This window comes from Edaphobacter sp. 4G125 (genome assembly GCF_014274685.1).
In the GTDB taxonomy this organism is placed as follows: domain Bacteria; phylum Acidobacteriota; class Terriglobia; order Terriglobales; family Acidobacteriaceae; genus Edaphobacter.
The window spans coordinates 927501-985171 of record NZ_CP060393.1; the positions used below are offsets into that span (position 1 = coordinate 927501).

The window sequence follows — 57671 nt, forward strand, 5'->3', positions numbered from 1 at the left end:
CTACAAGCAGTGGGAGGACTATGCCCGCAAGGGAATGTCTGACCGCGTGCCTATTGCATAATGAGCCGGCTAGTTATTCTTGTCAGCAAGGTTAAGCGTGAGCGAGCCGCAGCGAAAGCGAGTCTGAATAGGGCGTTAAGTTGGCAGGAATAGACGCGAAGCGGGATGATCTACCCTTGGCCAGGTTGAAGGTGGGGTAACACCTACTGGAGGACCGAACCGGTGTTTGTTGAAAAAAGCTCGGATGAGCTGAGGGTAGGGGTGAAAGGCTAATCAAATTCCGTGATAGCTCGTTCTCTCCGAAATAGCTTTAGGGCTAGCCTCGGGTGATTTGGATCGGTGGTAGAGACATGATTGGACTAGGGGGCTTTCCGGCTTACTGAATCCAGCCAAACTTCGAATGCCGATTACAACCAGCTCGGGAGTCAGACTGTGGGGGCTAAGCTTCACAGTCGAGAGGAAAACAGTCCAGACCGCCTGCTAAGGTCCCCAAGTTACAGTTAAGTGGGAAAGGAAGTCGGAACTCTCAGACAGCCAGGAGGTTGGCTTAGAAGCAGCCATCCTTTAAAGAAAGCGTAATAGCTCACTGGTCAAGAGGTCCGGTGCCGACAATACAACGGGGCTAAAACTGTACACCGAAGCAGCGGATGCACACTTTGTGTGCGTGGTAGGAGAGCATTCTCACAGCGATGAAGTCAGACTGAGAAGACTGATGGAGCTTTGAGAAGAGACCCTGCCGGCATAAGTAGCGATAAGGAAGGTGAGAACCCTTCCCGCCGAAAGTCTAAGGTTTCCTGAGGAAGGTTAATCCGCTCAGGGTTAGGCGGTCCCTAAGCCGAGGCCGAAAGGCGTAGGCGATGGACATCCGGTTAATATTCCGGACCTCCCAACTGTCGTTTGACGATGGGGTGACGCAGAAGGATAAGCAGGACCTCCTATGGCTATGGGGTTCGATGCGCGTAAGCTGGTTTCTCTAGGCAAATCCGGAGAGACTTAACAGTGAGGCGCAAAGCAGTAAGCCGAATGGCTGAAAGCTGCTGATTTCACGCTGCCAAGAAAAACCTCTAAGGAGATAAGTTGGGAACCGTACCACAAACCGACACAGGTAGACGAGGAGAATATCCAAAGGCGCTCGAGTGAAAGCTTGTTAAGGAACTCGGCAAATTAGACCCGTAACTTCGGGAGAAGGGTCGCCACGGGGGTTTATAGCCCTTCGTGGCCGCAGCGAAATGCGAACGGCGACTGTTTAACAAAAACACAGGTCTCTGCAAAGTCTAAAACGACGTATAGGGGCTGACTCCTGCCCGGTGCCGGAAGGTTAAAGGGAGAGGTTAGGGCGCAAGCTCGAAGCTTCGAACTGAAGCCCCGGTGAACGGCGGCCGTAACTATAACGGTCCTAAGGTAGCGAAATTCCTTGTCGGGTAAGTTCCGACCTGCACGAATGGAGTAACGATCGTTCGACTGTCTTAACGAGTTGCTCGGCGAACTTGTAGTACCGGTGAAGATGCCGGTTACCCGCAGCTAGACGAAAAGACCCCGTGCACCTTTACTATACTTTTACAGTGGGTTACGGCAATTGCTGCGCAGGATAGGTGGGAGGCTTTGATATCAGGTTCTCGGACTTGGTGGAGCCAACGGTGAGATACCACCCTGCGATTGTTGTGATCCTAACCTCCTCCCGTGATCCGGGAGAGGGACATTGTAAGACGGGTAGTTTGACTGGGGCGGTCGCCTCCTAAATTGTAACGGAGGCGCGCGAAGCTACACTCAGGTCGTTTGGAAATCGACCGTCGAGTGCAAAGGCATAAGTGTGGTTAACTGCGAGACCTACAAGTCGAGCAGATGCGAAAGCAGGCCTTAGTGATCCGGTGGTTCTGTATGGAAGGGCCATCGCTCAACGGATAAAAGGTACGCCGGGGATAACAGGCTGATCATTGCCAAGAGTTCATATCGACGCAATGGTTTGGCACCTCGATGTCGGCTCATCACATCCTGGAGCTGTAGAAGGTTCCAAGGGTTAGGCTGTTCGCCTATTAAAGTGGTACGTGAGCTGGGTTCAGAACGTCGCGAGACAGTTCGGTCTCTATCTGCTGTGGGCGTAGGAGATTTGAAGAGGGCTGTCCTTAGTACGAGAGGACCGGGATGGACGAACCTCTTGTGTTCCAGTTGTCTTGCCAAAGGCACGGCTGGGTAGCGAAGTTCGGTTGTGATAACCGCTGAATGCATATAAGCGGGAAGCACGCTCTAAGATGAGATCTCCCAACCCAAAAGGGAAATGAAGGGCCCAGGAAGACCACCTGGTTGATAGGCTGGAGGTTGAAGCGCAGTAATGTGTGTAGCTTACCAGTACTAATCGCCCGTTCGGCTTGTCCATAGAATTTACTCTGCGCAGTGAGTATCATTCGCGCTAGAGATTCTCAACACAAGCCATGTAGTTATAACTAGCTTGAACACTCAATCTATTCAGTTGTGAAGTATCGCGCGAGCGACATTTCGACAATTTGCCGGTGAGTTTACCGCGAGGGTCACACCCGTTCCCATCCCGAACACGGAAGTTAAGCCTCGTTGGGCCGATGGTACTGCACGCGTAAGTGTGTGGGAGATTAGGTGATCGCCGGCATAATTTTGAAAACCCCATCTTCGGATGGGGTTTTCTGTTTTGAGCTATAGGTCTTTTCCTCGGATAAAGGAATAGATGTTGCGGTGTAGTGTGAGAGCGTGACTCTTTGGACCATTACGCTTTATCTCCAGGATTCTTGCCGGATGCAGTCTCGCCCGGATAGTTGAAGAAGAGCTGATTGCCGTCGGGGTCATCGACCACCAGGAGCTGGTAACCCCATGAACCTTCCTTGACCGGGACGCCTCTTGCCTCGAACTCCGCACGAAACGCGTCCAACGCGGCGATCTGGGCCGCGTGTGTGTTCTGCTCGACGTTCATGGAGATGAACATCAATCCCTTGCCGACCTTCTCCGGCCACTGGTCGGACAGGATAAGCACGCACCCCTGCCGCTCTACCTGAGCGACACGCACTCTGCCGTCCTCCTCGTAGCGCCAAGGGCTGGTGAAGCCGAGCTGACTCATGTAAAAGCGGAGCGACGCCTCAATGTTCGTTACGTGTAGGACGGGCCGCGCGAACCAATCTGTCATATGCTAGCTCTCCCCGAAGTGGCATGTTGTGTGAGTATGCCGGCTTATTTGATCTATATAGGTTGCGCGTATTCGAGTTTGGGATACCAGTCTTTCCCTCGTCCTTCCGGGGTGAGATCAAGAATCCCCCAGAGTGGATCGGGGTCTGGAGCCCCGCGACCGTCCTGGCCGGGATCGGCCATTTCATTGCTCATCTCCCCAGCCCAGAAGTGGTAGATAGAGCCGTCACGGCGAGTAAAGACATTCAACGCAGGCACATCGCCATCTTCTGCATTTACGTATGTGCGGGTGTAATCTCCTTTTGTATCGGAGTAGAGAGGAAGGTTTCGCCAACCGCGGTCTTTCTTGAAATCGAGAAAGCGTGCGATGGGTGAACGGGCAGTGACAGCGAGAGCGACCCGTTCTCGAAGATTTCTTGCGGTGCCGTCCCATGAGGTGAGCATCGCGGTGCACATCGGGCATGCGTGCTGGCGTTGCGGGCCAAACATCATGCTGTAAATGACAAGAGTCTGTTTCTCTCCAAAGAGATCAGAGAGACGGACGGCACCGTGTTCACTCTCAAAGGTGTAGTCTTCAGGAATCTTTCCGCCGAGCGGTAGGGAACGCCTCATCTCAGCGACACGCTCGATGTGGCGGCGTAGTTCGATCTCTTCGGTGAGCAGTGCATTTCGAGCCTGACGATATTGGCTGGTTTCGTTGGGGAAGTGTGATTTATTCTTTGCCGCAAGTTCTGTTGCAGGAGTCAGAGAGACATGACTGGCCATTCTATTTCTCCTTTGAGGTGCTCTTTTGAGGAGTCTGAGTAAGGATATGGAAAGTGTGTGACCTTGTCTGTCTAGTTCGTCACAGAATGTTTTGTTGTAGCTTTTACTTAAGAGTCTCCCAACTGCGCAAGGGATGTTCGTAGATCTTCATGTCAATGCGTCGACCGCGAAACTTCACGCCTTCGATCTCAAGCCGAAGGCGTTGTTCTGCAGCGGCTTCTCCGCGAAGTTTAATTTCGCCTCCAGCGCCGACGATGCGTTGCCAGGGGAGGCCTTGGAGTGGAGCATTGCGCAGTAAGCGGGCGACGGCTCGATGATAAAGCGGATAGCCAGCTGCAGCGGCGATCTTGCCGTAGGTAGAGACCTTTCCTTTAGGGACTGAACGGATGATGCGGCGAAAGGCTGTGTCACGCTGCTCATTTTTTCGCAAGCTGTCCTTGAGGATTCTTCGCTTCAGATTCTGAGGGACGGCAGGGCGCATGGTGAGAATGTATCAAGTATTCAGGCTGAATCGACCTATAGGCGAAGATGAACTTTGTTTTTCCAATGATTTTGAGATATGGCATGGGCAAACCGCAGGCCCTTCGACTTCGCTGCGCTCCGCTCAGGATGACACTCTCTTGGAAAGATCAATTACTTGCGCTCTATATCTCGATCCGGCATGGAGACATGTGTCGGTAGAATGCCTGTAAGGAGCGATGATGCAGTTATTGCTGGCGGTAGGTGTTCCTGAGGCATGCATGGTGGGAACCTTTCATTCTCATGGCTGGATCGCGCTTGCGATTACAGTTGTCGGGTTGATGGGGGCGATCTATTCGTTGGCGATGGGGTTCCGGTGGCTTCGCGAAGAGTCTGATTCAAAGAGACAGAAGAGAGAGCTACCAGACCGGCGGACAGCGAAGGGCTGGCTTCTTGGTTTGTGGGTTTTGCTTCCTCCTGCATGGCTCTATGTTGAATCTATCTTTCTTTATCGACATTACGGTAAGGCGGAATGCTTTGATCAGTTTCGGTATGCGCAGGAGCTGGTCTCAAAAGGGTGGATCGTTCTGGTTGCTGTTCTCGGTTTTCTTTATTTCGGCAGAGAGATTCTGCGCAAAGAATAAGCAGTGTTCTTCGAATGTTCCCACCTCATGTCGCTTCGCCCCATGAAGGGGTATCCAGGACCCGGCCAGGAGAAATTTCTCCTCACTCGTTAATTCCTGAAGGTTCTGGCAGTGATTTTGTTTCGGCTGAGTTGGGAAGCCGAGGAAGTTCATCTTGATACTCCACGGATGAGTTGAAGGGAATCGGTTGACGAGGAAGCACTGTGTAGGCGTTGGTCCATGCGAGGTGAAGGCCATCGTCGGTGGTCGAGACTTCGCGGACAATCTCTTCCTGCTTCGGTTTCGGCGCAAGGCGCGTGATGTTGATCGAGGCAAGCTGTAGTCCGTAGAGAAGAGCCTTTGCCTTCTTCTCATCGAGCACTCCTACGGCCAGTGCGTTGACAACGGCAGAGATTGCAACCTGAACTGATTCGGCGTCTTCAAGCGCATGGAGCTTGATATCGAAGACAGGCATCATGCTTCTTTCGGTGGTTTTAGTGAAGCGGTAATTTTTGTGGCGTGCGTGGAGGCGATCATGGAAGAAGCAGTAGTTGCTGCCTTCCATCTGAGGAGACTGGCACTGTGTTCCGTTCGTTTTCAAATGACGGCATAGCAGTACTTTCACTTTCATGGCATACTCCTTTGATCGAGGGGGCCCCCTGGGTCTTGATTCAGCAAGTTATTTCGTTACAATGATTTGCGTGGTTTTGGCCGCGTAAAATATTGAAAATAGGCTATTTGAATGCCAAAATATTGATTCTAAAAGGGAAAACCCCAGCCTCTTCCGGGCTGGGGTTTTTCATTTTTTGATTCAATTCCAGTATATGGGAGGAGAGGGTATGATTCTGCAATTTTAAGTTGGTTTATGTCATTGATATTGAGTGGTTTATGAAAATGGAGGGCTTGACAAGCGTTTTGTGAGGGACAGCGGTTGGGATGATAGAGAGGAGGGCGTGGGGCATCCTATTCAACATTTCCTCAACGACTAAAACCGCTCCCCCTTATGCCGCGCATGGATCGGGCACCTGCAATTGTTTGGTTAAGGATTCAGCGTGTCGTTCTGCGCAAAGCCCTTCTCCAGCTCGCGTCGCACTTCAGGAGTGTCTTTCCGCACACCGCATCGCCCGAAGCTGAGTGGCGAGTCCTTGGTTACGAGTTGAGTCCTATCGTCATTCCCGATGGCAAACACGATGTATCGTCTTCCGGGAACCATGTGTTCGGCTTCGCTGGACGGCAAGTCATCTATTTCCCAATAAAGATCGTTGGTACTTACGATCGTGCCAGGCAGCCAGGGAGCAGGCTCCTTGAGTGAATTAACAACCCTTACCGTTGCGGCCTTGCGATACTTGCGATCATCCTCCTGATTCTTAACGATCTTCGTCGAAAGCGCCTCGACGGACAGAACATAGCGGGCGTCCCGCGCCTGCGCCCAGACAGGAATTTTGCTGCAGGGTATGGGCTTTGGCTCAGAGTATTCGGACAATGGGCGTTCTTTTGGAAACGGAACAGTGGGACCGGATTCGTATTCGCTGTCATAGAGGTGCCATTCTTCGGCCGCAGGCAGCAAATCTACAATCCGTGCACAAGGATGAAACCGGGTAAAGCAGGAAAAGTCATACGAGGTCAAACGCTCGATCTCGGCAGGTGGGGTACGGGTGGAATAGTAGACAGAAACTATCTGGCAGAGGACCTTGCAGCCACCAGGCCTACCTACTTTGTAGTATGGATGTCCGGCGAGACTCTCATCGCCGCCCATAAATAAAAACCAATTCTCTAGTGTCCGATGAAGCCGCTGGTAACTCCCAGCGCCAACGGAGAGGGTCCAGTCAAAGTCGTCGAAGGTGAGAATCGTGTCGGCATTGGTAACCCTTTTCATCCTCTTTCTTGGAACGCTAACGGCCATCGCAGTGCTTTCCCTCCAGATGGTCCCGTCGCGAACAGTAAAGGAGGCATGAAACACTGAGACGCGTCCACCAAACCATTGATAAAGATTCAACCGGTCGTGTCTGAGAAGCCAAATCAGCCACGCATGCGAAACATGGCGGCTATAAGAGGCGATGCTGGCTAGCTCGATCTCATACTTGCAGCTTGCCGCCGTGCAGCTTCCGTCGTAATAACCCCACGCTCCCCAGCGATGCATCAACCGCTGTGCGTCGGCCCAGGTGCTCTGGTAGAGGCGGATCTGGTGCATGTCCGCCAACAACCGCTCGGCACGCCAACGTAACATTCGTTGTTGAATTTGTACCGCTAGAAAGGTCAGAAGCACAAAGGCGAGAAATAACCCACCCACCAAGCAGACAATGCGTACAGCCCACTTTCCAAGGGTCATATTTGGAGTTAGACACCGAGGGCGATGGAAATGATCCAGTGTTGGCCATCATTCCTGTGACTAATATGTCAGCGCGATAGCGTCGCAGCGCATCTCGGTGGCGGCTGCATAGACTCTCTGGTCTCCGCTGTGGCGGAGTTCGATGCACTCGTAGCGGCCATAGCCTCCGTCGGAGGGGCCGAGCGGATAACCAAGATCAGCAAGGGCCTTGCGCGTAGCTTCGGGGACTCCGGATTCAAGGTGCAGGATGCCTTTGGGGCCGAGACCTGCGGGATCTTCTCCCATCGATTGCGATGAGCCTTCGTGGTGCCAGCGCGGGCTGTCGCCTGCAGCAGTGATGTCGAGACCGTAGTCGACGCGATTGACGATGATCTGGGTTTGGCCTTGTGGCTGCATATCGCCACCCATCACTCCAAAAGACATCCACGGCTTTCCATCTTTGCAGGCGAAGCCGGGAATGATGGTCTGGAAGGGGCGCTTGCCGGGAGCGTAGAGATTGGGGTGTCCATCCTTGAGGGAGAAGAGCTGGCCGCGATCCTGGAACATAAAGCCGAGGCCGTCGGCGACGAGGCCGGAGCCCATACCGCGGAAGTTGGACTGGATCTGCGAAACCATCATGCCGTCGGAGTCGGCAGTGGTGAAGTAGGTGGTGTCGCCATGCGAAGGAGCCTGGCCGGGATAGATGGGCGTAAGGATTTGGCCGGGCTTGATGAGTTTCGCTCGCTCGGCGGCATACTGCTTGGAGTTGAGCCACTCGATCGGGATCTTCGTAAAGTGCGGATCGGCGTAGTAGCGTGCACGATCTTCATAGGCGAGTCGCTTGGCTTCGATCTGGGCGTGGAGTGAGGCGGTGGACTGGAAGCCCATTTGGCGCAGATCAAAGTTCTCGAGAATGTTGAGCATCTGCAGGGTCGCCAGTCCCTGGGTGTTGGCGGGCATGGCGTAGACCTGAACGCCGCGATAGGTGGTGACGAGGGGATCGAGCCACTCGGCATGTTGCGCTGCGAGATCTTGTCTCGTCATCCAGCCGCCGATTCGTTTGAAGTACGCCTCGATGGTATCGGCGATAGGACCGTCGTAGAAGACGTCGCGTCCGCCTTGCGCAATGAGTTTATAAGTATGGGCGAGATCGGGATTGCGGAAGATCTCGCCTACTTCGGGAGCCTTGCCGTTGGGAGCCCAGGTGTGGAGTGCGTTGGCGGTCTCTTCAACGCCGGAGCCGGGACGAGTGAAGGCGGCAAGATTGCGCTTGATGTAGAAACCGATGCACTGAGGGACGGGAACTCCAGTGTCGGCCATGTGGATAGCAGGCTCGAAAAGCTCGGCCCACTTGAGTTTTCCGTAACGTTGATGAAGCGTCCACCAGGCGTCGAGTGCACCGGGAACAGAGACGGTGACAGCTCCAAGACGGGGTAGAGCGCCATTGACGGCGCGCGAGCGGGCGGTTTCGAGGGAGAGGCCTTTGGGAGAGCCGCCTGAGCCGGCAAGGGCCATGACTTTGGATTGTTTCGGGTCCCACAGGAGGACATAACAGTCGCCACCGAGGCCGGAGCTAACAGGCTCGAGGAAGCCGAGGCATGCGTTGGCGGCGATGGCGGCATCGGCGGCGGAGCCTCCGCGCTTGAGGATGTCGATGGCAGCCATCGTGGCGAAGGGATGCGCTGTTCCTGCTGCTCCGTTGCATCCCATCACAGAAGAGCGGGTGGCGAAGCTGGCCCCAGAGACGCGGTCGCCGGTGTGGACATCGGGGCGGATGAAATGCTCGGCACCTTCAGGCTGGAACTTTGGAAGCTCGGCTTGTGGAGAGTCGCTGTTAACCTTTGCGGGGCGGTTGGAATTGGTGTTGTTCTTGTTGTCAGGAGCGCCTGATTTCTGTGCGATCGAGAGGGTTCCTGCGGCGGCGAGGGGCAGCGATGCGATGAAGGAGCGACGGCGCACGGGCTTTCTCCTTGAAGTGCGAAAGATGATGATCGCACAGTCTGGCAAACTTGTGCGTTTGGTAAGAGCTTTCAGGACAGGCTCTTCGATTTCATCCCTGCGTGATTTCGTTCAGGATGACAAGAGCATGGGTAGAGAAGCAGATTTCTCCACTCCGGCTCTGTGGGCCTTCGGTCGAAATGACACATTATCGGGGAGGGAGACGCAGATCCCTTCCAGGGCAGGCTCGCTCTGACTCGCGAATATCCACTCATGTCGCGATAGAACCGCTCCATGAATGGGGCACCTGGCGATCATCCGTAGAGTCTGGGTTCGATGCGAATGCGAGTTATCTCTGGCTCAGCGCCTGTAGCCAGGGGCTTGCAGGAGTGGCCAGGGCTTGTCGATCGAGATTCATGCCGTCGTGTTCGGGTACGGTGTAGGTCGCAAAGAAGATCTGTAGCTGCCGACTTAATTTCTTGATAAGGACGGCGTATTCTGGCTTGGTGTAGAGGTTCTCTGTTTCACGAGGATCTGCCTTGAGATCGTAGAGCTCGTTCGGGAAGCTGACCCCACGATAGGGATAGCGAAGAATGAGTTTGTATCCATCCGTCCGAATCATTCGCGCATTCCCATATTCACAGACGATTGTGTTGCGTTCGAGCGTGGTTTTCCCGCGAAGGTGGCTGAGATAAGACATACCGGGTGAGTTGATCTTCTGCGCAACTTCAGTGGCGGGCGTGGCATTCGCTACTTCCAGCAGAGTGGCAAAGAGGTCGCAGTGATTCACGGGGAGTTCAGAGGTGAGTCCTTGCGGAATGGCTCCGTTGGGCCACGACAGAGCACATGGAACGCGAATCGATTCTTCGAGGAAGTTTTGCGGGATGGTGGCGTTGCCTTTCTCCCACATGCCGTGGTGTCCGGCGTTGAGCCCGTGGTCGCCGGTATAGATGACGAGCGTATTGTCGAGCTGCCCGCGTGATTCCAATTCGTCGAGGACTCTTCCAACTTCGCAGTCGATAGAAGAGGCAGCAGCGTAGTACTGCTCGTGCTTTGCTCGTTCCTCGGCAGGATTGGAGGAGACAGGAAGGATGGTTTTTCCGTGAACGCTGTTGAAGGTTTCGTGCGGAATGTCGCGGAAGGTCGCATCGTTGTATTGAGCGACGAGTTCGTTTGGCATCTGTGTGTGCGGAGAGTGCGTATCGGTGTAGCCAACAAAGAGGAAAAAGGGCTTGTTCCGAGTGGATGGATTCGATCCGTGGTCGCGAAGGAAACGAATGGCCTGATCGGTGAGCAGAGGAGACTGAAGGCCTTCGGCGGTGACGCGCTTTCCATTGTCGGAGAACTGCTGCGCACCGAAGTGGGGATACTGATTAACCCAGTAGCTGTACCAGGAATCGAATCCAGGGTGAGGTTCGCGCTCTTCTCCACAGTGCCATTTGCCGACGAGTCCGGTGTGATATCCGGCGTCATGGAGTAGCTCGGAGAGGAGGGTTTGTCCCTTGAGCCAGGGATAGGCGTAGGCCTGTTTCGTCTCTTCGATCCAGTCGTGGATCCCGTGTTGCGAAGGCATGCGACCGGTGAAGAAGCTGGCGCGCGCAGGCGAGCAGACGGGGCAGGTAGTAAATGCGTTCTTCATGAGGACACCGCTCTGGGCGATGCGGCTCATGTTGGGAGTGCGGACCTCAGAGTTGCCATAGGATTGCTGCAGCCATTGGCCGTGATCGTCTGTCAGAAAAACGAGGATGTTGGGCCGTGACGCAGATGCGGACCTCTTCGTCTGAGCAGGAAGAGCAGCGGCATTTTCTGTGGTAGTGACAGAGAGTGCAGCGGTCGCGCTGAGTGATTTAAGAAATTGTCTGCGTTCCACGCGTGTCCCCCCGATCTTTCTTTGACGTAGCTATGCTATCGGAAGATGGGCGGAAGGTCAGACAAACGCAGATTCCTTCGACAAACTCAGGACAGGCTCTTCGACTTCGCAAGCCGCAAAAACACGGCTTGCTGCGCTCAGGATAACAACTATTTTGAATAACGTCGGCTAGCGGTTACGGGCGGCATCGCGATCGGCGGCTGCCTTGTCGGCGTCGCGTTCAGCCTTACTCAGGATCTTATCGATCTGTGACTGGGAGAGCGCACGGCCGCTGGGGCTGGTCGCGGTGCGTGTGCCATCGGTGCCGATAGAGATGCGAGTTCCATCTTTGCCGCGGTAAAACCTGGAGCCATCCGCGTTGCGCGTGTAGTGGGTTCCGTCGGCTCCCTGGTAGATGCGTGAACCGTCAGCTGCCGTGGTGAGGCGAGTGCCTTTGTTGATGTATGTGCTGGAACCGTCAGGGCTGGCGTTGATGCGGAGTCCGCTCTTGTCAATGATGACCGAGGTCCCGTCGTTGCCCTTGATGTTGACGCCGTTTCTACCCACGACGACGGATGAGCCATCGTTATCGTGGATCGAGATAGGAGGAGGCGGTGGAGGCGCAGGCGGAAGCGGCGCGATGGAGGCCTTCTTGATGGCGATGTCCCCATGGCTAGTGGTGATACGAACCAGTGGGCCGCCCTTGCCAATCGTGCCGTTATAGCTCTTGTGATTGCTGTCGTCTGAACCCTGCTGCTGAAGCGAGAAGTCGTTTTCGAGGTCGCCATCGTTGGCATCGGCCTGTACCGAGAAGCTGGCCTTCTCCGGCATGGTCAGGTTGACGGAGCCGTTACGGTTCTCGACGGTGATGTTGCCAGCGGGCGGGGCACTGGTCAGGTCGATGCTTCCGTTACGGTTGGTAACTGAAATGTCGCCGGAGACGCGCTCAAGGTTGATGTCCTTGTTGCCGGTGGCGAGCGTGTAGGGGCCGACGATACGATCGCCGGAGATATCGGAAGAACTGATCTCCGTTTCGCCATCGAGCCGCGCAAGACGAAGGTCGGTGCGGCTGGTGTGGAACCGGATATCGCCGGTGATGCGCTCCAGGTGAGTGGTTCCGAAGAATTCGCCACTCATCGAGGCCGGACCGGAGATATCGGAGAGGGTGAGATCGCGGGCGCGACCTTCGATCGTGACAGCGCCGGTGATGCTATGGGCCGAGACGGAAGAATCGCCGTTGTTGATGCGCGTGTCGATGGGGCCCGTGATCGCTGTCAAGGAGACGTCGCCGTGGTTGGAGATGACGTTGACGGGCGCCTTGATGGAGGCAATATGGACATCGCCACGATTGGCCGTTACGTTGACAGGAGCCGTTGCAGGCACGGTAATGCTGAGATCAGCCCGGCCACCGTCCATCGAGGGCAGTGTGAGCTTCAAGGTGGAGCCATCGGGTTCGAGCTTGGGAGAGAGCTGCTCGGCGCGTCTCTCAGCTTCGGAGTCGGAGCGGGTGTAGACCTGTTTGTGGACCTGAATATGGATCTGGTTATCGTCGCTGGTGCCGGCAACGACGACGTCGCCGCGAGGGCTGTTGATATCGAGCTTGGTCCCGGCGGTAAAAGCCTGGGTGAGGCTCTGATCGCTCTCGTGTTTGTCGCCGAGGAACTCGTCCATGTTGTCGGGATTCAGATTGAAGCTGTGACGGAACGCTCCCTGGTGAAAGCTTCCGAAAATCATTCCCAGGAAGCCGATCAGCAGCAGTAGAGCGAAGACTCCACCACCGAGCGAGCGGCGTCGAAACTGCGGCTCGCCATCGTGGAAGTACCGGTCCCATCCCCACTCGAGAAGCATGACCGCACCGACACCGATCAGCAGCAAGGGCCACCAGTGTCCATACCAGGTCCAGAAGAAACGGGCCGAGATGTGGCCGGTCTGGATGAGAAAGAAGACGATTCCGATGGAGATGATCAGGAGCGGACCGACGATCGAGCTGCGGCGATTCGCGCGAAACTGTGCACGATAGGCTGCCTGTTGTGCGCGAACATACTCTCGCTGCAACCGGGCCTGATCACGCATGACACGGCGCTGATAACGCCAATCTCCCTGAGGCGGAGGGACCTGGGGGCCGGGGGGTGGTGGATAGGGCGGGGTCTGGTTTGCCATGTCGTTCAGCGCCCTTCCTGGTCGGTGGAGTTGTCCTGAGTTGGAGGAACGATAGAGGTTGAAACCGGTGGCGTGGCAGGCGGCACCGGAGGATAGACCGGCGCTCCGGAGGCCGGGTTGTACATGGTCTTCTCGGCGAGGATCATTACGCCGGCGACGATGATAAAGAGCGGCCAGCTGCGTCCCCACGAGAGGATGTCAAAGGAGGAGAGCAGAAACAGAACGCCGACCAGAATGACCCAGATGGAGCCTCGAAGAGCGGTGAAGAGGCGAACCCGGTAGAAGGCGGTTCCATCGTCGGCCAAAGTGCCTCCCATAGAGGTCATCTTGTGGACAAAGAGCCAGACGCCGAGCCCGATGAGAAAGAACGGGAAGAGCCGCTGCACGGGGAAGCCGTGAAAGAGTCCTACGTTTCCGACCAGGAAGAGGGCTCCCAGGCCGATGAGCCAGATGGCTCCTGCAGGAAAACGGTTCCGCGGGTAGCCCGCATTGGGGTCAAAAGCTGGCGGAGTCACCACATAAGGTGCGGAATACGGCGTGTTGTACGGAGAACCGCCGGTAAAGGTGTCCGCGGGGGCACCCCAGGTTGCTCCTGGAGGAGGGTAGCTGGCTGCTGGCGGAGTATAGGGCGCGGCGGGAGGCACCTCGGAAGCCGTTGTGCCGGAGGCCGGTTGGCTGGATGGCCATGATTTTCCAAAACCGAGGCGATCACCCAGGTCATTGAATCCGAATGGGTTGGGAAGAGCGGTGCCGTCGCGTCGGGCGCGAGCTGTCTGATAGGCCTCAAAGACTTGGTAGATCACCCAGCCAGCGACGAAGAGTCCAAAGATGCCATGTTCGTCCGAGAGGCTGACGAGGACGGCGAAGATGATGAGGTGGACAATTCCTTTGGCGTACTGGCCGTTGTACATGGCGCCTACACCGGGGATAAAGCCAAGCAGAGCAGCGAGTCCGGGGTTCGGTTCGCCGTTGGAAGGGGGCTGTCCGGCGGGTGCTCCTGGAGCGCCGGTCGGCGGAGGAGTGTAAGAAGAACTCTGTGAACCTCCGCTAATCCGTGCCTCAAGACAAGGTTCGCAGAAAACGGCGGTACCGACGACGCGGGCGCACTCCTGGCAGAGAGCTTTGCCGCAGTTCTGGCAGAAGGCGATTCGTTCACGCTCTGGATGATTGGCGCAGTTCATGCCTGTCCCCCTTGCTCAATGGTGTTGAATATTATGGGAGTAAAAATAACAACAAAGGCTTGCTTTGGCTCATGACCGGGTCGGGGGGAAGATCCGGTCTGAGAGAAAGAATGTGATTCCGCGAGCGATGCGGTGAACTGCCGGGAGGGTTCGGGCCCAAGGGTACGGCTGCTGCCGGAGCGCTGACGAGAAGAGGGCTTTTGCTGGTTCTTCTGGCGCTGGTCGTTCTGGTTCTGATCTTGTGAAGGAGCATTCTGCGAGGGAGCCGGTGCAGTGTTGACCGGGGCCGAGGTGTCACTGTCACGCTGCAGATCGCGGACGCGAGACTCTAATTCATAGACAACACGTAGGTTATCGATGGAACGGACCACTCGGGCGTTGGTGTCGTAGAAGCTGCGCTTGATGCTGGAGGGGGTGAAGTCGCTGACGCGGAGCTGCGTGATGCGGATTCCAGTCAGGTTGAGCGTGAGTGCGATCGAGAAGAACGCCATCGCCGCCGTCATGGCAAGACGGGGTTGCATCAGCGCCTGAGCCAAAGCCTGTGGCCGGAAGGCGTTCCGCATACGTTGCCGGAAAGAAATCACATTGGCTCTGCCATAACTTGCTGGAGCAGAAGCAACTGTTGCAAAGACCGGTTGCCCCAGAAGGGTATTGGGCTGTGCTGCCGAAAGCTCCGCGAGTGGGCCGGTTGTGGTCAGGATTCGCTCTAACAGAGCCGCGGAGGGTACCGGCCGCGCATCGTGCAGCTTGCTGAGCAGGTCAGCTCCCAGCTTGGCGTCGATGAACATGCGGGAGCAGTCCGGGCAAACAGAGAGGTGGCGGTCGAAGATGGCCTGGTCCTCAAGCGAGAGGGTCCGGTCAAGGGCGTCGGCCAGCATGGTCTCGCACTGAGCGCAGTGATCCGGGTCCGGAGACCGGGAAGGCTGCTTGCTACCGAATTGATTCATCTCTGCCACCTGAAACCACCTCGCTCCCTATCCTTACATCATCTGTTGTTTTTCTATACGTTGTAACAGCCTTGCAAGTTCCCCGCGACCACGACTGATGCGGCTTTTTACGGTCCCTTCGGGGATGCGCAGAACCTGTGCAATATCTTTGTAATCCATGTCTTCAAGGTCCCGAAGGATAACAGCCTCGCGCAGTTCTGGGGAGAGCTGTTTCAGGGCGCTCTGAATCCGGGTCTTGAGTTCGAGAGAAGCAAACTGCTGCTCCTGAGACTTGCGCGTATCAGCCAACCGCTCAGCCATGGTGGGTCCATCGTCTTCGCCATCGAGAGTTGCATCGAGAGAATCGGAAGCGCGATCGAGCCGGGTGCGGCGGAAGTGATCAACGAGAAGGTTGCGGGCCAGGGTTGTGATCCAAGTCTGGAAGCTGCCCTTCTGCAGGTCGAAGCTGGAGAGATTCTTATAGAGCTTGAGGAAGACATCCTGAGTGAGGTCTTCGGCATCGGTGGAGGATCCAGTAAAGCGATAGCAGATCGCATAGATACGCCGATGCTGCGAGACGACGAGCTGCTGCCATGCCTGGCCGTCGCCGGCGATGCATTGCCGAACCAGCCGGTTTATGGCTTCCTGTGCCGCATCTTGTGCAGAGTCGTGTCCTGGCGTGCGCTCCAATGTGGCCTCAACCGATTTCGGCGGTTGTATGAGTTTACCGCGTGAACCAGTTGGAATCGCAGGAATAGACTTTGGGTTATCCGGGGTGAAACGGGCGGTGTTCGCGCGGAGCGATCTCGCGCGAATGGTCCGGCCAGTGATGCGGTGGCTCGGGGTAGGAAGCGCAATGGAAAGGACGCCCATGCGCAGGTATACGCAAGGGCGTCCAGATAGTTCAATCGAAGAGATCTGTTATTTACAGGCTATTTAGGGGCCACAATGACACCACAGGCGATACGGTTGCCAGCGTTGCCGGTGGGGTCGGTCTTCATGTCGTCCGCTTTCTCATGGACCATGATGGAGGTTCCACCATTGGCGAAGAGGGAATCGGAGGCGGTGGGGTCGAGCGAAAGATAGTCGACCTTGAAGGTTGATGAGGCAGTGCCATCGGGGCCGACTGCAACGTTATGGGGTAGGTCGCCGTTGTGATGTCCCATGGGATTTTCGATGCCATGCTTTTTCTCCGCAGGGTTGAAATGGCCACCGGCGGTCTTGAAATCGGGCGCATCGCAGACAGCGTGTTCATGGATATGAACTGCGTGGTCTCCTGGGGGAAGGTTCTTCAGCTTCAGCTTGATGACGACGCCATTCTTCTTGGCTGGGCTGAAGCTCGCAGTTCCGGCGTCCTGACCGGAGCTGGTCTTCAGGGGAACGGTGATGCCCCCTTTGGCCTTGGCAAAGGCTGCGGGCGTGACGGCGAGGCTGACGGCGAGGATTGCTGCGGAAATACGCATCGTGCTTTTCTCCTGAAAATGGTTCGCTGATGGTTCAGATGCCCAGAACGCGTGGAGGGGGCCAGTAGCAAACAGAATAACTTAGAAACCGCCCGCCGCATTGAAGACCACCGTGATCATGGTATTCACCTCCACTGGGATGCCATCTAAAAGGTACGGCTGGTACTTCCACTGCTTGACGGCATCGAGCGCGGGTTTTGTGAAAGAAGGATTGGATGATTCGATCACTACGACACGGGAGACGGAGCCATCAGTGGCAATTTTGGCGTAGAGGTAGACCATGCCCGAAAGGTGCTGCACTGTAGCACTCGCCGGGTATATCGGCTTTATCTGTGAAAGAACATGGCGTCGTAGCTCATCCGTCGATAGAGATACAGCTGCGAGATTTTCTGGCTGATTTTTGATTGTCGTTTGAAAGGGTAATGTGTAAGGGCCGCTGATTTGGATCGGATCTCCTGCCTTGGTTTTGGCTGTTATCCATAAAAAATGGAGCACTTGTTCGCGAGCAAACTCGTTGAGTCGCGCGTTGTCGGAGTTCAATACGGAGACCTCTTTTGTCTCTCCCAGGTTATCTACGGATACAAGCAGTGTGATATTGCCAGATGTTTTGCCCTTTGGCACGGATGGCCATGCAATCTCGCCGTGGGGCTTCGCCATTTTCTGGACAGTTGTAGCCGCAATCGTGAAGGAAGCAAGTGGATTGACGTCAACTGCTGAGGCTGGCGTTGCAAAGAAGTCTTCCTTCTCTTTTGCTGGTTCCAGAAGCTCGATGTTTCCGACGAGCAGAGTATTCAGAAGACGCGAGATGTAGAGGTGCGGAACGAATTTGTCGCCGAAACGCTGGTAATTGTTGAACTTCATCTGATAGTCGGGACCGGTGATTGTGGGGAGGAGAACATCTTTGGTGTTGGAAAAGCATAAAGTGGCGAACGGAGCGGCAGTTTCGGTGAGATGAATATTCACTGCCGCACAAGCGACTGGGGGTACGCCAGGGCTAAGTTCCCTTTGTTGCAGGTGAAGTCCGGGTTGTGCCCACCGGTTCGCGGGAACCGGATCTTCGATTGCCGTGACGAACATGGAGAGCCACTGAGGAAAGTAGTCTCCGGTTGTCTCATAATGCAGCCCCGATGCGTTGTGCGTGGTGACCTGGCGCAAATTGGGCGCGGTGACGATGCGCTTCCATAGTGTCGGAGAGAGCCAGTATTCTTCGATCTCTGCCTGCCTAAACGAGTTCTCATCGAGGACGTCACGAACCTTGAGCTTGATATGAAAAGGTTCTGCCTTCGGCGCAGTGAGCGAAGACCTCGCCAGTGCCTTAGGAAGAACATCGGCAAGTGGAATGGAGACGAACTTTTGGTTCGGATTTGCCGGTGTCTGTGGAGAGAGGAAGGTAGAGGAAGACAGCAAGATGACCCAAACGAATGCGGCGCGTGGCATGGCTGCCATTATTCGAAAGCGTGCAGCGAATGACAAGAGAAATGGATTCTTACATTTATAGAGCACGGGATGTGGTGTAATTTAGCCGCGTCGAATCGGAGGATGGACGATGAAGTATTTCCTGTGGGGAATGGTGGCAGCGAGTTCGGTGTATCTACCGGTGTGGGCGCAGCAAACTGTCTCGGCCACGCGGTGCGATGAGATGACAGCGGTGGTGTTGGAACATGCGAAGGTGGTCGAGGCAGCTCCAGCGGTGGAGGCCGACCTTGAGGCGTTGAAGGTGAGGGATGTAGCCAGTCTTCCAGCCTTCTGCCGTGTGCGGATCGTGGATACACCGAGTGAGGACTCAGAGATTCATACCGAGGTCTGGCTGCCGATGACGGCATGGAACGGCAAGTTGCGGGCCCAGGGCAACGGAGGTTTTGCCGGAACGATCTACTACGACGCAATGGGAGAGACGATTCGCCAGCGTTACGCGACGGTAGGAACTGATACGGGGCACACTGGGGGCAAACCAGAGTTTGCATTAGGGCATCCGGAGAAGGTGAAGGACTTCGGCTGGCGCGCCGTACATGACATGACAGTCGAGGCTAAGACTTTGATTGAGGCGTTCTATGGCAAGCCGCAGCAGAAGGCGTACTTCACCAGCTGTTCGGATGGTGGGCGCGAAGCGCTGATGGAGGCGCAGAGATTTCCGGCTGATTATGACGGCATTCTGGCAGGCGCGCCAGCGTACAACTGGACGGGACTGATGGTGGGGGCGGCGGAGAATACGAAGTGGATGCGAGCCGACGCGGCGAACTTTCTCCCGGCAGCGAAGGTTCCGGCGCTGGGTGCTGCAGTCAATGCAGCCTGCGATGCTAAAGATGGCGTGAAGGACGGTATTATCAACGATCCGCGCGCGTGCCACTTCGATCCTGCGGTGATCCAATGCAAGGCGGGAGACGGTGAGAGATGTCTCCTGCCTGCACAGATTGAAACGGTGAGGAAGATCTATCGCGGGCCGGTGGATGATGCGGGAAAGGTGGTGCTGAAAGGATTGGAGTCGGGTGCCGAAGACGGGAAAGAGGGATGGGCGCAGTGGATCTCGGGCGATAAGCCGGGGTCGAACATGCCGTTCTTTGGGGAGGGCTTCTATGCGAATTTCGTATACAGCAAGCCGGAGTGGAGCGCGAGCGAGTTCGACTTCGACCGCGATTACAAGCTGGCTCTGGAGAAGACGGCGGCAGATCTGGACGCGAAGGACGTGGACCTTGCACCGTTTGTTGCGCGAGGCAACAAGCTGGTGATGTATCACGGATGGAATGATCCGGCGATTCCGGCGACGATGTCGATCGATTACTACGAGGGTGTGGTGAAGAAGGTTGGCGAGGAAAAGGCGGAAGACGCGGTGCGCCTCTACCTGGTGCCGGGGATGCAGCACTGCGCGTTCGGGCCGGGAGCAACGGAGTTTGGTCAAGGGATGGGACAGCGCAGCGATGCGAAGCACGATATCTTTACAGCTCTCGAGCAGTGGGTGGAGAAGGGAACGGCTCCGGACGTGTTAACGGCTGAGAAGAGCGAGGGCAAAGGTGCGGAGCGCAAGGTGGTAATGACGCGTCCGTTATGCCCTTATCCGCAGGTGGCGAAGTACAACGGGAAGGGGAACAGCAATAAGGCGGAGAGCTTTACCTGCGTAATGAAATGAGCTAAATAAATGCTGCGCTCAATTCACGGCGGGTAGTTCGAGTTGCTCGCTGTGCTGTTCGTCGACGTAGGGTTGGAAGTGTGCGCGGCAACGTGCCTCGTAAAGTCCTGCGGCTCCGACGACGACGAGTTCCTGGCTCTGGCCGAGGCGTTGCGTGTGAATCGCAGGCGCACCGCAGGTCATACAGACCGCGGAGAGCTTCATCACTTCATCGGCGAGCGCCATCAGATTGGGTACGGGGCCGAAGGGCTCATTGGCAAAGGTCGTGTCGAGCCCAGCAAGGATGACACGCTTGCCGAGATGAACGAGTTCGAGCGCGAAGGGGATAAGGTCGTGGTCGAAGAACTGGACTTCGTCAAGACCGATGACGTCGACTTCGTGAATCCTATTGCTGGCGAAGAGCTCTTCGCGGAGCCGGTCACTCGATGGCGGGATGGTAGCTGCATCGTGCGTCTGCGAGCTATGGCTGGCGATGGAAGTGCGGTGATAGCGGAGATCAATATCGGGTTTAAAGCAGGCGACGCGCTGGCGAGCGATGCGGGCGCGCTTGAGTCGGCGAATCAGTTCTTCGGATTTTCCGGAGAACATTGGCCCCGTGATGATTTCGAGACGGCCGATCTCGATGCGGCCTGGGAGAGGAGTGGTCATGGATACAGAAAGAGCCCTCGTTTGTCGCTTTGTTGGTTATCGTAAATGGCGGTAACGGAAACCTTCGGTGGATAACGTGGGAGAAACTGCCCTGCTCCTCAAACCAAGGTGTATAGAAGGATAGACGGGCATACGGGATTTTCATTGACAGATGATGGAGTCAGCTTTAGCGTTGACTCCATTCCCCGGGTCCCTGACGATTCGAGTGTTTCTTCCGGTCGTGACCTCGCTGGTCCGATGGTTGCTCCCAGGCACCTCAGCCGCTCGTCTTCGTTGAAGACGCCTTCTCCGATTCGCAGGTGAAAGGCGCTCCAACCCAAACTGTATTCAACATGAAGCACTTTTGTGGAGGCATATGTCACGTCGTTGGCTGTTGTCGCTCTGTAGTGTCGTTTTGCTGGTCAGCGGGCTTACCCTGGGACAGGGAACCACGAGCCGCATCTCCGGAATCGTTACGGACTCTTCGGGAGCGATTGTCGCCAATGCGACGATTACGGCGGTGAATGAAGGAACCGGAGCGACCTATGTGATGAAGTCGTCGAACGCAGGGACCTACGCGTTTGATTTATTGCAGGTCGGCCGGTACACCATCAAGACCGAAGCTCCAGGATTCAAACAGTTCATCTCGACGGGCAATGTACTGGCCATCGGTGTTCCTACGAACGTCAATCCAAAGTTGGAGGTCGGCGGCAGCACAGAGACGGTAACGGTTGAGGGCGGTTACGATCTGGTGCAAACGGAATCCTCGGGAAACCTGGGAGGCGTCATCGACAGTGTCACGATAACGCAGCTGCCGATTGTGGGATCGCGTGGAAGAAATCCCGTGGGGCTGGTGCAGTACATGCCCGGTGTGGTGCAGAACGGGGCTAATGCGAGTGGAGGTGGCATCAACGTAAATGGCTCCCGCGACCGCGCATGGAACTATGTGATGGACGGTATTGACGCGAACGAGAGCTCCTCCGGCGGAGCCAATACCTCTCCGCCGCACCAGAACCCAGACATGCTGGCGGAGTTTCGCGTGATTACGGCCTCACCAACAGCGGAGTATGGGCGCAACTCCGGCGCGCAGGTGCTGATGGTGACGAAGTCGGGATCGAACCAGTGGCACGGCAATCTGTTCTGGTTCTATCAATCTCCGTTTCTCCGTGCGAATGCACCGGAGAACAAGGCAGCAGGGCTTCCGCGAGGACAGTTTGTACAGAACATTCCCGGCGGATCGCTGGGAGGGCCGATCTGGAAGGACAAGGCCTTCTTCTTTGTGAACGTAGAACTGTTGCACGCAGCCACCAGCACGGCGCTGACCCGCACGGTATATACACAGCAGGCGCGGCAAGGATTGTTCCGCTATGCATCGAGCGGACGCAACCAGCCGGCTGGAGTGGCAGGAGCATCTGTTGATGCCAACGGAAATGCAATCGTTCCGGTAAGCACGTATGACATGGTGGCGAACGATCCCTTCCATAAAGGACTTGATTCGGCGATGCAGAGCTATTTCGCGCTAGCTCCGCTGCCGAACAACTTTCAGTCGGGTGATGGATTGAACTTTTCCGGCTACAGCTTTGTGGCTCCGTCGACTGACAAGCAGGTGGATGTTGCCTTCAAGATCGACTACCGGTTCAACGAGAAGAATTCCGTGTACTTCCGTTGGCTTGGCGGTCATCAGAACACCTATGCGGATTCGACGAACGCTGGCTGGAGCACTTTTCCAGGGCTTCCTGTCGTTGTAAATACTCTTCGAACGCCACGGAACTTTGCGTTCAACTGGCGTTGGGCTCCGACGCCGAAACTGGCCAACGAATTTGTAGCCGGTATGAACCGGTTCGGTTATAAGTTCGAGAATCCTGGCTCGACGGCAAACGCCAAGTCTCCCTTTGTGACCAGTCTTGTGACAGCTCCTCTGGTCTCGGCACTTGGAAATAATCGTTTCCTGACAACCTTTCAGTTGGTGGACAACGTGACCTATGTGCATGGCCCACACATCTTCAAAGGGGGAATCAACTTCCGATATGGCCGCGAAATTGATCAACGCGGCTCGGTGGGGAGTCTGAATGCTATTCCGCAGGTGACGTTCTCGACGGGAACCAGCGGCAATGCTCCGGATACAAATGCATATAAGATCCCGAAGACGGGCATCAATACTAGCTTCGATCAACCCAACCTGAATACAGCGATCAATGAGTTGCTGGGGCGCGTTGGACAACTGCAAGAAGGCTATGTAGCAGAGCCGAACCTGAATGCCTTCAAGCCGGCAGGCACGCTCAATAACATGGATCACCGCTGGCCGGAGTACGACTTCTACGTGCAGGACACCTGGCACGCGTTGCCCAACCTTGTGTTGGACTTTGGCATTCGTGTGGATGCCCGCCTGGCGCCAGACCTGCATAGTTTCCCAGGGTTGATACCGAATCAGTCGTTGGACTATGGCATGCCGTTGACCAGTGCGTTGCAGTTTGTCCACGGGCCGTTCATGTCGAACCGTTGGACGAACTTCGGGCCTTCGGCGGGTTTTGCCTGGGACCCATTGAAAGACGGAAAGACCTCGATCCGCGGCAGCTTCCGTATTGCCTATGACCGCATCAATCCCTTCTCGTTCTCGTCGTCGGTCTTCCAGGGAATGCCTGGATTGACCTATCAAGTCGTCGATGCAACCTCAGGTTTGGATAACTTCGCAACGAACACACCAGGAGTACGAGCTGCGAACTGGTTTGTGCCTCCTGCGGGCGCGACTCCGTTGAGCCTGACGACTCCGCCGCAGTACAGCGCTGCCTCATTGGTCGTTTCCGACCCGAACATGCAGACTCCAACAGTCTCGATGTGGGCTCTGAGCGTTCAACATGAGCTGGCGAGGAACACTGTGCTGACGGTGAGTTATATCGGCAATCATGGAACGCATCTGTACGGCGGATATGACAGTAATCAGTCGGAGTTCCGTACGAATGGCTTCCTGGATGCTTTCAAACAGGTACAGGCAGGACAGGACAGCCCGCTGATGGACAAGATCACTTCTTCCGATACACGGCGTAAGTCCACTGAGACAGGAACGCAGTTTATTCAACGTGCCTATGCTTCCAATGTGGCGCTGAACAATGTGGCAGGACTGGCTAATTCGCTGGCTACCCGGCTACAGCCAGCGACAGGTTATCCCAATGGCAAGCCGCTGGTAACGTCCTCGGGGCTGCGGGATAACTTCTTCAAGCCATACTCGCAGTATCTGGGTGGGCTCTTCGTTCTGCAGACAAGGGACTACTCGAACTACAACGGTCTGCAGGCGCAAGTAGAGAAGCGGTTCTCCTCGGGCTTTCTCGTGACGGTGAACTACACATACTCGAAGTCTCTGGACACACGCTCGTTCGATCCGACCTTTACACTGGTCGGAACAGGGGGAACGCAGTCGGCTGCGGGAACTCCGTTCGACTATCACACTCCACGGTTAAACTATGCGGCTGCGGACTTCGACAATACGCATGTGATCAACGGCTACTACGTGCTCGATCTGCCGTTCGGCCACGGACGACATTATGGCTCGCAGTGGAACCGCGGCGTGGACTGGCTGGTGGGTGGGTGGCAGATCTCCGGCGATGGCTATTGGCAATCGGGGCGTCCGCTGACGATCTACGCTGGCTCGAATACCTTCTCTGGCACAGTACAGACACCCGCTTCGTGCGATCATTGCGACGCCCACATGGGTAAGGTGCACACGGAGGCAGGACAGACGTACTTCCTTTCAGCTGAGCAACGGGCGAAGTTCTATGTACCTGCGCCGGGTGAGTTCTCAAACCTGGGCCGGAACTGGCTACGACAGAATGCAACCTGGAGCACGGATGCGAATCTGTCGAAGTCGTTCCACACTTGGAAGGAACAGTATCTGCAGCTTCGGTTCGAAGTGCAGAACCTGCTAAACAACGTGACATACGACACGATGGGATCACAGTCGATTCAGTCGTCGGTTTTCGGCCGCCTGAATGCCGGGACCGACGGTGTGGTCAATAGCTCGCCACGGCGTGCGCAGCTGGCTGCGAAATACGTTTTTTAAGGAACAGGAAAAAGGGAGTGCGGGCTGACGGCTGCGCGTCCTGTTCCTGTTGGAAGCGGATACAGTTCGCGCTTTTCGCGCGAATGCCCTTTCGTGCCACGACAAAACTGCGGCCATGAGTGGAGTACCCCGGCAAGAGCCATGTGAAGGCGACAAAAGGCAGGTCCCGAATGATTGCCGATGCAGTTAGATGCGTTCGACCACGACGGCGGTTCCATAGGCGAGCACTTCGGTGACACCCTGCATCAACTCGTTGGCATCGTAGCGGGTCGAGATAATGGCGTTTGCTCCTCGTTCGGAGGCGTGCTGCATCATCATCAGAAAGGCATCCTGACGGGTCTTTTCACAGAGCTGCGAGAGCAGAGTGATATTGCCGCCGAGCACGGTCTGCAAACTGGCTCCGATAGTTCCGAAGATGGAGCGCGAGCGCACTACGATCCCGCGAACGACCCCGATGTTGCGGACGATACGGTAGCCGGGAAGTTCCAATGCCGTGGTGACCATGGCGGGATCAAGAAAGGCGTTGGGAGGCGGAGGATAAGTCGAACTGGACATGCGAGGTACGCTCCTTTGCGAAGTCAGGAAGAGGATACCTGACAACTCCATCAGGATTTACGAGTCAGAGTTGCGATGAGTTCCGTAACGACTCCGGCGTCAATGGTGTGGGCCGCAAGAGCAACTCCCGTAGGAAGATCGGGGGAGAGATCGGCTGCGACCAGAACTGCCGCGGCGTTGAGCAGAACGATGTCGCGACGAGGGCCGGATTCTCCAGAGAAGATGGCACGAAGGATCGCGGCGTTCTGCTGTGAATCTCCTCCAAGAAGCGACTCCATGGGAGCACGGGTGAGTCCAACATCCTCGGGAGTGATGGTGGAGGTGGAGACGACACCATTTCGTACCTCAGCCAGGTGCGTGGGGCCAGAGATAGAGATTTCGTCCAGCCCGCGAACGATCCCGTCCTCATCCGGATCAGTGGTTCCATGGACGACGAAGGCGTGACGTGTTCCGAGCAGCGCCATCGCGTGGGCGACCAAGGGAACGGCATGGGCTGAGTAGACTCCCATGACCTGCGCTGAGGCCCCTGCGGGATTTGTGAGCGGGCCAAGCAGGTTGAAGACAGTTCGGACGCCGAGCGCACGACGCACCGGCATCACAGCCTTCATCGCAGGATGAAGCGACGGAGCGTGCAGGAAGGCAAAGCGGTGATGCCGAAGCGCTGTGGAGGCCTCCATTGGTGTGAGATCGACGGGGATACCGAGCGCCTCAAGGACGTCGGCCGAGCCGCACTGCGATGTTATGGCGCGATTGCCGTGCTTGGCGATAGAAGCACCAGCGGCAGCGGCGACAAGCGCAGATGCTGTGGAGATGTTGAAGGTCCGGCTGGCATCTCCGCCGGTGCCGCAGGTGTCGACAAGGAGGGCCTGTTCATCGGGATTGAGTGGTACGCGCGTGACAGCTGATCGCATCACATCGACAAAACCTGCAAGCTCTTCGGGGGTTTCTCCACGAGAAGCTAGTGCGCCGACGAGGGCGGCGATCTCGATGTCGGTGAGCTCGCCGGAGACGATCTGTTGCATCAGATCGCGGGCCTGCTCCCGTGAGAGCGTGGCGCGACCCTCGATAAGGTGCTTGAGATGGGGCTGAAGGGGCATTGCCTTTAAAGGGTAGCAGGAAGAGTAATCCACCATCCTCCTCGGAAAGAGAGAGACGATGACGGGCCAGGATGTGCTATGTCCAGGTGGAGGCGTAGTCTTGTGCGTACTGGGCGTTCAGTCGGCGTTCAAACGCAGCCGTGGTGTGCCGCCGATCCCAGTTCTGCCAGATGAGGTGCCCTCGATAAGCCCGTTCAGCTTAGGTTGCCGGAGAAACGACCCGGCTCTTAATAGAGTCGGGTTCGGCTAGATGAATGGGAAGATGGCGTCGGGGCAGCCGGCGGGTCATTCTTCTTCAATCCGGAGGAGGAACGGATGGGACGAGGTGGAACCTCGGGCATACCGGCCTCGCTGAGTTTGTAAAGCAGGGAGCGGTAGCTGATCTGCAACCACTTTGCGGTCTTCTGCCGGTTCCAGCTATTGGCCTGGAGAACCTTGAGGATGATCTGCCGTTCAAGGTCATGGGTCGCCTGGCGAGTGATGTTTTTGAGAGACACCGGCTGGCTGAGGTCGATTTCTGCTGTAACTCCGCTGCGAGACTGGTCGGGGATCAATTCGGCGACCAGGGCGTCCTCGCTGCCGATCAGGACATAGCTGCGGATCAGGTTTTCGAGCTGGCGGATGTTTCCGGGCCAATGGTAGTTCTGCATCAGTCGCATGGCGCTCTTGGAGAGCAGCTCCGGGGTATGGCGGAAGGTACGCGAATAGTGCTCGATGAAGTAATCAATCAGAATGGGGAGATCGGCGATTCTTTGACGCAGCGGCGGAAGGTTGATGGTTACAGCATTGATTCGGAAGAGGAAGTCGAGCCGGAAGGTACCGCTCTCCACCTGGTTTCGGAGGTCCCCGTTTGCGGCGGATACGAGCCGGGTAGCGATGGAGCGGGACTCATGGCCACCGACCCGGACGAAGGTCCCATCCTGGAGGACCTGCAGCAGCTTGGATTGAACATTGAGATCGAGGCTGCCGACCTCGTCGAGGAACAGGGTTCCATTGTGGGCCTGCTCCACCCGGCCCAGCTTGGTGGTGGTGGCGCCGGTAAAGGCCCCCTTTTCATAGCCGAAGAGTTCGGTTTCGAGCAGAGAATGGGGAATGGCCGGGCAGCTGACCTTGACCAGGCCTCCACGGGAACGGAGAGAGAGAGCGTGTAAAAGCTGAACGCAGATCTCTTTGCCGGTACCACTTTCGCCCTGGATCAGGACGGGAACGTCGGTCGCGGCAACCCGCTCGATCTTATTGCGCACAGCCTGCATGGCTGCGGTTTTTCCAAAAAGGATATCCAAGGGAGGCAGATTGAAAGCGGCAGCGGACTCAGAAGAATGAATCAAGGTTGTTTTCCGGTCTTAGAAATGTCGGATCAGAGTTGCAACACATTTCACTTAGCACGTGGCTCGCCAATCTCGTTTCAGAGAGTTAGAGTTTTGGGGAAGAGGGGTGTTTTACGAATACCGGCCGCAGCAGGAAGGGAAAATGTGAGGTGGTAGGGAGGTTTACAAGAGGATTTGTAAGGTAACATTAGATTTCATTACTTTAGTCATGATAAAAATGACTTCTCCAATGAAAGGAAAAGAGAAGAAGAATGGCTCCTTTTTTACCTGGGGTGGTAAACGTTTTTCTCTTTTGTCGGCAAAATTATTAACATTTTTGTGTCATAGTTTGCGCATTCGAACTAGAATCTCGCTAGGCTAGTAGCTCACCGGAAGTTTCCCCACTTCCTGGGTGGTGATATTTGAGATACAAGGCTGGGAAGCAAGCACGATTGAAGACCAGCCGGGCTCGCAAGGTTCAGGCGAAAGAGCCTGAACCGGCATTAGAGGGGTATTGGTATGTCGGCTTCTCCGTCTTATAGTATGTCTGCTTTGAAGTCTGTTTCTAAGTCCCGCCCACAGGTTCTTATCCTGGAACCTGATCTGGCTGTGCTGGATTATCTCCGTCTTACGCTGGGCGATCGTTATGCGCTCAGTTTGTTTTCAGAGGAGCAATCGCTTCTCGATCGCCTTTCGCAGAGCGATGAACCGGATATGCTGCTGGTGGCCCTGCACTCGGGCCGCGATTCTTCGCTGCTGACGCAGATCCGGTGTGCGCGTCCGAACCTTCCTGTCGTCGTGCTTTCCTGCTCGGCCGACCTGCGCGATATGGAGCATATTATTCGCTCCGGCGTCCGTGCGATTGTGATGAAGCCCTTTGTGGGGTCGGATGTTGAGGAAACGATTGAGGAGCACCTCGACTCTCCGGAGCGGAGGAGCGCGATGGCGGATTCGCCACGCGAGGTTCCTCTCAATGACACTCACTCGTTTGTGCGTTCCAGCAAGAGGATGCGAGACCTGGAGTCCCAAGCCTCGCTGGTAGCTCGGGCGGATATTCCGTTGCTGATTCTGGGAGAGAGTGGCACCGGTAAAGAGATTCTTGCGCTCTATACGCATAAGATGTCGTCGCGGAGCGCGAATACTTTTCTAAAGGTGAACTGTGCCGCAGTTCCGGCGGATCTGCTGGAAAGTGAGTTGTTCGGGTACGAGCAGGGCGCGTTTACCGGAGCGGTCAAGACCAAGCCTGGAAAGTTTGAGATCTGTTCGGGAGGGACGATCTTCCTGGACGAGATTGGTGAGATGCCGGCGATTTTGCAAGCCAAGCTGCTACAGGTGCTGCAGGATGGAACCTTCTCGCGCCTAGGAAGCCGCTCTCCAATGAAGGTAGACGTGCGGGTTATTGCCGCGACCAATATCAATATGAAAGAGGCGATGGCGAATAAGACGTTTCGCGAGGACCTCTATTACCGCCTGAATGGCTTTACGCTGAATATCCCTCCGTTGCGCGAACGTCAGGAAGAGATTCCGGTATTGGCCGAGTACTTTATGCGGAAGGGCGCGAAGCGCTATGGCCGTGATCCGCTGCCTTTCTCGCAGAGGCTAATGGATGTTCTGATGGTCCATAGCTGGCCGGGAAATCTTCGGGAACTTGAGAATGTGGTGAATCGTTATCTTGTTCTGGGAGATGAACGGTCTATTCTTGACGAGTTGGCTCCGGCTTCTGCGCAGAGTTCGAATGGAGCTGCCGCAGAACCGTCTGGAAGTGCCGGACTGAAGGCGATGGTCAAGAACCTTAAAGGTGGAGCCGAGGCGGCTGCAATTGCACAGGTGTTGGAGGAGACTGGATGGAACCGCAAGGCAGCGGCAAACGATCTGCAGATCAGCTACAAGGCACTCCTCTACAAGATCAAACAGTACGATCTGTCTCCACAAAGTCGCGCGTAGCTGCCAAGATTGCGGCGATGGCGGCGGCAGCTTCGGAAGGGGTTTATCGCGTTGTGGTCCGCTTTGAGGATCGGACGGTTCGAGGAACGGTCCCAATCCATGAATTGGGAACAATCGAACAGCTTCTCCATAGCGAATCGAGGTCTCCGTTAGAAACGGTTCGACTGAGCCTGGTGGATACGGGCGAGGTCGAAGAGATCCCGACGCACGGGGCCAAGGCGGTCTTCTTTGTGAAGACCTTCGATGGCGATGAACGCCACCAAGCGCTCCACTTCCATGAGAATGCGCCGATCGTACCCGGGCTATGGGTTCGGGTGTATTTCTATGATGGTGAGATGGTGGAAGGCATCATCAGCAACACACGGGATTTTGTGTTGGAGGGTGGCTTCTTCCTGATCCCGACTGACCCCAATGGAAATAACCAGCTGGCCTATATCAATAAATCGGGCCTGAAGGATTTCCATGTTTTGGGGATGCGGAATATGCCCAAGAACCTGCATCGACTTTGATTTGCAACTCAGAAAATTTCAAGCGGAGACGACAGATTCTTTTGCCCAGGCGATGGTTTGCTCGAGCCCATAGGCGAGATCAGCGACGACCTTATAGCCAAAGGCGGACTTTGCGGCAGAGATGTCGGCGACGGAGTGCTTGATGTCGCCTTCACGTTCCGGTGCATGGTTGATGCCGCCTGGGTAGCCGGTGATGCGCTTGATCTCGGCGAAGGCGTCGAGCAATGTAATGCGATCTCCTGTGGCGACGTTGAAGACGCGGCCTGCCACCTTTTCCGCCGGAGCTTTGGCGGCGAGCAGATTGGCGCTGACGACATTGTCAATGTAGGTAAAATCACGGCTGGTTAGACCATCACCGTAGATGGTGGGAGTCTGGCCGGCGAGCATGAGAGAGATAAAGCGGGCCAGCACTCCGGAGTATTGAGATGAGGGGTCCTGGCGCGGACCGAAGATATTGAAGTAACGCAACGATACGGTTTCGAGCCCATAGACGCGGGTGTAACTGGAGAGGTAGTGTTCTCCCGCGAGTTTCTGAACAGCGTAAGGAGAGAGCGGAGCGGGAAGCATCGTCTCGGATTTGGGAAGTTCGGGGGAGTCGCCATAGGCAGCCGAGGAGGCTGCGTAAAGCACGCGTTTTACGCCTGCTTTGCGCGCAGCTTCGAGCAGGTAGAGAGTTCCGGTCAGGTTGGGGCCGTTGGTTCCGATTGGATCGTCGACTGACTTGGGGACGGAGGGGATTGCCGCTTCGTGAAAGACGTAGTCCACGCCGTGGCAGGCTTCGTCGATGGCGTGCTGATCGAGCACATCGACGTTGCGGAAGTCGATGCTTGAGCGGATCTCTTCGATATTGGCGGTCGAGCCAGTAGAGAGATTATCAACGCCGCGCACCTTTGCGCCTTCGGCCAGAAGAGCCCTGGCGATGCTCGATCCAATAAATCCAGCAATCCCGGTAACGAGAACGGTAGACATGAGCCTCCAGAAGATAAGGGGGAATAGATCCGACCCAAACATTACAAGGTTATCGTATGGAGGTCTTCCTCTGCGCTCTCGAACGCTACATCAAAAGTGGGAGAAGATTTATCTCACACATCTCTAAGGGGAGAGGATCCAGACACGAAGTGATCGGGAGCAAATATCGCATCTGCCGGAATGCGGATGACATCATCTTGTAAAGAAGCAGTTTAGCCTTCTACGGAGATTCCCGAAAAGGTCATAACAACGCGACTGCGTACAGGGGTTCCGAAGACCCGCGCGGGCTCAAAGACGCTGAGGAGCAGTTGGTCGATAACCTGGCTGCGCACGGAGGAGTCTTCCGGACCAGAGACGATATGGTAGTCGTAAACGCGTCCCTGATCGTTCACGAAAGCCTCGACAATAATGGCCGAGTCGTGGGAGGTGACGATGGGGCGCGGCATAACTGCAGAGTAGAGATAGTGCGCCGAGGTCATGGCTCCCAGTGGCTCGTCGTTTGCCATAACCGCCTGTGGCGCGGCAAACAGACCCAGTAGAACCATGATGGTTCCGACGAGAGCAACGGAGCAGGCCGCTCCAGCAGAGATCTGAACCGCCCAGGGGCGAATCGTGTTTTCCCAACACAGGGCGAGGGTATCGCGCCAGCTGTGATTTCGTGTAGCGATCTCGTGCGAGATGGCTACACGCAGACGGGTTCCAAGATCGGCGGGAGCCCGGGTGGGACCGAGCGAGGCCAGAGCATTCTGCATTTCACGCAACGACGCAAACTCTTCGCGGCAATCTTCACAGTTCTCAAGGTGCCCACTGATGGACTGCATCTGCACACCATCTACCGCACCATCCAAATAGGCTGAGAACAAGCAGCGGATATTGTCGCACTGTGGGGAGTTCATCGTGTCACCGTCTCCGGGCTGGAAATCCCGGCCTGAAGGTTGGATGGAGAGGGGTTGAGGGAAGAAGCAAATTTTTTCGATTCAGTGACCAGAAGGACACGGAGTGCAGTGCGACCGCGGGTCAAGCGCGATTTCACTGTGCCAACGTTGATATCGAGAATCTCGGCGATTTCTTCGTAGGCAAATCCTTCGATCTCGCGTAGTACGACAACATTCCGGAAGGACTCTGGAATCTGCTGAAGCGCCTCTTCGACGTTGCGACGGAGTTCAGCCTGGGCCGCAAGATCGAAGGGCGAACCTCCGCGATCGGCCAGGGTGGCAGCCAATGGGATACCGTCATCTTCGGAGTCCGCAGAATCGAAGGTAGAATCGATGGTCAGCTCCTGCTTCTTATGACGACACCACCAGCGGCGCTGGTTCGAGGCCTCGTGCAATGCAATTCGATAGAGCCATGTCCGCAGGCTGGATTCACCATGAAACCCGCGAATGCTGCGGAAGACCTTGATGAAGACCTCCTGCGTAATATCGGCGGCGTCGGCAGGATCGGTGAGGCTGCGGGCGATCAGAGAATAGAGAGGCTGATGATACTGCGCGATCAGAATGCCGAACGCATCTTCGCTGCCGGCCTTAAGATCGGCGACGAGAGCTGCTTCTTCGGTAGTGATGCCTATCGCGCTGGTCAGATTTCCCACGAATGTTCCCACCTGCATTGGGTGACCTCTACACTAAAGCTTTTGTGGAACGCATGGCAAATGCACGTCTCGGTACGGAACCGAGCGAGAAGCTATACCGCCGGCGGTCGAGTGCCTCGCTCACTCTAAAGACTTAGACACCAGTGAATTCAACAAAGTTCCCGACTATGGGCGTTTGAAGAGTTATTTTCCGGGGCGAAAACTTGTTAGAAAAAGATCGGATAAGGGGAATCAGCGAAGTTTGACGAATCGAACCCCATATCAGAGAATAGAAGAGTCCTTCCCCTACGAGTGGGCCTGTGGCGCAGTTGGGAGCGCGCTTCCATGGCATGGAAGAGGTCATCGGTTCGATCCCGATCAGGTCCACCAAATAATCCCTACAAAATCAAGCGTATGCCGGAAGCGGAGCACCCCCTCCTCTTTAGTGATTTGGTGTAACTTTCGGGACTATAGTCTTGGCTGCGGCTTCAGCAGTTCGTAGGATGCACCTGGCAGGTTTCTCTCTGTTTCCACGGAGAAGATACTCATCTTCTTGGTGAACTGCTCCGGCCACAAGGCAGCTCATCGCTCTAATATTTGGTGTCAAAGACCACCCCCAAGAGGCTGGGTATGCCGGTTTATAACTGTTTCCGTCAATAACTTAGAGCGGTCCATGGCGTGGAACAGGTCATCGGTTCGATCCGATAAGGTCCACCAAATCATTTCAATAACTTCGCCCACAACCGCCGAAGGAACTGGCGACCCGTGGGATTCCGGTTTCCGCTTTCTTTTAATAGGGTGTTCTTCAATCTCAATTCCTGTGAGAGTTATGTCTATATATCCGTTCTGTAAGCAGCAAGAGTGAAGTTTTACCAGGACGTCGATGCAATCACTGATGGTGGGCCGGGCTCTCCATTAATGGTATTGGTGGCAAGGACGAGTTCGAAGTTTTTGCTGGGAGTCAGGCCTTTTTCTACCATCCAAGACTTCAGCTCGTCATTGCTGGTGACAAATTCGGCGGCGGCTTGAGTTCCGCTTTTCCCGATGCCGGCGGCGATGAGAACGTGTTGTCGGATTGTGGGATCGAAGTAGTTTGCGACTATGGCATAGTCGCGCGAGTCGCTATGGACAAGCTGCATGTTATTAAATGTCAGGATTTTGGATGGCTGCTCGTGGTCGAGGATGGAACTTGATAAGTGACCGTTACGGGAAAAGTAAAAACGTAATCCCGAGGTGAGTCGAATGGTCCAAATGTTGTCCAGGCCGCCAATGAGGATCACAGGCCCTTGGCGCAGCTCCTCGAGTGAGGTATCGGAAGAGCCTTTAAGGCGATAGCTGCGCGGGGCCCGCGTGAGCAGATCCGTGACCTTGCTATAGCTGGCAATATCACTGATTGGAACCATATCCCATTCAGTCATGCTGTCCAGCATGGATTGCGGACCAGTGTTTGAGGAGCTAGCTGCAGGTTGATCTGTGGCGATATCGCCGCCCTGGGGACTGAGGGAGTGAACTCCCATCACGATGAGGACCTGCTGACCTGATGAGAGGATGGGAGCCCAGAAAGTGCGAATTGGCTGCTGCTCTTTATAGCGCTTGATAAACAGGCCGGTGCACCCGAGAGCCAGTGCAGAGGCGACGATCACGAGCAGACCCCACCAAGGAAGGCCCTTTCGATCGGAAGAAGAAGCAAGGAGAGACGGGGGTACAGGATCGGAGATGGTGGTTTCTTCGGGTAAGGGCGCCACGATTTCCGTTTCGGATGTGGTGAGGTGCTCGGCAAAAGACGGCGCATGTTTTGCATGCAGAAATTGCGGGACATAGGATCCAACGGGAAGGTAGACACGAAGTTCTTCCTCGTGGCCGGACTCCTGATAGTACTGTGCGATACGCTTACGGATCTCTCCAGCAGTGACGCGGACAATCGGATCAGCATTGGTGTCGTAATCGCTAGGCCTCCCAAAGACGTCGGTGCCGAGAGTCCGCTCTTTAAGGAGATGGGTTGCTCCGGCCAATGTCTGTTCGACGATGAAGCTCAGGAAAGAGGGGTAGCGTTTGCTGTTACGGAAGTGTCTGCTATCAATGATCTTCTCGACCTGCAGAATGATGTCTGCGCGACTAAAGGTCTCTCCCTGAATCGAGATATCACCATCGTCTGAGGGTAGGGTCTGTTGAGTTGCCATGGCAGGACTTTTTCTCAACTCCAGTGCAGGCGAAACTTAATACTTACTATCGGGGCGTATTATACGTCGGTTACAAGGAGTCGCGTTTCTCTATATCTATCAATAACTTAAATCACATTTTCGTATGTGTTTACCGTAAGTACCTTGGTCAAAAGTCCATCGCCTGCCTAGTGTGTTTCAACTGAAAAATCCCGCCCCGCCGTTCTGCATATGAAAATCGGCGCGGCGGAGTCTGGTATCTGGAGAGGCTATGATGACTGCAACAGGAGAGAGAAAGCCAGCACTTAAGAGAGAGCTATTTCATACTAAGGTGTTCAATAGAAGACACCTGTACTATCAGGCAAGGTGCCTGATACTTCCTCTGATGATCCTTCTGTTCGCTGTTTCTGCGTCGTATGGGCAGCTGATGACGTCTGACATCCTTGGAACGGTAACGGATAGCTCAGGAGCCGAGCTACCGAATGCTACCGTCACGTTGCGCAATGTTAATACAAACGATGTTCGTATCACGACGACCAGCAGCAGCGGCGATTACTCCTTTAGTCTTCTGAAGCCCGGACGTTACAGCATCAAAGTGGAGGCCACTGGGTTCAAGACCTCAAATACCGAGTTATCGGTTGAGGCTGGCGACCGCGCACGCGCAGATGCGCACCTTGAGGTGGGTGTTGCCAGCGAAACTGTCAATGTCGAGGCGCAAACCCCGCTGCTACAGGCTGATAATGCGACCGTAAGCTCCACAGTGACGGCAAAGGCAGTGCAGGATCTGCCTCTGAATGGGCGGAACTTTGTCCAGTTGGTGCAGATTGTTCCTGGTGCTAATGAGGGGCCGGGAAATGGCCTGACCAGTGGCGGACGCCCGGATGATCGGCGTACCAATGCGGCAGGTTTTTCGGTCAATGGCCAGGATGACACGCTGAACAACTGGGTGGTCGATGGAATCGACGACAACGAGCGCGTCATCGGCACGATTGGTATCAAGCCGAACGTTGAAGGTATCCAGGAGATCACAGTCCAGACCAACAGCTATGCTCCAGAGGCCGGCCGTACGGCAGGAGGCGTAATCAATATCACCACGCGCTCGGGCTCAAACCAGTTCCATGGCAGCCTATATGAGTTCTTCCGAAACGATATTTTCGACGGACGCAGTGTGTTGCAGACGAACGGCAGTAAGCCGGAGCTGCGCCAGAACCAGTTCGGCGGCAGCATCGGTGGACCGATTATTCGCGACAAGACCTTCTTCTACTTCGATTACGAAGGCCTGCGGCAGGTGACGGGCGTGACGTATACGAAGACGGTTCCTACGCTGTCGGAGTACAACGCGATTAACAGCATTGGCGGGAGCTCACCCCAGCAGCTTCTGTCGGCGGCTAATGGCACGGCCGGTCGTGCCATCGATCCAATTGCATTGAACTACCTGAAGCTCTTCCCCGCGCCGAACGCCGGCCCGGTCGGACAACTGACGAACAACTACATCACGAGTCCGAATAAGACTCAGACCAGCAACACCTATGACGCTCGTGTCGACCACAAGATTGGTGCAAATGATCAACTGTTTGGCCGGTTCTCGTACAACACAGTCAATACGTTTACACCTCCTGGACTGGGGACACAGAGCGGCTTGCAAATCAGTGGCGGTCGTTATGACTTCGATGGTCCCGCGACGGATGTAGCTCAGCAATATGTTATTGGGTATACGCATCTCTTTACATCGAACCTCGTGCTCGACCTGAGAGCAGCGTTTACACGCATCAATAACCTCTCGCTTCCGCTGAACTATGGCAAGAATGCGAATACACAGGTTGGTTTCCCTGGGAGTCACACATTCACGGCTGTGGCGAATTCGCTGACTCCGGTTTCGGTTGGTCCGTTCGCGGATATTGGTGACGGGGCGTATGTTCCGCTGCAAGACATTGATAACACCTTCCAATATGCTGGCACACTGAGCTGGACTAAGGGCACTCACAATATCAAAGTGGGAGCGAGCTACATCCGCAGGCAGGCGCGCAATGTACAGAGCGCGTCAGCGACGGGAGCTTACCAATTCAATCTTCCAACCGATAGTAATGCCGACCAGTTGACACAGCAGAACAATCAACTGGCATCGACGCTGGTAGGGGCATACGCCAGCATGACACGTAACTATAACTTGTTTGCGCCGGACTATCGCACTTATGAGCCAAGCTTTTTTGCGCAGGATAGCTGGAAAGTGGTTCCAAAGCTGACCTTTGTCTATGGTGTGCGCTATGACATCTTCACCCCGTTTACTGAGGCACACAACCACATCTCAAACTTTGATTACCTGCAGGCGCTGGCGTCAAATGCATCGACGATCAACTCAGCGCTAAAGGTTGCTAATCAGAACGGTGTTGATGGGAGAGTGAACATTCCAATCGACTACACAAACGTGGCTCCTCGCATCGGCTTCTCGTTGTCAGTAGCTCCTACTACTGTGGTACGCGGCGGCTATGGTCTGAGCTTCTTTCCGGGCAACTATACATCGAATGCAGACCTGAAGAATGCTCCGTTTACATCGAACTTCAGCCCTGCCTGCCAGTCTGCATTGGCAGTCCAGATTGAGACGCAGCTGGGACAACTCGCAGGACAAAACCCAAGCTGCGCAACAATTTCTGGCGCACCTACCGCCCTGGATCAAGGTCTGCCGGTTCCGGTAGCTCCTGATATCACTAACCTTGCGGGTATTCCGGGACTCTCATTTGTGGCAGAGGCTCCGAAATTCCGCTCGGCGATGATTCAACAGTTCAATCTGCAGATCCAACAGCAGTTTGGTGCGAACGTCTTCACGATCGGTTATGTCGGCAACATCGGCCAACATCTACCGGAGTCGATCAACAACATCAATCAGCCGAAGCCGTACAATCCACTTGCTCCGCTGGGAAGCCCAACGAATCCTGTAGGCGGCGCGCGGCCTTTGAATCCACTGCTGCCAAATCTTTCCGGTGTCAGCTATATCGACAGTGGTGGTGTTTCGAACTACAGCGCATTGCAGGCTTCATTGCAGCGCCGCTTTACTAATGGGCTTGCCTTCGACGCGAACTATACCTGGGGCAAGGCGATGAGTGATATCACCGGCTTCTCGCAACAGGGTTCGAACCAGGGATGGAGCAACGCCGATCCGACTCGCATTCGCCAAATCGAATACGGCATTGCCGAGAACGATATTCAGAACCGCTTCGCTCTCTCGCTGAACTACGAACTGCCGTTTGGCAAGAGCTTTACGGGAATGAAGAAGTTTGCTTTGGGCGGATGGCAGATGAACACGATCACCATCTGGCAGAGCGGAAAGCCATTCACAATTACCAGCACCGGAAGCGGTGCAGACAATCCTGTGGAAAGCGATGGCTTGAGGCATGGTTACAGCAACCGTGCAACACCACAGAACAGCGGCGGTAATGATCGTCCTAACCAGAATGGCGATGCTCGCGGTTCAAGGTCGAATTCGCAGTTCTTCAACACGGCAATGTTCTCTCCGCAACCTCTGGGAACAGTTGGAACTACGCATCGTAATGCGCTGTTTGGTCCTAACTTCCGTCATGTCGATCTTTCGCTATTCAAGAACTTCCCGTTAACGGAGCGGTTGAACCTGCAGTTCCGTGCAGAGAGTTACAACATCTCAAACACACCGAATTTCTATATCGGGAACGGAACTTCAACGTCACAGTTCGGCAGCGCAACCTTCGGACAAATCTCGCAGACTGATCCTAATTACACGCCACGGCTGTATCAATTTGCTCTTAAATTGCAGTTCTAAAAAGTCTCCCTCCAGTGCGCATAAATTGCTTCTAGCGCTGGGGGGAGACTTTGCACGCTTTGGCAATGAAGTAAAAGCGAACTGTCTATACGAACAGTTCGCTCCACGTAATTGTCTTATCTAAATTCTTGAATTCAGCGAGTGTTGTTGGTTGAAATTTTACGGGAATGCCAGAAAGTCTCTCCGCGCGTTGGATATAGGAGGCGGACAGTATTAATGGAGTAAGCTCCTACATCAACCCCAAGTTCATTCCCGTGAAGAGAGGGGTGTGAACTGGTAGCGCTATCATCTCGTTCCATCAGGTCTGTCTCGGATGCCTTTGTCGCCCCACTGGGGATTGTGAGCTTGGCCTGCGTATCTTTTCCAGCCCACTCGTAGAAACGAAGGATCAGGCTATTGCCGTCCTCGCTCTTTTTCATTGCGGTTAGAACCAGGTTTTGCGGAGTAACGCGGATAAGGGATTGTTGTGCTGGAAGGTCACCGACGTGAGATTCGGTTTGCAAGGCCTGCATCTTGTAGTTGAATTCGTAGGCACGCAGCACAGTGTCGGCCTGCTTCCATGAACCGCCGTGCGGATAGAGCGAGTAGCTGAAGTGCTGATGCCCGCGATCGGCAGTCGGATCAGGATAGAGTGGGGCACGCAGCAGCGAGAGGCGGAGTACGTTTCCGAGCGCGTCATAACCATACTTCGAGTCGTTGATGAGGCTGAATCCATGTTCATTGTTCCCGAGATCGGCCCAGCGTAGTGCTGGAACTTCGAAGCGAGCCGCATCAACGGAATTATTGCGGGAGGTACTGCGCTCAATGCTTCCATAGGGAATCTCGTAGGTAGCCGTAGAGCTGGTTGCGGTGAGGGGGAAGCTGGCCTTGAGAAGAACATGTGTCTCGTGCCAGTCGATGTCGTTGACTACGTCGACCTGAGGGGTGGCAGCGTAGAGAGTGATGTCCTGCACAAATGTGGATTTGCTCCAGTGGCGAGTGATACGAATAACTTCACGAAGCGGGCCGCGCTCGATGGTCTCGATGCTAGAGACCGCCATAAGGTCGGTTTCCTGCTTGCCGTAGTCCTTATCGATGTTCCATGCGTCTTCGACGCGGATGCTATCGAGATTATGTTCGGTAAGGCTGCGTCCGGTATCGACGAAGGTTTCAAGCTTGTTACCGCACTGACCCGGCATGATGCTTTCGAACTTCTCGGCTTTCTGATAGAGGCTGGTGATGCAGCCTGTCTTCGGATCGAGCGTGACGCGGAGGAATGCGTTCTCCATGGTGGTTCCATGCAGCGCGAGATCGCTCGTAACCTTGCGCTGGCCGGGGACTGCGTGGAGGACGGTATATCCGACAGAGGGTACGTTTCTGGGCTGGAGAAGCAGATGATAGGTGTTCGTTGCTTCGTCTTTGGACAATACCTGCATGAGCACAGGTTGATTGTCGGCGCCGAGTACGCTGATGCCATTGGGGGTGGGCTGGGGCATCTGCACGGAAGCAGTGACGATGCCGGAACGGTCCCAGCTCAATGGATTCCAGATAACGATGGGTATGCCGGGTTGTGCCGCTGTGTTGATGTGACTGTTGAGTTCACGGAGTGCATCCCCTGTTGCTTCGTTGGCGATCCGATGTGCTTCGTCATAGTCGCGTTGCGCGTCCTGATATACGGCGGCGATGGCGGTTCCGGCGGCGACGTCATGGAACTCGTTGAAGGCCTTTTTCTTCCATGCTTCAGTGAGTTGTTTACCAGGATATTCGAGGCCGCTGAGCCATGCGAGCGAGGAGTATTTCTCGGCATCGAGCAGCCATTCATCACTGTGGCGCATGTTGGACTTTTGGATTGCCTGGCTGGTAAATGTACCGCGGTGATGCTCGAGATAGATTTCGTCGTTCCACACGGGCAGGTGAATCTTGCCATCGAGTTGAGCAGGAAGGTGCGTGTCACCGGCGGCTAGGGTCTTATAGTTCCAGACAGGCACTCCGGATGTGCTAATGCGCGGGTTCATATCGTTGAAGAACGATTGCGAGGTGCGGAACTCGACGCGCGGGTAGATGCGGTTGGGGTTGGACCAATGGATACCGTTCTCAATCGACTCGCGCGCGCCGGTGATGTTGAGCCGCCCGAGGCTGGGGCCGTAGACGTGCATCAGTTCTTGTTGACCTGGATTGAGCTTGATCGCAACGGCGAGGTCGCGTGCCATCTCATCGGCTTCGGTTCCTTGCACGATGTCGTGCGGGAAGTAGGAGAGGACACGGCTGCCATCGGGTGACTGCCACCAGAAGAGCTTGAGCGGGAGTTGATTGGTGTCGTTGTAACGAAGCTTCTGAGTGATGAAATAGTCGATGCCCGACTTCTTATAAATCTGCGGGAGCTGCCAATCGTAGCCGAAGGAGTCGACATTCCATCCAATTTTGACGTCGACGTTGAACTTTTGCTGGAAGTAGCGTTTACCAAGCAAAAGCTGACGGACCTGCGATTCGCCGTCGGTCATGTTGAGGTCAGGTTCGACCCACATGCCGCCAACTAGCTCCCAGCGTCCTTCTTTTACACGTTTCTGAATTTCAGCAAATATCCCAGGGAACTTCTCTTCCATCCATTCGTAGTACTGCGCGCTGGACTGCGACAAGGTGTATTGAGGGTATTCGCGCATCATTTGAAGCGCGCTGGAGAAGGTATAGCGTACCTGGTCGACGGCTTCGGAAGCTGTCCAAAGCCAAGCTGCGTCAATATGTGCGTCGCCGGTGAGCTGGATGAAGAATTTCTTGAGTAGCGGTTTCAAAGGCTCGAGTGCAGCTTGTGCCTTGATGAGCGAAGCGTCGAATGCAGGCTGATCGTTGCGATCGAGTGAGGCGAGACTGACAGAGGTGGCTGCGGAGTCGAGAAGCTTTTCCTGTGAGGCGAGCTCGGCCGGATCTTTGATGATGGTGGGGAGAAGTTGCGCGGCTGAGACCAACTCAGTGGCAAATGCAGTGGGATCGGGGCGAGTGGGGAGGAAGTTGACCGCGACAAAAGCACCTTCGAAATGCTTGACCTCATAGGTGAGCGGCATATGTACAGCGATCAGGACCTTATCGCCCGGCCTCGCGCTTTCGATGAGAGTGCGTCGCGTGAGGTATGTGCCTTCGTCGACGCGCTGGCCATTGAAATAGATAGTTTCGTAAAAATAACCGCGACCCGGACCGAAGCCGCCGACATCAATCTTGAAGGTAATACCGGTACCAGTGAGATCGTATCCGTTGAGAGTTTTGGGGATCTCGATCCAGCGGCGAAGCCAGAGCTCTTTCGGAGAGGCGTAGAAGGGGAGCTGGACTGTCTTCCAGCTGGAGGTATCGAGATCGGGGCTCTCACCGTGTTCAACAGGGCCTTCATGGTACTGCCAGTCGCGCGCGTCGAGTGCATCAAAGGAGGAGAGACGCTGGACAACAGCCTGAGCCGGAGCGGAGAACTGATAGGAGTTCGGAGAAGGGGACTGTGCCAGCAATGGAGCATAAAGGATAAAGACCGCAATCCAACCAAGTATGGAATGCTTTGCAGACAACCGAGATCTATCTGTGGAACTGTGATTTACCGAATGCACTCAATGTCCTCCGTAAAGATGTGTAGTGTGTTTCGTGACGGCCGGCCTTATTAATAGGAGCGGTTTCCGATTTCATTTCCAGAAGATAGGCGTCGGGTTTTCTTCATAAAAATTGATCGTTGTTGGTGTAGCCAAATCGATCAACTGGCTCAAATCAAAGGCTTGATAAAGATCGAGACAAACTAATTCGGGAGTTTCTGCGTAAGAAAACTTTCCGTTAAATAATTCAGACAAAGAAGTGATTCCTTCCTCCGCTTTGAGGGAAGAGAAGCGCTTCGGTTCCAGTGCTGCTGCTACCAGTGCCACGGCCTCGGAGCGAGGACCTTGAGTCAAGAGATCGATCTTTTGTCCTGAATAGGGAGCAGTGTATTTCACGGCTCCAGGCGAGGAACTTCCATCAGTATTTGAATCGGATAGCCATTGGGTGACGCTAACTACTTGGGCCGCTTCGATTCCAAGCGGGCGTTCACCGACGGTATTCAGCATCTGGGCCGCGTTGCTGAGATTCGGACGTTCCGGGGTTCCGGGTATGCTATCTCCAAATAGAATCGGGTCAAGCAGTAGGACGCGATATCCCCGACTCAGCAGATTCCCCGCTTCGACTGCGAGAGAAAGGCGTCCCTTATCGGAAATCAAAAGGGCAGTCTTGTTCGTAGCTCTGACCGACGACTGCACCAGAACGCCTGTAGCGCTTAGGCCATTGCTGAACTCAAAGCGATATCCCCGACTCTCGATCCCTTTATCGCGGGAAGCACTTACCGGCCAGGCATGCGTTACATTAACTGTTTCAAATCGTGTGATGCTGCGAAGCACTTCCCGGCTCTTCTCCAACTCAGATGGTCGGATGCGATTGTGATGGATTTGCTCCGCCATTTTTCGTGCGAGGCCGATGATCGTGAGGTTATCTTTCGGAAGACCGACAATCAGGTCTTCTGCAGAGAGCACCTCTTCATCAGTATCTGGATCTTCTTCGGCGGAGGTTTGCAGATGGAACTGGTCTTTTAAAAAGCGGTACGATTGAAGGCGGCTATCAAGTTGATAATTGTGCGTTCCAGGATCGTCATTCTGGTACCACTGAAGATTGTCCGGATGATGGACCGCTGCATAGAAAGGCTTGATGTCATCGTAGACTCCTTGCTTTACTATGCCGGAGCGGAAGCAGCAATCATCCATCGAGTTGTAGATCAATAAGGTCGGCCGAGGTACTCGCAGCGTCATCAACTGAGCATAGTCAGCGCTCGCACGCACATCGGGGGCGTTCTGTTCAGCATCGCCTGCATATTCTGGATGCTCGACCGCAGTGGTTAACGAGCTGAACCCGGCAACTGGAATCGATGGACCAATGCGCTCATCGAGCGTGCTGAGAAGCATGGTCTGCCACCCGCCTCCGGAGAGACCTGTCATCGCGATACGTTTCCGGTCAACACGTGGATCCTCGTAAAGGAAGTCGAGTCCACGACGCATGGCGAGATAAAAGAGTCCAGCGCCATTCGCCCCTGCAAGATCAAGCAGTCCAATATTATTGTGGGCGTTTTCGCCGGAGGCCAGTTCGCCGAAGCCTATCCATTCCAAGTTCAACGCCAACATCCCGTGGCGGGCTTGATTGATGCAGCGTTTCTGTTTGTGTTCCACGGCCTTTCCACCCGGCCCGTGGCCATTCACATTCAATACGGCAGGCATGTTGGGAGTTAGATGGTCGGGTTCATAGAGCAGAGCTGCGGAATAGAAGCCGGGAACAATTTCGTAGCGATACTTGACGATTCGGTAACCTTTTCGCTCGATGACTCCGACGCGTTCAAACTTTGGGGCAGAATTGATCCACTCTTCCGGCCAGCCATGATAGATGGTCGCAAGAGCATGTTTTCGCAATGTCTCCGCTTGTTGGTGAAGAGCTGTCTTGGAACTAGCAGGAGGAAGTGCCGGAACTTTCTTCAAAAGGAAGTGTCGCAGCTCATCGGTGACGACGGTTGGGTCCTGTAGCTTCTGTTGCAGCAGAGGATCCAGTACCTTGCGAGTGGTCTGCGCCGATAAGCCGATTGAACAGGCAAGAAGAGATAAGCCGAGTGTCCCAATCTTTTTCATAACGTTACTACGGTAAAGAGATTGACCTTGCGACGGAAGAGCAAACTTCCGCCGCAAGGTGTTGAGGGTATTAGAAGATCAATTTCAGACCAAGCTGGCCGATGCGTGGATCGCCAGCCGACAGGATGTTTCCAAAGCCGCCACTGTTGATGGTGGCTACTGGGTCGGACAGGTTGGTGTGGTTGAGCACGTTGAAGAACTCCGCACGGAATTGGGCATGGAAGCGCTCGGCCGCACCGAAGTTCTTATAGAGGCTTACGTCCCAATTCACAAATCCCGGCCCGCGCAATGCACCTTTGCCGATGTTTCCGTACTTGTATGGATAGGCAGCATAGGTTCCGGGATTTGTTCCGACGGCGGGAAGGGGCAGGGCGAACGAACTTTTGTTGAGCCAGTTTGCGCATGCGGTAGTTGTCGTAGCGCAGCCATTGCCACCATACGGCTTCCCTTGCAGGATCGCGCGTGGTGCGGCTCCGGTTGCGGCGACGTCCGTACCGGTGAAAATCGTATATGCATCTCCGGTGGACGCGGAAAGAAGGCCACTGGTTCCCCAGCCCCCGATCACGAATCGTGCTGCTCGTGGTACCGCATTGAAGCTTGGAAGAGTTAGGACATAGGACCCATTGAAGATGTGGGTTCGATCGAACGGCGACGCTCCATACTCGAAGTCGCTGAATCCCGACATATAGATTGGCTGACTGAAGCTACCGCCTCCACCATTCTGTAGCGTCTGGTTCTGCGGGATATTATCCAGTGATTTTGAGTAGGTGTAGCTTGCCTGCACCGTAAAGTTGTGAGCGAAACGATGCTGCAGTGCAGCCTGGAAGGAGTGGTAACTCGAAGCTCCTGTTTGGGTGAGCATGTTGATGTTGGAATAGTTCGGCGCATACTTGGTGCGAGACATGATCGAAGCACTGGGGTTGCCGAAGATGCTCGGATCACCCGGTATGTAGATGCCTGGATTGAGTTGCATGTCACGACGGATATGGCGACCCGATGAGCCAACATAGGAGGTTCGCAAAGACCACTGCTGGGTCAACTGCCGCTCGACGGAGAGGTTCCAGTTGTAGCTGAGAGGAACCTGGAACTTCTGTAGAGGATTGAAGGTCAGGACAGTAACCGGCAACGGAAAGGTAAAGTCCGCTGGTGCAGGATAAGGGAATGGAGGATGAGAGCTCAAACCCTGATATGGGTTGCTGAACGTTCCCGGCAACGTGGTGATAGAGATCGAGGGGCTGAAAGGATTGTTGCTGACGATTGCCTGTGTGATCTGAGAGATACCACGGGAATCGAAGAAGAGTCCAAAACCGCCGCGAACACTTGTTTTGCCATCGCCGGTAACATCATAAGCAAAGCCGATACGAGGAGCGAAGTTCTTATAGGAAGCATTCGTGCCGCCGCGTGGGAAGCCCTGGTCGCCCGGGAACAGGAGCCCTGGAGGAGCGTTGTAATAAACCGATGAACGCCGTCCAGCAGCATAAGCGTCAGGAGAAAAGAGCTCCAGTCGACCATTGATCTCGTTCCAGGGGCGGAACGGATCGTATCGCATGCCGAGGTTTAAGGTCAGGCGAGGGAGCGGATGATAATCATCCTGGAAATATAAGCTCCAGATAGTATTCCGCGCGTTCTGGAATTGGCCACTGCTCTGGGTAAAGCTGCGCACGCGTCCGAGAAGAAAATCGGACATTGCATAACCGGTTGCATCGCCGGAGAAACCAAAGGATCCAAATCGGCGATAGTTGTTCATTACATCGAGACCGGCATTCTGCACGGACCCGCCGAAGCTGATGGAGTGACGTCCATGAACCCACTTCACATCATCGTCGAAGATATAGTTGACGCGAGTAAATTTTCCGAAGGGATAACTTCCAAATGAGAATAGTCCTGAAATATTGATTGATTCAATCGCTTTTGGAATTCCTGTCGGCTGATACATATTAACGCCAAGATCGGCGTAGTTGGGCGCGTTGGATGGAGGATTCTGAGAACCGTCGACAGACGAACGCGTAAACCGGAAATCATTAAGCCACGAATTATTGAAGATATGACTTTCGCTGAACAGCAGATTCTGTGAAATGTTCGGAAATCCATCCTTATACGTCAGGATATTTCCGTTTTCATAGATCGCGGGATTGATATAGGTGTCTCGGAAGTAACGCCCCGTAATCCGATCATGGCTGCTTAGCGTGTGATCAATGCGAATCAGTTCTTCATGGAAGTTCTGCGGTGCATTTGGTTGAATATAGCTGGTTAGCCCATTGGGAGAAGCTGCTGAAGGCAACAGTTTTAAAGTATTGAGTGCGGCAGCATCAAAGTCCGACGTTGGAACGATGTTTCCAGGATAGGGTTGGCCTGTTACCGGATTTTTGATTGTGATGGCCCGGCCGAGCGGATTTGCTGGATTACTTGCTGAGAGCATGGCCGAAAAATCGCCATTTAGATTGGCTGTTGTCGGCAGATAGACCCTATTTGTTGCGCTGGCACTATGGAAGATCGTGCCCTGGAAGCCAAAGAAGAAGAATGTCTTTTCACGGCCGTCGTAGAGCTTGGGCAGGAAGACGGGGCCGCCGATCGTTCCACCAAACTGATTGCGCTTAATCGTGTCACGGCTGGTTGCTGCCCAGTTGCGAGCGTTTAATGCCGAGTTACGGATGAATTCAAAGGCAGTTCCATGCAATCGATTGGTGCCTGAGCGTGTCACTACGTTCACCACTGCACCGGAGTTTCCGCCATATTGTGCGCTGTAGTTGCTGGTCTGAACGCTGAACTCACGAATGGAGTCTGGCATAGGAAACGGCTGGTTGACATTGGTGTACTGATCCATGTTGTCGCTGCCATCCATCAGATAGTTACTGCTGGTCTGGCGCGATCCGTTCACGGAAATGGTGACTGCTGCAGCCTGTCCGCCGACGGCTTGATTGCCGAAAGTAGACGATTGGATGGCTCCATTTGCAGGAGCATTTACGGCTCCCGGCGCAAGCGTTGTCAGCGTAGCGGCATTCCGGCCGTTTAGTGGCAGCTCCACGATGCGTTCCTGATCGACGATCTGGCTGATAGTAGGTGTCGTTGTATCAATCTGAGGAGGAGCATCGCTCACCGTAACGCTTTCCGCGGTGGACTCCATATTCAAGGTGACGTCGACGGACAGCGTTTTGTCTGCTTGTAACAGGACACCGGTACGAATTGCCTGAGCGAAACCTTTGATCTCGACCTTGACCTGATATTCACTCGGGGGCAGCGAACTGATGACGTAATATCCTTGGTCATTGGTCGTCACAGAACGGGTTCGTCCCGTTGCAGTTTCAAGTGCAGTTACATGCGCAGATCCCAGAACCGCTCCAGTAGGGTCGGTGACTGTTCCGACGATCGTGCCGGAGTTCTGTGCATATGCGCTGTTCCCTGCAAAGAGAGCGAGGCAAACAAGAGCGAGCAACAGAGCCCTGATCCATATAGCTTCTGACCGTACGATCTTAAGACCGTGCGAAAGTGACATGAGATTCTCCTGGTTATTGTGTTGTGTGTTGGATGGAACCAGCCTTCACATCGGCGGAGATCTCTACTCGATTATGAATGGCCGCGGAGGTTGCGCTAGGAAATCGCAAGTCCGCGCTCCGTGAGCCGCTGATACGGCAGAAGTTGGTCTCTGCAAGCTCCACGCTGGAGTTGCGGTTGTTATGAAGCCAGAATGTCGGCTTGGATTGGGCAGAGGTTTCGACCGAGGCGAGTTTGAGATTCACCGTATCGTCGGCCACTATGATTGGTAGTCTCTCGTCCTCTGTTGCCTCGACGGTGAACTGGCGAATGCTCACATCGCTGACGTGTCGAAGAAATATTCCATGCGCAGGCAGAGGGCCAAACATAACGGGTTCGGGATAGCTGCCAGGATGTTCGGGAATATCGCTGATGGACGAGGTCCCCTTGATCTTACCCGCTAGGGTGACCTGGATACCCTGAATCGAGACTCCGACAACGGGCGCATCTGGAAGACCAGCGATCACGCTCGGCAATTTTGCTTCCGTCGCAACGATGTCAGAGATCCTAATCGAGGTTACGCTTCCAGGACCGGCACCAAAACCGCAGCGATCGCGATTGCCGCGTAGAACAGTAAATGGGGTTCCGACGCGGTTCATCACGATATTAGAGGCGGAAATATTGGAAAGTTCTCCTCCGTCTACCGTGTAAAAGGCGAGCCCAGGGTTTCCATGCCGCATCCCCACGCCTCCCTCGAAAACGCAATTCGAGATGGCGATCTGACGAAAATTCCCACAGCTTTCGGTACCGCATTTGAAGTAGCAGCTGGCGGTTCGCAGTATGCAGTTGTCGACGGTGACGTACTCCGTTGCTCTTCGTTCGCCGAGTGCTCCGCTGGCCTTCAATACAATCGTGTCGTCGTAGGACTCAACAAAGCAGTTGGATATGCGTACATGGCGGCAGCAGTCTGGATCGATCCCATCGGAGAGGCCGTTCCGAATGGTGACATTATCAATAGTTACAAAGTCGCACCCAAGCAGGCTGATGTTGTAGCTTGGGGCGTTCCGTATCGTAATGTCCCGCACCAGAACGTTGCTACAACGGCGAAGCGCGATCGGTTTGGGGCCACCAGACTTGGTATATTCGCAGTCAATCTCTCCATCACCAATAATAGAAACGTGTTCGAGCCCATCCCCCACGATCAGGGCGACGCGGAAGTTTGAGGTTGCGAAGTTGGCCTTCGGATCATAAGCGAGCCTCTCGGGAGGAAGAAATTCCGCTGAATTCTTGCTCATCACCAGCGTTGCCCCATTTCCGAGCCAGAGGGTTACCCTAGAGCGCAGCTGGAGGGTTCCGGAGATATATCTTCCAGCGGGGAGATAAACCGTCCCTCCCCCGGACTTAGAAATCTGATCGATCGCCCTTTGAATGCGAGGGGTATCTGTTTGTTCTGTCGGCCGACTTGACCCTGGCGTGATACTGGCGATTCCAGCCGGAGCAGCCATCGCCACAGGAAGTCCGACGGCAGCCTTCAGGAACTGTCGCCGCGACGGTTGACTGTGGCCCGTTGATTGTCCTTGTTTCAGCACAGGAAATCCGATCCTTCATCACGGCCTTCGTTTCAAAGGAAAGGAGTGATGGCTTTGGTTTATGCGTGGCTTAAGGGCAACATAGAGATTTGTTTGCGGGGGTTCCAGTCAATTCACCGAAACATAAATATGACATTTATTTTCAGTAAGATGACCGATGTGAAAAAGGTTAAATCAGGGGATAAACATGTGGTGTTCATGTGATTGCCTTCTCTTTACAGAGAATCAGTAGAATGAAAGACATTCATTCAAGGGTGTGAGGCAATCCTGCTTGCAATCACAAGAGACATTGTCTCCAACGACAAAGCGCGAACTGGTGCAACGCATTATTGCTTCAGGACCATTCAGCAAGTCAGAGCGACTTTCCAGTTTTTTGTTGCACATCTGTGAACTTGAAATACAGGGACGAGCCGCCGAATTGAGTGAAAAGGAGATCGGCCACTCAGTCTTTCGGCTGCCGATTGACTACGATCCGAGTGCCGATGGAATCGTTCGTTCCCATGCCAGCCGCCTGAGACGCAGACTTGAAATGTATTACATGCGCGAAGGGTGTGAAGAACACCTTCGCATCGTCATTCCCCGGGGAAGTTACCAGCCGAGATTCGAACGGATCGAGCGTAGTTCTGCGGCAATGCAGGCAGGTCAAGCGGAGACTTTAGCAGAAAATGATGGCATTGAGCCCTCGTCTGCTTCTTTAAAAGAGCTGCAGAAGGGTGCTGATCTACCGAAACCGGTTGAGGTTGCTTTCCGTGGTGTACCTTGGCGCGGGATTGCAGCTGCGTTCATCGTGGCTAGCCTGATCGCTGCAGTTTTGCTTTTTCGACACTTCCGTGCCGTGGATCGGACGCAAGTCTCGCCGTTAGCGGCAATGTTTACGAAGGATAGACCTACGATTCTGGTACCAGGGGACAGCGGCCTTGTCGTATGGCAGGAAACACAACACAAGAACCTGACCCTGTCGGACTACTTGGCTTCCAACTACGACAAAAACCACGAAGGGCCCATCAGTCCGGAACAGCAACTAGCGCTCACACTGCTGGGCCGACGGTATACGTCGATGGTTGATCTGGAGATCGTTCAGAATCTCTCAAATCTTGCACGAAGCTATAACGTTGAACCTCTTCTACGTTTTGCGCGTGATGTTCGTCCGAACGATCTGAAATATAACAATGTAGTTCTCATCGGCAGCAGCGAAACGAATCCCTGGAATCAGATGTTTCAGGGAGCAATGAATTTTGTGCTGACGAAGGATCAGCAAAGAACCGTCTATACGATCGAGAACCGACATCCCACGCATGGAGAACCAGACCGGTGGCTTTCGGACCCGGCGGAGCGGTTACGGACCGCCTATTGCAAAGTGTCATTCCTGGCGAATCCTTCGGGAGAGGGAAATGTTCTTGTCCTCGAAGGAACTTCCATGGCTGGAACGGAGTGCGCATGGGAGTTTATCTCGAATCAGGAGAGGCTAAAACAGTTTCTGAGGGCGGCTGGTTGGACAGCTCACCAGGCCCCGCATTTTGAAGCTCTTCTTTGGACCAGCAATCTCGGTGGGAACGCTGCCACAAGTGCAATCGTTGCATGGCGCATCGGAAATTAGTGGCTGCGCCTCACTAAGATCGAGTTCCTTAAAATCTTCTAAAACACTAAAACGAGAACTGAGACAGCATCGATAAAGCCACCAATTGCCCCAACAATCTGGAAGATCCTGCCGGTGTATATGAAGAAATTTCTTCTGCGGTGAAGAGAAATTTTGGCATAGGAGATCGGCAACGAGTCAGAAAATCGATTTGGCCTCTCGATCATTACCTTTCCGAGCAGGAAAACACCACAGTAAAGGCAGACTCCCAAAATGTATTTCAGAACTAGCATGAAATCGTCCTCCAATGAGAGCTTTATAGGAGCATCTCAGGAGCCAATCTTTTGAAAAAGGGAAGATTTAGCCGATTCAAAGAGGAAAATCGCTATTCTTTGCACGCAATTTGGTGGAATGGTCGGGGCGGAGGGATTCGAACCCCCGACCCTCTGCTCCCAAAGCAGATGCGCTACCAGACTGCGCTACGCCCCGACTCCTTCTAGTCTATCGTACCCTTCGGTTAAAACCACTTCGGAAAGTGGACTTCGACGCCAAACATCGTATGCATCAGTCCATTAGCCAGCCACGCGATCAGCAGCATGGGTAACAGCATCAGGGCGATCAGGGTGACGCAAAGAAACAGAAGAAAGATCCAGCTCTGGACGGTATGTTTTCGTGGCTGGTAGAGGCTTCCTGTAAGAAGGGCATAGTTGCGACGGTTCGCCCGCCATGCGATGTCGAAGGCATCCCCAACCACGGGGATAGTTCCGATACCTACCTCGATCACGATATTTGTGACCATACGGGCGAGGACGACATAAGGAACTCCACGAGCCCATGCAGCAATAATGATGATGCAGGAGGCGATTCCTCCAATAACGTCACCGATGCCCGGAATAAGGCCAACAATTCCGTCGAGCCCAAAGCGGATGGAGGTGCCCGGGATCTGGATGAAGTCGTCCAGAATATGGGAGAGGATGTCGAGATTTTCGTCGTCAAAGATCCCGCGACCTTTACGGTTGCGAGGAGGGAGTACCTCAGGCGGTGGAGGCGGCTGGTGCATCTTTATTTCCTGCAGGGCGGGGGAGTCCTCTCCGGGCCCGACATCTGAATGCTACAATTGAAGACGATACGGCGGCTATAGTTCAGTGGCAGAACGCCGCTCTGTGGCAGCGGATGTCGTGGGTTCGAACCCCACTAGCCGCCCCAGATTCCCTTTCACTGTTGCGCGGGAGTTTGTGGGCATACCGTATCCTAATGCGCCGTGGCTCCCTCGAAGCAAGTTCCGTTTTCTCTGAACGAAGCTGCCGTTGCTGCGGCCGCTAGGCATATCTTTGCCGGAACCTCAGGCTGGGCTTATCCCACATGGAAGCCTGCCTTTTATCCGGATCGTACTCCCGCCAAACGCTTTCTTGAGTTTTATTCGAGTCAGTTGAGTTCGGTCGAGGTGAATTACACATTTCGTGCTTTTCCGTCGCCGTCGACCCTTGAGAACTGGCTGAGTGCAACACCTGATTTCTTTCGGTTTAGCTTCAAAGCGCCACAACGGATCACTCATATTAAGCGCCTGGCAAATTGCGAATCCGACGTTGCATACTTCGTCTCGGTACTGGAGGTGGTTCGGCAGGCAGGCAAACTTGGCCTCTTGCTCTTTCAGCTTCCTCCTACGATCAAGGCCGACGCTGCAAGGCTCGACAGCTTTCTCTCATTGCCTGCGTTCAGTGGAGCAGGCGCGCCTTCGCTCGCCTTTGAATTTCGTCATGAATCCTGGCTCAACGACGAGATCTATAGCGTGCTGCGGAATCATAATGCCGCTCTCTGTATCGCTGAGAGCGACGAGTTCGAGACACCCGAGGTGCATACCGCCCGTACCTTCACCAGTTTTCGCCTGCGCCGTACCGGAGCTTACACTTCAGCTGAGATTGCTGCCTTTATTGATCGTTTTACCAAGCTGGCGAAGGATCGCGATGTCTACATCTATTTCAAACATGAAGACGAACCGACAGGTGCGTTGAATGCTGTCTCTTTTCTTGCCGGCATTACTGGCGGAAAGGCGAATCAGTAGTGGCAGCAACGCTTGAATCTTTACTGCAGCGAATCGCACATGCAGAGGAGTTTGTTCCTCGGCGGTTCTTTTCCAACGGCCATCTGCAGACGATCCTGGGAAACTTTCTGCGCCGGACTGATTCGCTTCCCTCGGCCGAGCAGGTCCTCCTTGAAGTTGCCCCTGCATTAGGTGACCAAATTGCCAGCCGTGTCCGCTGCGACTGCCACTGGCAGCCAGAGGAGATACGTGCCGTGCGGCCGACAGCCATTATCGTGCATGGCCTTGAAGGTTCTTCAAATTCGCAGTACGTCGTTGGCAATGCTAACAAGCTGTGGCAAGCGGGAGCCAATATTGTTCGCATGAACATGCGCAACTGCGGCGGAACTGAAGGACTGAGTTCTACGCTTTATCATTCGGGTCTCTCTGGTGATGTTGGTGCTGTGATGCGCTACTTCACGGAGCTGTATGGCCTGACTTCCTTTTCGTTGATTGGGTACTCGATGGGAGGCAATCTTGTCCTTAAGCTAGCGGGCGATCTTGGTGCTTCGGTCCCCAAAACGCTACGGTCGGTGATTGGAGTCTCTCCCGCGATCGATTTGGGCCCGTCGGCAGATACATTACACGAGCCTGGCAACCGCATCTATGAGATGAAGTTTCTCTATGCACTTCTTGCGCGCTATCGTCGCAAAGTCGCCTTGTTTCCGCGTGCCTTCGATCCGAATCGTGCCGAGGGGATTCACTCGATTCGGGCTTTCGATGAGCGTATTACAGCCTTTTACTCCGACTTTACGGGAGCAGATGATTACTATTACCGGGCTGCGAGCGCCCGTGTGCTTGACAGGATTGCAGTGCCTACGCTGATTCTCAATGCAGCAGATGATCCTTTTATCCGGTTGCTTCCTGAGAGCCGGGCGAAGATTGCTGCGAACCCGAAGATCACCTTTACTGAAACAGACCATGGCGGCCATTGCGCATTTCTGGCCACACCAGACCCGACCTGCAACTATGACGGCTACTGGGCTGAACATACGCTGATGCGTTTTCTACTGGAACACGCCTGATCTCTTCTGAGGCTAAGATAAAAAGATGCTCTCTGAGTGGTCCGCAGAATGCGGGCATGATGATCCGGTTCTCGTTGTTCCCTGGTCAGACCCTGAAAACCCAGGACGTCGCTTTATCGACCTTCGCGAGAATCCTTATGACTTGGACTGGCTTGAAGAGGCCGCAGAGCATCCACCTTTGCTGCATGTTCTGCGAGCGCTCAATGCTCCACGTTCGCCTGTATATACTGCAAAATGCGATGTGTGGCAAATGAATGACAGCGAAGTAGATCTTCTGCGGGTGGAGCTTGATCTCATTCCTGAGGATGTCTCCAATGGGTTAGTAAGTTACATCGACCTGATATGGCGGGAGCGTTCGATCTTTGCTTCGCTGCATCAGCATGAACAGCTTATGGATCGAATCGTGCGTTTGGCAGCGCCACTTGAACATTCCTACGCTGCCCTCGAATGTATCCTGCGACCTGCAATGGTCGATTTTTCTGGCCCGCAAGAGGGGTTTGCCGTCAGCCTCTATATCAAAGCAGTCGGTCATAGCCTGGAGGCTGCAAAAGAACATTGGGCCGCAGCATTGACAGATGTCTCTGCGTTACTGCGGAGTCGCGCTTTTGCAGGAGCATAATTATTCAGCTATTCTGGCGATCCTCTCGAGTAATGAGACCTCAAACTGTTTGGAAGACGCCCGTAACAGTTGAATAATATCTTCCAGTGTGGGGAGAGCATCCCAGCCTCTCATCGTCCCATTTTTTCCGACAGCCTTAACAGCTGCTGCTGCCGAGGCAAAAAGGAGCGCATCATCGAGAGAGAAGTTGCGCGCTATTGCGAGCGCAAATGCTCCATGAAAAGTATCGCCACAGCCATTTGTGTCGAAGGCCTTAATCCTGAAAGCCGGGAGATGTGTGATTGAACTGGAGCCCCCTTGGAGGTAGTAGCAGCCTTCCTGTCCAGCCGTGATCACTGTGGCAGTACGTTTAGTTTGGGCCAGATAGGCACAGGCCTCTCTTGGGTCTCGAGCATTGCTGACCCACTGAGCAAATTCGGAAGGGACAACCAAATAATCGACGAGATCCGCCAATTGCTTCGATTCTTCAGAGCACCCTTCTATGTCGCCTATGATAGGAATGCCAAGAGCGCGAATTTTTTGCGCTACTCCTGTCAGCGGTAAGCCAGACACATGGTCAAGAAGAACGACCTTTGAAGAGAGAACGAGATCTTCGGAGAGGTCCTCAGGCGTGATCTCTTTGAAGCATGAGGCGCTATAGAAAACGTTCCGGTTTCCTGCCAGATCCACGGCGATTGCGCTGTGATAGGGAACTGCAGAAGGATCGTGAACGATATGCGCGGTGTCAACGTGGTGCTGCTGAAGCTGTTGCTTGATGTACAGCGAAAGCTCATCCTCGCCAAGACGAGCACAAAAAGCCGTGCGGCCATGAAGCATAGCGACCGAAACAATCGCCGTACAGGCGGGACCTCCACCGTGGCGTTCTTTTTGTGAAACCGGCACTTTGGCATTCGGTGGCGGATAAGAGGAGATATACATCAGATCATCGACTGCGGCGACTCCAATCGCGAGGACATCATAAGACTTGGTCATGCCATCCTCCGCGAGCTACAGTGGCCCATATTTAAAGCAAGACGATGTGAGTTGCAGATCTTGATCGATAGATCGAGTAGGAGCGATCTTTAGTTTTGCCAATGTGGAGTGATACGATTTCACGGCTTCAACGGGAGAGAGTGCATCATCTGCAACCCGCCGCAAATGCTCCACAAACGAGAGCTGATGTTCAGCTGCATTGATCTTTCGCCCAAATAACGCCACACGAGCGCCATGCTTTTTAGCAGAATGTAGAAGCTCGAAGGCGTCATGCGTTGTTCCAGCAGAACCCCCAAGCACTCCAACCACAAGCGAAGGATCGTACGAACAGATCTCCTCCATTGCTGCGGGGCCATAGTAGGGAATCTTAAGGAAGAGCGGTCGAGATACAGAGGGAATTCCCGCAAGTAATCGAACGATATGATCGTTGAGAAACGAAGGAATCAACTCTTCAGGGATTCCATGAACTGAAGAGGGAACATTGGGACCGAAGACTTCAAGGAAGTGATGAAAGCCTTTTTCTTCCGCCTCTAGGCGAAATGCTTTGTAGCTTGTTAAGGTCTCGAGGTCACGATCAGAGTGATTGTTGAAAGTGACTGAATACAGACCAAGATTGACATGAATTTTTGCATCCTCTTCGGAAATAACTCTTTTACCAATTTGGATGTGATCGATCGTCGTTGACGAAAAAGGCCTTGATGGAGCCTCCGGATAGTTAGAGCCGCGGATTACATGAATATCTGTCGTATCATTGGCGCGAGCGGCAGGTGTGACGGACGACTGCGCAAAGAGTCGTTCCTGAATCGCGAGGATCTCGGAAGTGCTGGTAGACATCAGCATGATGTCTACTAACCCCTGCTCAACGATCTCACGAATCTGATCCCGGAATTCACTAAGAGAACGGTAACCTCCCGTGGGATTTTTCCCGGGAGATGCTATTCCGAATGCCATGTCAGCATCTTTAGCGTCGGCGAGAATAAATGCGCAACTGGAAGTGGATTCCTTAAAAGCTGTGAGTTTGGTGTCGAGTGACTTTTGCATGATTTAGCACTTCGCGCTGGTCTTGGGGGTTCTTGGGATCTGGATATTCCGTACATAACAACCGCAGAGGCGCTTCGTCTTCAACGATTTGCGGAAAGCGGCCCAAGGGTTGATAGAAATGGTTATCCTCAGCATCGTTATTGATCGAGGAGACTTCGCCAATCAAAGCATCTCCATTGACGGCATGAAATGCGTGATAGATACCCGGGGTCAGGGTTATGGATTCACCGGCTCTTAGAGTGATCGAACCGCCTGGCTCGATATGCCTCATGACACCATCGCAGAAGACGCTTACTGGGGTATCAGCCAGGCCGCCGTTATCATCAGCCTGGTATAGCTGTACAAAAAGATCGCCAGTTGAGGCGCTACCCCGATTAATGATGTCCTCTGTCTTCCGATAATGACGATGAAGGGGCGTGATCTGCCGTTCACGAACCATCATAATTTTTTCGGCATAGCCGGTATTTTCGTTGTGAGGCTGGCCATTGCGAAGGGTAAAGAGGATGAGCCCTTGCGCAGTGAAGTTGCCAGAATGGAAGTCGGTTACGTCCCAACCTAATTGACGGATGCGGATCTGATCGGATTTTTCCCCGATGTTATTCCACATGTCAGGTGTCCAATGAGCGAATGGCGGAAGAGAAAAGAGATTCGCTTCAAAGAATTTAATAGCCTGAGTGATAAATAGATTGATTTCAGATCGCTTCAAGGTTCCTCTGGAGCATTGCTAATTCAACGTCTTTCAAAGAACAGGCACCAAAATAATTCGAATTACATAATTTTGCTTTCTTTATTTCGCTGCCCTCTATTCGTTTTACTGTGTGAAATATAAAAGATTGTGGATGAGGGAGATTTAGCCATCGAGAATAAGAAATAAGCCAATTTTGCGGGAATTTCTTTTCTCTTGAAGGATGCTAGACTGTTTTGCGAAATGGAATCAAAGAAAAGCGCAACTCCTGGACAGTATCCCGTGCGCAAACGCTCCTACACTGTTCAAGCAGTTGTTCGAGCAGTGGCCGTATTGAATGCCTTCTCCTCCACCTCAGAGGTTTTGGATCTGCATGTTGTGGCAGGGCGAGCTCGACTCAATCGTGGTACAACGTTTCGTTTGCTCGAAACGTTAGTAGAGACA

General features: G+C 54.4%; 40 protein-coding genes, 3 tRNA genes and 2 rRNA genes (2 of these 45 cut by a window edge). 15 read left to right on the forward strand and 30 right to left on the reverse strand.

Features of this window, described 5'->3' with window-relative positions:
• A 23S ribosomal RNA gene (locus H7846_RS03770) occupies positions 1–2374 on the forward strand (it extends 572 nt beyond the left edge of the window).
• A 129-nt stretch (positions 2375–2503) separates the two neighbouring features.
• Positions 2504–2620: ribosomal RNA gene (rrf, locus tag H7846_RS03775) — 5S ribosomal RNA — on the forward strand.
• Between the two features lie 114 nt (positions 2621–2734).
• Here rrf and H7846_RS03780 read toward each other — a convergent pair.
• From H7846_RS03780 to H7846_RS03790, 3 genes are all read right to left on the reverse strand, one after another.
• The gene (locus H7846_RS03780) at positions 2735–3148 is read right to left on the reverse strand and encodes a VOC family protein (protein WP_186695200.1); all 414 of its coding nucleotides are present in this window, start codon (positions 3146–3148) and stop codon (positions 2735–2737) included.
• A 53-nt stretch (positions 3149–3201) separates the two neighbouring features.
• Entirely contained in the window at positions 3202–3912 is a 711-nt protein-coding gene (locus tag H7846_RS03785) for a DUF899 family protein (RefSeq protein ID WP_186695201.1), read from the reverse strand.
• Between the two features lie 103 nt (positions 3913–4015).
• On the reverse strand, positions 4016–4393 hold the full coding sequence (locus H7846_RS03790) for an MGMT family protein (protein ID WP_186695202.1): 378 nt from the start codon (positions 4391–4393) through the stop codon (positions 4016–4018).
• A gap of 217 nt (positions 4394–4610) precedes the next feature.
• Between H7846_RS03790 and H7846_RS03795 the strand changes: the two genes are divergently transcribed.
• Positions 4611–5015 (forward strand): hypothetical protein, encoded by a 405-nt coding sequence (locus H7846_RS03795; RefSeq protein ID WP_186695203.1) that lies wholly within the window; start codon positions 4611–4613, stop codon positions 5013–5015.
• Between the two features lie 82 nt (positions 5016–5097).
• Here the strand turns inward: H7846_RS03795 and H7846_RS03800 are convergent, their stop codons facing one another.
• The 10 genes from H7846_RS03800 to H7846_RS03845 form a co-directional block, all read right to left on the reverse strand.
• Positions 5098–5625 (reverse strand): hypothetical protein, encoded by a 528-nt coding sequence (locus tag H7846_RS03800; RefSeq protein WP_186695204.1) that lies wholly within the window; start codon positions 5623–5625, stop codon positions 5098–5100.
• Positions 5626–6033: 408 nt separating this feature from the next.
• Positions 6034–7323, reverse strand: coding sequence for a hypothetical protein (locus H7846_RS03805; RefSeq protein WP_186695205.1), 1290 nt, complete (start codon positions 7321–7323; stop codon positions 6034–6036).
• Positions 7324–7383: 60 nt separating this feature from the next.
• Positions 7384–9261 (reverse strand): gamma-glutamyltransferase family protein, encoded by a 1878-nt coding sequence (locus H7846_RS03810; RefSeq protein ID WP_186695206.1) that lies wholly within the window; start codon positions 9259–9261, stop codon positions 7384–7386.
• 328 nt (positions 9262–9589) lie between these two features.
• A complete protein-coding gene (locus H7846_RS03815; protein ID WP_222597544.1) occupies positions 9590–11110 on the reverse strand; it encodes a sulfatase-like hydrolase/transferase in 1521 nt (506 codons plus the stop codon).
• A gap of 168 nt (positions 11111–11278) precedes the next feature.
• Complete coding sequence (locus tag H7846_RS03820; protein ID WP_186695207.1) at positions 11279–13249, reverse strand: DUF4097 family beta strand repeat-containing protein; 1971 nt, start codon at positions 13247–13249, stop codon at positions 11279–11281.
• Positions 13250–13254: 5 nt separating this feature from the next.
• Positions 13255–14430 carry a B-box zinc finger protein gene (locus H7846_RS03825; RefSeq protein ID WP_186695208.1) on the reverse strand — a complete coding sequence of 392 codons (1176 nt, stop codon included), beginning with the start codon at positions 14428–14430 and terminating at the stop codon, positions 13255–13257.
• A complete protein-coding gene (locus tag H7846_RS03830; protein ID WP_186695209.1) occupies positions 14427–15377 on the reverse strand; it encodes a zf-HC2 domain-containing protein in 951 nt (316 codons plus the stop codon). Before H7846_RS03830 ends, H7846_RS03825 begins: the two co-directional genes overlap by 4 nt.
• 33 nt (positions 15378–15410) lie before the next feature.
• Positions 15411–16229: an RNA polymerase sigma factor gene (locus H7846_RS03835; RefSeq protein WP_186695210.1), complete on the reverse strand. Its 819-nt coding sequence runs from the start codon at positions 16227–16229 to the stop codon at positions 15411–15413.
• Between the two features lie 59 nt (positions 16230–16288).
• Positions 16289–16819, reverse strand: a complete 531-nt coding sequence (locus tag H7846_RS03840; protein ID WP_186695211.1) for a superoxide dismutase family protein — start codon at positions 16817–16819, stop codon at positions 16289–16291.
• Positions 16820–16900: 81 nt separating this feature from the next.
• Entirely contained in the window at positions 16901–18256 is a 1356-nt protein-coding gene (locus tag H7846_RS03845; protein WP_186695212.1) for an energy transducer TonB, read from the reverse strand.
• A gap of 109 nt (positions 18257–18365) precedes the next feature.
• Between H7846_RS03845 and H7846_RS03850 the strand changes: the two genes are divergently transcribed.
• Complete coding sequence (locus tag H7846_RS03850) at positions 18366–19943, forward strand: tannase/feruloyl esterase family alpha/beta hydrolase (protein ID WP_186695213.1); 1578 nt, start codon at positions 18366–18368, stop codon at positions 19941–19943.
• An 18-nt stretch (positions 19944–19961) separates the two neighbouring features.
• On the opposite strand, the gene H7846_RS03855 is transcribed toward H7846_RS03850, so the two are convergent.
• A complete protein-coding gene (locus tag H7846_RS03855; protein ID WP_186695214.1) occupies positions 19962–20591 on the reverse strand; it encodes a thymidine kinase in 630 nt (209 codons plus the stop codon).
• A 355-nt stretch (positions 20592–20946) separates the two neighbouring features.
• Here H7846_RS03855 and H7846_RS03860 point away from each other — a divergent pair, with 355 nt between their 5' ends.
• Entirely contained in the window at positions 20947–24624 is a 3678-nt protein-coding gene (locus H7846_RS03860) for a carboxypeptidase regulatory-like domain-containing protein (protein ID WP_186695215.1), read from the forward strand.
• 186 nt (positions 24625–24810) lie between these two features.
• On the opposite strand, the gene H7846_RS03865 is transcribed toward H7846_RS03860, so the two are convergent.
• The 3 genes from H7846_RS03865 to H7846_RS03875 form a co-directional block, all read right to left on the reverse strand.
• Positions 24811–25179 (reverse strand): YbjQ family protein, encoded by a 369-nt coding sequence (locus H7846_RS03865; RefSeq protein WP_255460829.1) that lies wholly within the window; start codon positions 25177–25179, stop codon positions 24811–24813.
• Between the two features lie 50 nt (positions 25180–25229).
• On the reverse strand, positions 25230–26276 hold the full coding sequence (gene trpD, locus H7846_RS03870) for an anthranilate phosphoribosyltransferase (RefSeq protein ID WP_186695216.1): 1047 nt from the start codon (positions 26274–26276) through the stop codon (positions 25230–25232).
• 227 nt (positions 26277–26503) lie between these two features.
• On the reverse strand, positions 26504–27604 hold the full coding sequence (locus tag H7846_RS03875; protein ID WP_186695217.1) for a sigma-54 interaction domain-containing protein: 1101 nt from the start codon (positions 27602–27604) through the stop codon (positions 26504–26506).
• A 522-nt stretch (positions 27605–28126) separates the two neighbouring features.
• On the opposite strand from H7846_RS03875, the gene H7846_RS03880 reads away from it, so the two are divergent.
• Both H7846_RS03880 and H7846_RS03885 read left to right on the forward strand, forming a co-directional pair.
• Positions 28127–29527, forward strand: coding sequence for a sigma-54-dependent transcriptional regulator (locus H7846_RS03880; RefSeq protein WP_255460965.1), 1401 nt, complete (start codon positions 28127–28129; stop codon positions 29525–29527).
• A gap of 17 nt (positions 29528–29544) precedes the next feature.
• Complete coding sequence (locus tag H7846_RS03885) at positions 29545–30036, forward strand: DUF6982 domain-containing protein (protein WP_186695219.1); 492 nt, start codon at positions 29545–29547, stop codon at positions 30034–30036.
• Between the two features lie 18 nt (positions 30037–30054).
• Here H7846_RS03885 and H7846_RS03890 read toward each other — a convergent pair whose 3' ends face one another.
• The 3 genes from H7846_RS03890 to H7846_RS03900 form a co-directional block, all read right to left on the reverse strand.
• Positions 30055–31005 (reverse strand): SDR family oxidoreductase, encoded by a 951-nt coding sequence (locus H7846_RS03890; RefSeq protein WP_186695220.1) that lies wholly within the window; start codon positions 31003–31005, stop codon positions 30055–30057.
• Positions 31006–31217: 212 nt separating this feature from the next.
• On the reverse strand, positions 31218–31901 hold the full coding sequence (locus H7846_RS03895) for an anti-sigma factor (RefSeq protein WP_186695221.1): 684 nt from the start codon (positions 31899–31901) through the stop codon (positions 31218–31220).
• The gene (locus tag H7846_RS03900) at positions 31898–32611 is read right to left on the reverse strand and encodes an RNA polymerase sigma factor (protein ID WP_186695222.1); all 714 of its coding nucleotides are present in this window, start codon (positions 32609–32611) and stop codon (positions 31898–31900) included. Before H7846_RS03900 ends, H7846_RS03895 begins: the two co-directional genes overlap by 4 nt.
• A 275-nt stretch (positions 32612–32886) precedes the next feature.
• Between H7846_RS03900 and H7846_RS03905 the strand changes: the two genes are divergently transcribed.
• Positions 32887–32962, forward strand: a tRNA-Ala gene (locus H7846_RS03905).
• 479 nt (positions 32963–33441) lie between these two features.
• Here H7846_RS03905 and H7846_RS03910 read toward each other — a convergent pair.
• The gene (locus H7846_RS03910) at positions 33442–34752 is read right to left on the reverse strand and encodes a hypothetical protein (protein WP_186695223.1); all 1311 of its coding nucleotides are present in this window, start codon (positions 34750–34752) and stop codon (positions 33442–33444) included.
• Between the two features lie 406 nt (positions 34753–35158).
• Between H7846_RS03910 and H7846_RS03915 the strand changes: the two genes are divergently transcribed.
• On the forward strand, positions 35159–38521 hold the full coding sequence (locus H7846_RS03915) for a TonB-dependent receptor (RefSeq protein WP_255460830.1): 3363 nt from the start codon (positions 35159–35161) through the stop codon (positions 38519–38521).
• A 134-nt stretch (positions 38522–38655) separates the two neighbouring features.
• Here H7846_RS03915 and H7846_RS03920 read toward each other — a convergent pair whose 3' ends face one another.
• From H7846_RS03920 to H7846_RS03935, 4 genes are all read right to left on the reverse strand, one after another.
• Positions 38656–42048: an alpha-mannosidase gene (locus H7846_RS03920; protein ID WP_186695224.1), complete on the reverse strand. Its 3393-nt coding sequence runs from the start codon at positions 42046–42048 to the stop codon at positions 38656–38658.
• Positions 42049–42159: 111 nt separating this feature from the next.
• Positions 42160–44169: an alpha/beta hydrolase family protein gene (locus tag H7846_RS03925; RefSeq protein WP_186695225.1), complete on the reverse strand. Its 2010-nt coding sequence runs from the start codon at positions 44167–44169 to the stop codon at positions 42160–42162.
• Between the two features lie 70 nt (positions 44170–44239).
• Positions 44240–47662, reverse strand: a complete 3423-nt coding sequence (locus tag H7846_RS03930; protein WP_186695226.1) for a carboxypeptidase regulatory-like domain-containing protein — start codon at positions 47660–47662, stop codon at positions 44240–44242.
• A gap of 13 nt (positions 47663–47675) precedes the next feature.
• The gene (locus tag H7846_RS03935) at positions 47676–49229 is read right to left on the reverse strand and encodes a glycoside hydrolase family 28 protein (protein WP_186695227.1); all 1554 of its coding nucleotides are present in this window, start codon (positions 49227–49229) and stop codon (positions 47676–47678) included.
• A gap of 289 nt (positions 49230–49518) precedes the next feature.
• On the opposite strand from H7846_RS03935, the gene H7846_RS03940 reads away from it, so the two are divergent.
• Positions 49519–50826, forward strand: a complete 1308-nt coding sequence (locus H7846_RS03940; protein ID WP_186695228.1) for a hypothetical protein — start codon at positions 49519–49521, stop codon at positions 50824–50826.
• A gap of 391 nt (positions 50827–51217) precedes the next feature.
• Here H7846_RS03940 and H7846_RS03945 read toward each other — a convergent pair.
• Both H7846_RS03945 and H7846_RS03950 read right to left on the reverse strand, forming a co-directional pair.
• Positions 51218–51294: transfer RNA gene (locus H7846_RS03945), tRNA-Pro, on the reverse strand.
• A gap of 28 nt (positions 51295–51322) precedes the next feature.
• On the reverse strand, positions 51323–51865 hold the full coding sequence (locus H7846_RS03950; protein WP_186695229.1) for a DUF4112 domain-containing protein: 543 nt from the start codon (positions 51863–51865) through the stop codon (positions 51323–51325).
• Positions 51866–51936: 71 nt separating this feature from the next.
• Between H7846_RS03950 and H7846_RS03955 the strand changes: the two genes are divergently transcribed.
• The 4 genes from H7846_RS03955 (at position 51937) to H7846_RS03970 (ending at position 54529) form a co-directional block, all read left to right on the forward strand.
• Positions 51937–52011 (forward strand) — tRNA-His (locus H7846_RS03955).
• Positions 52012–52066: 55 nt separating this feature from the next.
• On the forward strand, positions 52067–52867 hold the full coding sequence (locus H7846_RS03960; RefSeq protein WP_255460831.1) for a DUF72 domain-containing protein: 801 nt from the start codon (positions 52067–52069) through the stop codon (positions 52865–52867).
• Positions 52867–53910, forward strand: coding sequence for a YheT family hydrolase (locus H7846_RS03965; protein WP_255460832.1), 1044 nt, complete (start codon positions 52867–52869; stop codon positions 53908–53910). The genes H7846_RS03960 and H7846_RS03965 overlap by 1 nt, the downstream gene beginning before the upstream one ends.
• A 25-nt stretch (positions 53911–53935) precedes the next feature.
• Positions 53936–54529: a hypothetical protein gene (locus H7846_RS03970; protein WP_186695230.1), complete on the forward strand. Its 594-nt coding sequence runs from the start codon at positions 53936–53938 to the stop codon at positions 54527–54529.
• On the opposite strand, the gene H7846_RS03975 is transcribed toward H7846_RS03970, so the two are convergent.
• From H7846_RS03975 to H7846_RS03985, 3 genes are read right to left on the reverse strand one after another with little or no spacing between them, the layout of a single operon-like run.
• Positions 54530–55501: a carbohydrate kinase family protein gene (locus H7846_RS03975; RefSeq protein ID WP_186695231.1), complete on the reverse strand. Its 972-nt coding sequence runs from the start codon at positions 55499–55501 to the stop codon at positions 54530–54532.
• Positions 55502–55516: 15 nt separating this feature from the next.
• Positions 55517–56452, reverse strand: coding sequence for a hypothetical protein (locus H7846_RS03980; RefSeq protein ID WP_222597545.1), 936 nt, complete (start codon positions 56450–56452; stop codon positions 55517–55519).
• A 52-nt stretch (positions 56453–56504) separates the two neighbouring features.
• Positions 56505–57248 (reverse strand): D-lyxose/D-mannose family sugar isomerase, encoded by a 744-nt coding sequence (locus tag H7846_RS03985; protein WP_186695233.1) that lies wholly within the window; start codon positions 57246–57248, stop codon positions 56505–56507.
• Positions 57249–57509: 261 nt separating this feature from the next.
• Between H7846_RS03985 and H7846_RS03990 the strand changes: the two genes are divergently transcribed.
• On the forward strand, positions 57510–57671 hold the beginning of the coding sequence (locus tag H7846_RS03990) for a substrate-binding domain-containing protein (protein ID WP_186695234.1). 972 nt of this gene lie beyond the right edge of the window; the window shows 162 of its 1134 coding nt (coding positions 1–162); the start codon lies at positions 57510–57512; its stop codon lies beyond the right edge, outside the window.

What these genes read in the sequence shown, in the direction of transcription:
- H7846_RS03780 (WP_186695200.1), bottom strand. Translation starts at nt 3,148, where the DNA reads ATGACAGATTGGTTCGCGCGGCCCGTCCTACACGTAACGAACATTGAG.
- H7846_RS03785 (WP_186695201.1), bottom strand. Translation starts at nt 3,912, where the DNA reads ATGGCCAGTCATGTCTCTCTGACTCCTGCAACAGAACTTGCGGCAAAG.
- H7846_RS03790 (WP_186695202.1), bottom strand. Translation starts at nt 4,393, where the DNA reads ATGCGCCCTGCCGTCCCTCAGAATCTGAAGCGAAGAATCCTCAAGGAC.
- H7846_RS03795 (WP_186695203.1), top strand. Translation starts at nt 4,611, where the DNA reads ATGATGCAGTTATTGCTGGCGGTAGGTGTTCCTGAGGCATGCATGGTG.
- H7846_RS03800 (WP_186695204.1), bottom strand. Translation starts at nt 5,625, where the DNA reads ATGAAAGTGAAAGTACTGCTATGCCGTCATTTGAAAACGAACGGAACA.
- H7846_RS03805 (WP_186695205.1), bottom strand. Translation starts at nt 7,323, where the DNA reads ATGACCCTTGGAAAGTGGGCTGTACGCATTGTCTGCTTGGTGGGTGGG.
- H7846_RS03820 (WP_186695207.1), bottom strand. Translation starts at nt 13,249, where the DNA reads ATGGCAAACCAGACCCCGCCCTATCCACCACCCCCCGGCCCCCAGGTC.
- H7846_RS03825 (WP_186695208.1), bottom strand. Translation starts at nt 14,430, where the DNA reads ATGAACTGCGCCAATCATCCAGAGCGTGAACGAATCGCCTTCTGCCAG.
- H7846_RS03830 (WP_186695209.1), bottom strand. Translation starts at nt 15,377, where the DNA reads ATGAATCAATTCGGTAGCAAGCAGCCTTCCCGGTCTCCGGACCCGGAT.
- H7846_RS03835 (WP_186695210.1), bottom strand. Translation starts at nt 16,229, where the DNA reads ATGGGCGTCCTTTCCATTGCGCTTCCTACCCCGAGCCACCGCATCACT.
- H7846_RS03840 (WP_186695211.1), bottom strand. Translation starts at nt 16,819, where the DNA reads ATGCGTATTTCCGCAGCAATCCTCGCCGTCAGCCTCGCCGTCACGCCC.
- H7846_RS03845 (WP_186695212.1), bottom strand. Translation starts at nt 18,256, where the DNA reads ATGCCACGCGCCGCATTCGTTTGGGTCATCTTGCTGTCTTCCTCTACC.
- H7846_RS03850 (WP_186695213.1), top strand. Translation starts at nt 18,366, where the DNA reads ATGAAGTATTTCCTGTGGGGAATGGTGGCAGCGAGTTCGGTGTATCTA.
- H7846_RS03855 (WP_186695214.1), bottom strand. Translation starts at nt 20,591, where the DNA reads ATGACCACTCCTCTCCCAGGCCGCATCGAGATCGGCCGTCTCGAAATC.
- H7846_RS03860 (WP_186695215.1), top strand. Translation starts at nt 20,947, where the DNA reads ATGTCACGTCGTTGGCTGTTGTCGCTCTGTAGTGTCGTTTTGCTGGTC.
- H7846_RS03865 (WP_255460829.1), bottom strand. Translation starts at nt 25,179, where the DNA reads ATGTCCAGTTCGACTTATCCTCCGCCTCCCAACGCCTTTCTTGATCCC.
- trpD (WP_186695216.1), bottom strand. Translation starts at nt 26,276, where the DNA reads ATGCCCCTTCAGCCCCATCTCAAGCACCTTATCGAGGGTCGCGCCACG.
- H7846_RS03880 (WP_255460965.1), top strand. Translation starts at nt 28,127, where the DNA reads ATGTCTGCTTTGAAGTCTGTTTCTAAGTCCCGCCCACAGGTTCTTATC.
- H7846_RS03885 (WP_186695219.1), top strand. Translation starts at nt 29,545, where the DNA reads ATGGCGGCGGCAGCTTCGGAAGGGGTTTATCGCGTTGTGGTCCGCTTT.
- H7846_RS03890 (WP_186695220.1), bottom strand. Translation starts at nt 31,005, where the DNA reads ATGTCTACCGTTCTCGTTACCGGGATTGCTGGATTTATTGGATCGAGC.
- H7846_RS03895 (WP_186695221.1), bottom strand. Translation starts at nt 31,901, where the DNA reads ATGAACTCCCCACAGTGCGACAATATCCGCTGCTTGTTCTCAGCCTAT.
- H7846_RS03900 (WP_186695222.1), bottom strand. Translation starts at nt 32,611, where the DNA reads ATGCAGGTGGGAACATTCGTGGGAAATCTGACCAGCGCGATAGGCATC.
- H7846_RS03910 (WP_186695223.1), bottom strand. Translation starts at nt 34,752, where the DNA reads ATGGCAACTCAACAGACCCTACCCTCAGACGATGGTGATATCTCGATT.
- H7846_RS03915 (WP_255460830.1), top strand. Translation starts at nt 35,159, where the DNA reads ATGACGTCTGACATCCTTGGAACGGTAACGGATAGCTCAGGAGCCGAG.
- H7846_RS03925 (WP_186695225.1), bottom strand. Translation starts at nt 44,169, where the DNA reads ATGAAAAAGATTGGGACACTCGGCTTATCTCTTCTTGCCTGTTCAATC.
- H7846_RS03930 (WP_186695226.1), bottom strand. Translation starts at nt 47,662, where the DNA reads ATGTCACTTTCGCACGGTCTTAAGATCGTACGGTCAGAAGCTATATGG.
- H7846_RS03950 (WP_186695229.1), bottom strand. Translation starts at nt 51,865, where the DNA reads ATGCACCAGCCGCCTCCACCGCCTGAGGTACTCCCTCCTCGCAACCGT.
- H7846_RS03970 (WP_186695230.1), top strand. Translation starts at nt 53,936, where the DNA reads ATGCTCTCTGAGTGGTCCGCAGAATGCGGGCATGATGATCCGGTTCTC.
- H7846_RS03975 (WP_186695231.1), bottom strand. Translation starts at nt 55,501, where the DNA reads ATGACCAAGTCTTATGATGTCCTCGCGATTGGAGTCGCCGCAGTCGAT.
- H7846_RS03980 (WP_222597545.1), bottom strand. Translation starts at nt 56,452, where the DNA reads ATGGCATTCGGAATAGCATCTCCCGGGAAAAATCCCACGGGAGGTTAC.